The organism is Mesorhizobium sp. WSM3626 (genome assembly GCF_000513935.1).
GTDB classification, from domain to species: Bacteria; Pseudomonadota; Alphaproteobacteria; order Rhizobiales; family Rhizobiaceae; genus Mesorhizobium; species Mesorhizobium salmacidum.
The window spans coordinates 1-53,604 of sequence record NZ_AZUY01000043.1 but is presented as its reverse complement, the minus strand read 5'-3'; the positions used below and the strand labels follow the sequence as shown (position 1 = coordinate 53,604).

Genomic DNA, 53,604 nt, shown 5'->3' with positions numbered 1-53,604 from the left:
CATTTCGATCCAGCGATAGTAGCGCCGCTTCACGGATCGATAGTCGCCGAGCCGCTCGGGTAGATCACGCCAGCGCCCACCCGAGCGGGCCATCCACAGCAGGGCATCGAGGAACTTCCGGTTGTCGGTGCGCGGGCCGCGCTTGCCCTTCGTACCGCCAGGCACAAANCNCTTGATCCGTTCCCACTGATCCTCTCGAAGCGCATCGCAGTCNATCGCTNACCTCNAAAAATCAGCGTTGAATCTGATTTGCCCTTCCTTGGGAATCCCAACCCGTTAAATCGTCACTACGCCCTAGGGTCTCGGAATTTATCAGGACTTCCGTCGGCTTAGTGGGTACCCGCCCAGTCACAAAGATCGATCGACGGAACGACTTTGCTCTCACCGGGCTTGTGGCGGATTCAATTTGCTTGGCGCCCCACCATCCCTAGGGCAAACTCCCTGCCGGGGCTGCAGGAGGTGAAATGAGAGCACGCGCAGCAACGCTGGGGGATCTCGAGGACGTCTTCCATGGCCTGTCCAAGCGGATGTCGGACGAGTACGCGGCGGCTGGCAAGGACAGCAAGATCGCCTACGACAATCTGATGATGAATTTGAAGGAAGGCCGGGCGCATGCGCTTGTCGAGGGCGAGAAGGCCGTGGCGATCATCGCCTGGCATGAAAACAGCGACGCCGCCGATACGCTGTTTGCCGCGCAGGAGGATTTCTTCCGCGGCTCGACCGTCCGTTTCTGCAAGAGGCATATCAGGCATATCCAGGCGCTCGCCGGCAACCTTCCCATCCACTCGCGCAGTTGGCTCAAGGGGCCCGATGTCGCCAGATGGTTCGGCATTATCGGCTATGTCGAACGCGGCCAGGAGAACGGCGCCAAGCTGTTCGAACTGCCGCCGGCGCGCTGAATGGAAATTCTACCGCACCGCGAACGCCGCCTGAACCGTCCGATTGACCGTCACCGGCAGGATCGACATGTGGTTCTCGCCGGCATCCAACTCGAAGCTCGCCCGCAGGCCCGGGAGCGCCTCGAGACGTTCAGCCATTGCCCGAGAGCAGTGTGCCGAACAATCCGGCCGGGATTTGCCGGGCGCTGCGACTCCCCGCCGCAGCCGCCTAAGGCCTACCGGCCCTGAATTGATCGGCGGCATTGTCTTTCTCCCGCGGACACCGTCCACTATGGATGGGCGATGGCGTACCCTCCGGGCGGCGACGCTGTTGCATTCGAGCCAGGTGGCCGAAAGATCGGTGACAAGCGCGGCCGGAAAGTGTTGAAGATAATGGTCAACACGGAGAGGGACGTGCGATCGGGTTGCGCTCGGCAGGCGTTGATGGTTTGTTGCCGGTCAGCGGAGATCAAGTGATGCGAGAATCCATGGGTCAAGACGAATACGGGTCGGCGAGCCCCTTCGATCCGGACGACCTGCCGAATTTGAACGCGATCGGACCAGGGATCGGCAACAACGACTTCGAGAAATACGCGGTCGCCGTGATCATCGTGTTCGGCGCCCTGATCATCGGCGGGCTGATGGCAGCGTCGATGACTTTCGGCCATCGCAACGGCTTCCTCTTCGCGCTGGGCGGCGCCACGTCGGCCTGGATATCGGGTAACGCGCTGCTGCTCGACCGGCCACGCATCTATGCGCTGTTCGTCGGCATCGCTGCCTTGATGCTGATTGCATCGACCGTCACGCTGGTGACCTGAGGACTCCTGCCGGGCCATGAGGCGGAGGCCGGTCCGAAAGGCGGAATCCGGCCTCGTCAGGCAAGGAACAGGCTTGCGGCCTGTCAATATCCAAGCGCCTCGCCCGATGCCGCGCGGCTGTCGATTGCGCCATTGTAGCGCGCGCCACCGCCCTTCTCGATTTCCGCCAGGCTCTTGCCGCCGACCAGGATTCCGGCCGCCTGCCCCCAGCTCTGGTCAGCGAGATCGAGGTGATAGCCCATTCCGGCCAGCAGCCTTTCGGTGTCGGGCGAAAGCCCGAACGGCTCGATATAGACGGTGTCGGGCAGCCATTGGTGATGAATGCGCGGCGCATCGATCGCCTCCTGGATGTTCATGCCGTGGTCGATGACGTTGACGATCGCTTCCAGCGTGATGGTGATGATGCGCGAGCCGCCGGGGCTGCCGATGACCATGAACGGCTTGCCGTCCCTGGCCACGACTGTCGGGCTCATCGAGGACAGCGGCGTCTTCTTCGGCTGGATAGCGTTGGCTTCGCCCTGGATGAGGCCATAGAGGTTTGGCACGCCGGGTTTCTGGGTGAAGTCGTCCATCTCGTTGTTGAGCAGGATGCCGGTGCCGTCCGCCACTACGCCGGCGCCGAACGAGCCGTTCAACGTGTAGGTGACAGCGACCGCGTTGCCGTCCTTGTCGATAATCGAATAGTGCGTCGTCTCCTTCGATTCGCCAAAACCCTTCGGCATCAGGTCCTGCGACACACCGGCCCGGAACGGATCGATCTTGTCGCGGATGTCCTTGGCATAGGCTTTATCCAGCAGCTTGGAGACCGGGTTGTCGACGAAATCGGGATCGCCGAGCGCCGAGTTGCGGTCGACATAGGCGTGGCGCATCGCCTCGACCATGACATGCACCGTTTCGGCCGAGCCGGCGCCGAGATAGGACAGCGGGTAGCCTTCCAGCACGTTGAGGATTTCGCAGATGATGACGCCGCCTGAGCTCGGCGGCGGCGACGAGATGATCTCGTAGCCACGATAGGAGCAGGTGACGGGCTTCAGCTCGCGCACCGCATAGTGTTCGAAATCACCCTTGGCCAGGATACCGCCCCTGGCGCCGCTCGCCTTGACGATGGCGTCAGCGATGGCGCCTTTGTAGAAGGCATCGGGACCTCTCTCGGAAATGGCTGAGAGCGACGCGGCAAGGTCGGGCTGAACCAGCTTCTCGCCGATGCCATAGGGCTTGCCACCGGGTTTGAGGAAGGCGGCGGCCGCCGCTGGATCCCTCGCCAACCTTTCAGCGCCGCCGGCGAATGAGGCTGCATCGCCCTGGTTGAGGATGAACCCGTCCTTGGCATAGTTGATTGCCGGAGCCATCAGGTCCTGCCTGGACAAGGTGCCGTATTTCTGGCGCGCCATCTCGAAACCGGCGACGGAACCCGGTACGCCGACCGCGAGATAGCCGTCGAGGCTGGCGCCCTTCACCGGGTTGCCATCCTTGTCGAGATACATGGTCTTGGTCGCGGCAAGCGGCGCCCGCTCACGGAAATCGAGGAAGGTCGATTTGCCGTCCTTGAAGCGGATGGTCATGAAGCCGCCGCCACCGATATTGCCGGCGTTGGGGTAGACCACGGCCAAGGCATAGCCGACGGCGACAGCCGCATCGACGGCATTGCCGCCCTTTTTCAGAACCTCGACGCCAACTTCGGAAGCCAGATGCTGGGCCGTGACGACCATGCCGTTCTCGCCCTTGGCCGGTGCTGGTGACGCGGCGAAGGCCGATGGCGAAAAGGCGAAAGTGATGGAAAGGCTGAGGGCGATCAGCGTTCGGCGGGTGAGGTGCATGGCGGGTTCTCCAGGTGGTGCTTGCTAAGAAGAGCTACTTGGAGCGATCGAGTCCATCTTCAATGAAGACATTCACGGGTTGGTGACTGGCCGCTTGTGGGGAGATCCAGGGCGTGAGGGATCGCCAACCTTCAGACGTTTGTTCATCCAGGTTTGAGGCAGCTCAATCAGCTGAGACGTCGGCGGACACCCCCCTCTGTCCTGCCGGACATCTCCCCCNCAAAGGGGGAGATCGGCTCTACCTCAAACGATCCCGCCGGAGCCGCCAGCGACTGCCGGGCGTTCGGCTGCGACCTTGGCGCGGTAGCCCGCCGCCCGATAGGCGGCGACCGGATCGATGGCGCCACCGGTCCTCAGCCGCGCCATGGCAAGGATCGGCTCGACATCGGTGCGGTAAGCCGCCTTCAGCGTCTGCGTCGCCATCAGCGCGTCATTGCCGTCCTGAAAACCTTCCAGCGCCTTGCGGTCGACCAGCAGCGCCTGCGCATAGGCGCGCTGCACCTCGACCGCCGACAGCATCAGGCTTTCGATCGGATCGGTGACGTTGTGGCTCTGGTCGAGCATATGGGCGGGATCAAAGCCCTCGGCGCCGGAAAGCTCGGCATCGACCAGCTCGTTGAAGACGAGGAACAGCCGGTAGGGATCGATCGAGCCGGCATCGAGATCGTCGTCGCCATATTTCGAATCGTTGAAGTGGAAGCCGCCGAGTTTTTTGAACTGGATCAGCCGAGACACGATCATCTCGATGTTGACGTTGGGCGCATGGTGGCCGAGGTCGACGAGGCAGAACGCCTTGTCACCCAATTCCTTGGCGATGATGTAGTTGGTGCCCCAGTCCTGCACGACGGTGGAATAGAAGGCCGGCTCGTACATCTTGTGCTCGGTGAACAGCTTCCAGTCGGCCGGCAGGCCGGCATAGACTTGCCTCATGGCATCGAGATAGCGCTCGAAGGCTTTGGCGAAATTAACCTGGCCGGGGAAATTCGAGCCGTCGCCGATCCACACCGTCAATGCCCTGGAGCCCAGCGTCTTGCCGATCTCTATGCATTCGAGATTGTGCTCGACCGCCTGCCGGCGCGTACCGGCATCGGAATGCGACAGCGAACCGAATTTATAGGAGAGCTTCTGGTCCTTCGTGTCCGAGAAGGTGTTGGAATTCATGGCATCGAAACCGAGACCGAAGCGGGAGGCCGCCTGCTTCAGCCGGTTCGGATCGGCCTTGTCCCACGGGATGTGCAGGGAGACGGTCGGGGTCGCCTGCGTCAACTGCTTGATGACGGCGCAATCCTCGATCTTGTCGAAGATGTCGCGTGGCTCGCCGGCGCCCGGGAAGCGGGCGAAGCGAGTGCCGCCGGTGCCGACGCCCCAGGAGGGGATCGCGACGGCGAATTTCTCGACCTTGTCCCTGATGGCGTCGATGGCGATGCCGCGCCGGTCGAGGCGTTCGCCGAGCGAGGCGTAGTCGCGCTCGAGGTCTGCCTTGCGCGCGGCATTGCTCTTATCGACGATGTCGGCGGAGATGATGGATTCGGACACTGCTGTTCCTCCCAGAATGCATTCGGTCAGCGCTGCCCCTCATCCGGCCCTTCGGGCCACCTTCTCCCCGTATGGTGGCGGGGAGAAGGGAAGCGCTTCGACGTTAGCTCAGCGCGTAAAGCTCTGTGCGTTGCCGGCGTCGACGTTGATGATGTTGCCGGTCGACTTGGCCGACATGTCGGAGGCGAGGAAATAGATCGCCTCCGCGATGTCTTCCGGGAAGACGGAGCGCTTCAGCATCGAGCGCGAGCGGTAGTGCTCTTCGAGATCGTCGGTCGACATCTTGTAGGCGGCGGCGCGTTGTTCCTTCCACTCGCCGGTCCAGATCTTCGAGCCGCGCAACACAGCGTCCGGGTTGACGACATTGACCCGGATCTGCGCTTCCGCGCCTTCCAGCGCGAGACAGCGGGCCAGGTGGATTTCGGCGGCCTTGGCGGTGCAATAGGCGGCGGCATTGGGCGATGCGGCAAGGCCGTTCTTGGAGGCGACGAAGACGACATTGCCGCCGATCTTCTGTACCCGGAACAGCCGGAACGCTTCCCGCGAGACCAGGAAATAGCCGGTCGACAGGATATCCATGTTCTTGTTCCACAGCGCCAGCGTCGTCTCCTCGATCGGCGCCGAGGAGGCAAGGCCAGCATTGGAGACCAGAATGTCGATGCCGCCGAACTCGACCGCGGTCTCGGCGAAGCCGGCGACGACCTGATCCTCCGAGGTGACGTTGATGAGGACCGGCCGGACGAAATCCATGCCAAAGACCTTGGCCAGTTCCTCATTGGCACTAGCGAGCGCCGCCTCGTCGATATCGGCAAGCACCACGCAGGCGCCTTCGCGCAGCAGGCGGTTGGCCGTAGCCCGGCCGATGCCGCCGGCGCCGCCGGTGACCAGCGCGATCTGGCCGGCGAGAGACTTCGGCTTCGGCATGCGCTGCAGCTTCAGGTCCTCGAGCAGCCAGTACTCGATGTCGAAAGCCTCCTGCGCGGGCAGGCCGACATAGGACGAGACGGTGGACGCGCCGCGCATGACGTTAATGGCGTTGACGTAGAATTCGCCCGAGATGCGTGCGGTCGCTTTGTCGCCGGCGAAGGTGAACATGCCGACGCCGGGCATAAGATAGACCACCGCATTGGGATCGCGGATCGCGGGCGAATCCGCATGCTTGCAGCTGTCGTAATAGGCTTGGTAGCCGACACGATATTCGGCAATGTCGTCGGCGAGGCGCGCGATGACGGCATCGACGTCAGGCTTTGCCGGATCAAATTCGATGACCAGCGGCCGGATCTTGGTGCGCAGGAAATGATCCGGGCACGAGGTGCCGAGTGCGGCCAGCGGGCGCAAATTTTTCGAGTTGACGAATTCGAGCACGGCGGCCGAATCGTCGAAATGGCCGAGCTTGTGGCTCTTTTCCGAGATCAGGCCACGGATTCTCGGCATCAGCTTGGCGGCAACGGCACGGCGGTCAGCGGCGTCGAGCGACTTCACCACCTCGCCACCGAAAATCGCCATGCCTTCGGAGAGGCGCTCGAACCATTCGATCGCCTGGTTGATCACCGAGATCGTCGTCTCGTAGCACTCCTTGGGGGTGTCGCCCCAGGTGAACAGGCCGTGGCTTTCGAGGATGACGCCCTTGGCGGTTGGGTATTCGAGGCAGAATTTCTCCAGCCACAGGCCAAGCTCGAAGCCCGGCCGTTTCCACGGCAGCCAGCCAATGACGTCGCCGAAGATCTCCTTGGTCAGCACCCTGGAATCTTTCGCGGCGGCGATGGCGATGATGGCATCGGGGTGCATGTGGTCGACGAAGGGCTTCGGCACGTAGGCGTGCAGCGGCGTGTCGATCGAGGCCGCGCGTGGATTGAGGTTGAAGGTGCAGTGGGGCAGATAGCCCACCATCTCGTCCTCGTGCTCGACGCCGCGGTAAAGCCCCTTCAGCGCCCGCAACTTATCCATGTAGAGGGTGGCGAAGCCGTCCAGTTTGATCGAAGCGCTGTCGCCGCCCGAGCCCTTGACCCAAAGCACCTCGACATTCTCGCCGGTGAGCGGATCCTTCTGCCAGATCTTCGAGGAGGTATTGCCGCCGCCATAATTGGTGACGCGCTTGTCGGAGCCGAGCGTGTTCGAGCGATAGACCAGAAGCTCGGGCTCGCTCATCCCCTGTGCCTTCGCATCATCCCACAGATTGGCGAGGCGCGAGCCGGAGCGCTTGTCGAGCATAGGTAATCCTCCCTTGGAGCGCGGACGATGCGCTCCTTTTTCGCCCGGGAATGTCTACGCAAGAGGCGAGCTTGTCAATCACAAACGATCAACATCAATCATATTGCACTGCACAATGAAATTATATGATCGGAAATGATTGACACTGCTCGTTTTGGGTGCCTAGATGCTGAGGCAGGGAGGAACCATGCACGAAAAAGAGCGCCACAGGATCATTCTGTCCGCCGTCCAGGAAAAACCTGTGGTCACGGTGCAGGAGATGGTCGACCTGACGGAATCCTCCGAGGCGACGATCCGGCGCGACATCGCTGCTCTCCATGTCCAGAAACGCCTGCGCCGGGTGCGCGGCGGCGCCGAGGCGATCTCGCCGCCGCAGTTCATCGGGCTGGCGGGCCGCCCCTTCTCCGTTAACGAAACGCTCAACGCCGCGCAGAAGCGGGCGATCGCTCGCGAAGCGGTCGAACTGTGCAAGGACGGCGAGCCGATCATCATCAATGGCGGCACCACCACCTTCCAGATGGTGCATTTCCTGACCGGCCGCCGCATGCCGATCTTCACCAATTCGTTCCCGATCGCCGAGCACCTGCTCAAGCACTCCAAGAACACGGTGATGCTGTCGGGCGGCACGATCTATCGCGAGCAGAACATCATCCTGTCGCCTTTCGACAACGACGTGACGCGCAATTTCTACGCGCGCCGCATGTTCATGGGCGCTCAAGGGTTGGGGCCTCTCGGCCTGATGGAAGGCGATCCGCTGCTGATCCAGGCGGAGCAGAAGCTGATCGACCAGGCCGACGAACTGGTGGTGTTGGTCGATTCCTCGAAATTCCGCAAACGCTCCAGCCTGATCCTGTGTGGCCTTTCGCGCATCGCAACCGTCATCACCGATGACGGCATCGAGGATCGCGAGGCAAAGATGCTGGAAACCGCGGGGGTGACGCTGATCGTCGCCCGCAAGTCGACAAAGGAAGAATCTTCACTGCAGGCCTGAGACACCCTCACGCCGCAGCGGCGATGGAATGCAACGCTCAAGGGAGGAAAAACGATGAGCTTTCTGAAGAAATTGATGGTGACGGCGGCCTTCTCGGCCGCCATGTTCGTGAATGCCGCCTATGCCGAGAACGTCAAGATCGCGCTGGTGGTCAAGTCGCTCGGCAACGGCTTCTTCGATGCCGCCAACAAGGGCGCGCAAGAGGCGGCCAAGGAACTCGGCGACGTCGACATCATCTACACCGGCCCGACCAAGGCGACCGCCGAGGCGCAGATCGAAGTGGTCAATTCGCTGATCGCGCAGAAGGTCAACGCCATCGCGATTTCCGCCAATGACGCCGACGCGCTGGTGCCGGTGCTGAAGAAGGCCATGGAGCGTGGCATCACCGTCATCTCCTGGGATTCGGGCGTCGCCAAGGAAGGACGCCAGCTTCACCTCAACCCGTCCGACACCGGCCTGATCGGCGAGACCATCATCAAGCTCGCCGCCGACTATCTGCCGGAAGGCGGCGATGTCGCCATCCTTTCGGCCTCCTCGACCGCGACCAACCAGAATTCCTGGATCGAAGCGGCCAAGAAGGTGCTGCCGGAGAAGTTCCCCAAGATCAAGCTCGTTGCCACTGTCTATGGCGATGACGACTCGGCCAAGAGCACCGACGAAGCCAAGGGCCTCTTGAAGTCCTATCCGAACCTCAAGGCGATCATCGCGCCGACCACCGTCGGCGTCGTCGCCGCCGCCCAGGTCGTCACCGACGAGAACCTGATCGGCAAGGTCAACGTCACGGGCCTGGCGCTGCCGTCGGAGTTCAAGAAGTTCATCGACAACGGCGCCAGCCAGGCGGTTGCGCTGTGGAACCCGATCGACCTCGGTTACTCCGCCGTCTACCTCGCCCATGACCTGGCGGTGAAAAAGGAAAAGGCCAAGCCGGGCGCCACGCTGTCGATCGGCCGCGTCGGCAAGGTCAGGCTCGACGACACCAACTCGGCCGCGATGGCTCCGCCCTTCCAGTTCGACAAGAGCAACATCGAGAAGTTCTCCAAGATCTATTGATCCTGGCGCCTTCAATGGCGCGGCGGGGCTTTGGTCCCGCCGCGACTTCAAACGGACCTAGTTTCAGGGCTTGATACGGATATGGACACGACAGCCCAACGCAGCGAGACAAAGGAGCGGCCTGCAGCCTCGGCTCCACGCCTGACGCTGTCCGGCATATCCAAGAGCTTTCCCGGCGTGCGGGCGCTGCACAATGTCAGCCTTTCGCTTTATCCAGGCCAGGTGACCGCGCTGATCGGTGAAAACGGCGCCGGCAAGTCGACGCTGGTCAAGATCATGACCGGCATCTACCAGCCCGATGCGGGGACCATCAGCATTGACGGCCAGCCCGTCACCTTGCCCAGCGCGCATGCGGCCTTCGGCCACGGCGTTACCGCCATCCATCAGGAGACGGTTCTGTTCGACGATCTCAGCGTCGCCGAAAACATTTTCCTTGGCCATGCGCCACGCTCGCGCTTCGGCACCATCGACTGGCGCACGATGCGCAAGAATGCGCGAGAAGTGCTCAACACCATGCATGCCGGCCATATCGACGCCGATGCGCGGCTCAGGGATCTCGGCATCGCCAACAAGCATCTCGTCGCGGTCGCGCGCGCCATGTCGATCGATTCTCAGATCGTCATCATGGACGAGCCGACCGCCGCCCTTTCGATGAAGGAGATCGAGGAGCTGTTCCTGCTCATCGAGTTCCTCAAGGAGCAGGGCAAGGCGGTCCTGTTCATCAGCCACAAGTTCGACGAGATCTATCGCATCGCCGACCGCTACACCGTATTCCGCGACGGCGAGATGGTCGGCGAAGGCCTGATCAGGGATGCCGGCCAGAGCCAGATCGTGCGCATGATGGTGGGCCGCGCGGTCGACCACATCTTTCCGCAGCGCAAGGCCGAGATCGGCGCGCCGGTGCTCTCCGTTTCCGGCCTGTCGCACCCGACCGAATTCAACGACATCGGCTTCGAACTGCGCAAGGGCGAGATCCTCGGCTTCTACGGCCTGGTCGGTGCCGGGCGCAGCGAGGTCATGCAGGCGATTTCCGGCATCACGCGCACCAGCAGCGGCACGATCACGCTGGAAGGCAAGGCGATCGCGCCGAAATCGGCGGCGGATTCGATCGAAGCCGGTATCGTCTACGTGCCGGAGGAACGCGGCAAGCAGGGCGTGGTGATCGGCCTGCCGATCTTCCAGAATGTTTCTCTCCCTTCGCTCGCCCGGACCTCCAAATCCGGCGTGCTTCGGCTGGCGGAGGAATTTTCGCTGGCCCGTTCCTTTACAGAAAGGCTTGACCTCAGGGCCTCCTCGCTCAGCCAGGATGTCGGAACGCTTTCGGGTGGAAACCAGCAGAAGGTGGTCATCGCCAAATGGCTGGCGACGACACCCAAGGTGATCATCCTGGACGAGCCGACCAAGGGCATCGACATCGGCTCCAAGGCCGCCGTGCACGGCTTCATGGCGGAGCTTGTGGCGCAGGGCCTGTCGGTGATCATGGTGTCGTCGGAGCTGCCCGAAATCCTCGGCATGTCCGACCGCGTCGTCGTCATGCGCGAGGGTCTCGTCGCGGCGGTCTACGACAACAAGGGACTGGACGCCGAGACGTTGGTCAGGACGGCAGCGGGAATCGCGGCATGAAAGCATTCCTCAAATACCGCGAAATCTGGCTGCTCGCGGCCATCGTCGTGCTGATCGGGCTGATCTCGACGCGCTTTCCGGCCTTTGCCGATGCAGGCAATCTGCGCCAGGTGTTCAACGACACCTCGATCCTGATGATCCTGGCGCTCGGCCAGATGGTCGTCATCCTGACGCGCTCCATCGACCTGTCGATGGCCTCCAATCTGTGCTTCACCGGCATGGTGGTGGCGATGCTTAACGCCGCGCATCCGGCAATCCCGATCCCGCTGCTGATCGTCATCGCGCTTGCCGTCGGACTGGTGCTCGGCGCCATCAACGGCCTGCTGGTGTGGCGGCTGAACATCCCCTCGATCGTGGTGACGCTGGGCACGCTGACCATCTATCGCGGCGCTACTTTCGTCCTGTCCGGCGGCGCCTGGGTCAATGCCGACAAGATGAGCCCGGACTTCATCGGCTTCCAGCGCGCTGCTTTCCTCGGCATTCCCGTGCTGTCCTTGATCGCCATACTGGTCATCGGACTGTTCTTCGTGCTGATGACACGCACCGCGCTCGGCCGGTCGATCTATGCCATCGGCGTCAATCCGACGGCCTCGGTCTATACCGGCATCGATGTCGGCCGCACGAAATTCATCGTCTTCTGCATCTCCGGCATGATCGGTGGTCTCTGCGGTTATCTCTGGATTTCGCGCTACGTCATTGCCTCGGTCGAGGTCGCCAACGGCTATGAACTAAACATCATCGCCGCTTGCGTCATCGGCGGCATCTCGATCGCCGGCGGCATCGGTTCGGTCGGAGGTGCCGTGCTCGGTGCGCTGTTCCTCGGCATCATCTCCAATGCGTTGCCGGTCATCAACATCTCGCCCTTCTGGCAGATGGCGATTTCGGGCAGCGCCATCATCCTGGCCGTCGTGCTCAACGCGCGCGGCGAACGCCAGCAGGGCCGCATCATCCTGAGAAAGGTGGAAGCGGCATGACCGACGTCCCCGCCCCGCGCCACATTCCCGACCGGCTCGACAAGCCGCTCTCTTCGGCGATCTTTTCCTGGGAAGCGCTGCTGGTCGTGGTGGCCATCGCCATCTTTGCCATCAACACCTTCGCCTCACCCTATTTCCTCGACCCCTATTCGCTCTCCGATCTCACCTTCAACTTCACTGAAAAGGGTCTAATCGCCTTTGCAATGGCATTGCTGATCATCTCCGGCGAGATCGATCTGTCGGTGGCCGCCATCATCGCGCTGGCATCGACCATGATGGGCATGGCGGTGCAGGCCGGCGCCGGCACGCCAGTGCTTGTCCTGATCGGCATCGTCGTCGGCCTCGGCTGCGGCGCCTTCAACGGGCTGCTGGTCACGCGCCTCGGCTTGCCTTCCATCGTCGTCACCATCGGCACGATGAGCCTGTTTCGCGGCATCGCCTTCATCATCCTCGGCGACCAGGCCTACAAGGGCTATCCTGAAAGCTTCGCCTTCTTCGGCCAGGGTTATGTCTGGTGGGTGGTGTCGTTCGAACTGGTGCTCTTCCTCATCGCGGCTGTCGTCTACTGGTTCATGCTCCACCGCACGAGTTTCGGCCGCCGTGTCTTCGCCATCGGCAACAATCCGGTCGCGGCACAGTTTTCCGGCGTGCGCGTCGGCCGCATAAAATTCATCCTGTTTTGCCTGACCGGGCTGATGTCGGGCATCGCCTCGGTGCTGATCACCTCGCGGCTCGGCTCGACACGGCCGTCTATCGCCCAAGGTTATGAGCTCGAAGTCATCACCATGGTGGTGCTGGGCGGCGTCAGCATCCTTGGCGGCGCCGGCAGCATTCTGGGCGTCGTGCTCGCCGCCTTCATCATGGGGCTGGTGACCTTCGGCCTCGGCCTGCTCAACGTACCCGGCATCGTCATGTCGATTTTCATCGGCCTGCTCCTGATCATCGTTATCGCGCTGCCGATCGTCTGGCGCCGGCTGCGAGGGAGACGCCTGGCCTGATGTCCGAGAAATACGCATTCAAGATGATGCTCAAGCCCGGCATGAAGGCCGAGTACAAGAAGCGCCACGATGAAATCTGGCCGGCGCTGGTCGCGTTGCTCAAGCAGGCCGGCGTCTCCGACTATTCGATCCATCTCGACGAAGAGACCAATATCCTGTTTGGGGTGCTGTGGCGGCGCGATGGTCACGGCATGGACGATCTGCCGAAGCATCCGGTGATGCAGCGCTGGTGGGCCGAAATGGCCGATATCATGGAGACCAGGCCGGACAATGAACCGGTGGCGGTGCCCCTGGAAATAATGTTCCATATGGAATGAGCGCGATCCGCCACATCGCCGTCATCGATATCGGCAAGACCAACGCCAAGGTGGCGCTGGTCGATCTCGCCACGTTGAGCGAGGTGGCGCTGCGCCGCATGGCGAACGCGCCGGTGCGCCAAGCGCCCTACCCGCATCACGATGTCGAAGCGCTGTGGGTTTTCATCCTCGACGGCCTTGCCGCGCTCAACCATGAACAGCGCATCGACGCGATTTCGATCACCACCCATGGCGCGACCGGCGTGCTGGTCGACGCCTCCGGCGAACTCGTGCTGCCTGTTCTCGACTATGAATTCGACGGGCCCGACGAGCTTGCGGAAGGCTATGATGCGATCCGCCCGCCCTTCTCCGAGACCGGCACGCCGCGCCTGCCGCTCGGCCTCAATCTCGGCGCGCAATTCTTCTGGCAGCAGCAAAGCTTCCCGACGGAGTTCGCCAGGGCCGCCGCGATGCTGATGTACCCACAATACTGGGCGTTGCGCCTGACCGGTGTCGTCGCCAACGAGGTCACCTCGCTCGGCTGCCACACCGATCTGTGGAACCCCTGGACGGGGGATTTTTCGGCGCTGGTCGACCGCCTGGGCTGGCGCGACCTGATGGCTCCCGTGCGGCCGGCCAGGGACCGTCTTGGCTCGATCCTGCCCACGCTTGCGGAGCGGACCGGGCTCGACCCACAAACGCCGGTCTTTTGCGGCCTGCATGATTCCAATGCCTCCCTGCTGCCGCATCTCCTGTCCGATGCGCCGCCCTTCACGGTGGTTTCGACCGGCACCTGGGTGGTATCGATGGCGGTCGCCGGCAAGGCGGTCGCGCTCGACCCGGCGCGCGATACGCTGGTCAACGTCAACGCGCTCGGCAACCCCGTGCCCTCGGCGCGGTTCATGGGCGGCCGCGAATTCTCGCTGCTGACCGAAGGCTCGGCGCAGAACTGGAACGACAGCGATGTCGCCGCGGTGCTGGCGCGCAAGACATTGCTTTTGCCTTCGATCCAGCAAGGCTCGGGGCCATTTCCGCATCACACCGCCGCATGGCGCAAGGGCGAGGCGATCCCTCCCGGCCAGCGCTTTGCCGCCATCTCCTTCTACCTGGCGCTGATGACCGCCACTTGCCTCGACCTGATCGGCGGCGATGGTCCGACGACCGTCGAGGGACCGTTCGCGCGCAACCAATTGTTCACGCGGATGCTCGCCGCCAGTACCGGCCGCGCGGTCGTCGCATCGGAAGCCGCTACCGGCACCAGCATCGGGGCCGCCCTGCTGGCATCGGACCAGGGAGCCGCGCATGGCATGGGCCAGAGACAACAGCCGCCGGCCGATCCGGCCTGGGCGGAGTATGCGCGCGCGTGGCGGGCGGCCGTCGAGGCTGTTGGCTGATCAGAGGATCCGCTTGCCGAAGGCCGACATGACGAAGCTGATGGTATCGGTGCCGATCCTGGGCTCCAGATCGGCACTCAGGCCCGAGACATTCATCGACAGCAGTCCGCCGGAAAGCGCGATCGCCTCCATGGCCTGATGCGTCTCGCGCACGGTGAGGCCGCCGGAACCAGCCGCCCAGCCGGCGAATTCGGTCACATCAGGCGAGTAGCTGACGTGAAATCCTTGCGTGCCCGAGGTGGCGATGCGGATCGCCTCATGCATCAGGTCGCGCATGCCCATGGCGTCGATGTCGGTCATGGTGAAGGCCGAGACGCGCGAATCCTTCAGCACCCGCACTTCGGCCGGGTCGGCATGGCGCAGTCCGACGATGACGACGTTTTCCGGCGACAGCTGCGGCTGCAGCGCGCCGGCCTTGTGGTCGAGGCCAAGCGAGCGCGCCAGTACCGACACTTCCGGCAGGTCGATGCCGTCCTCGTCCTCGGGCATCAGCGCGGCGATGGAATCGATCCAGATCAGGCCGAAGGAGTGCGTCGCGCGCGCCGTTGCCGTCAGCGCGTTGTGGGCGATACGACGATCGGCGCCCGCGGCTAACCGGATCAGGCCCGAGGGCGGCCGGTCGATATCGGCCAGCTCGACGACGTCGAAATTCATCGCCTCCAGCCGGGCGCCGGTTCCCTCCCGGGCGAGGATGCGCGCCGCTTCCGCTTCGGCCGAAATCGACACCATCTTGCGGCCGGAGAAATCCGCGACATCGTGCATTGGTGCTTTTTCGACATATTCCGAGGTCATTGCCAAAAGCATGGCGCCATAGCTCATGCGGAAGGCAACGCGATCGCCAACGGCGAGCGGCGGATCGGCGTCCTGGACGTCGAGCAGCAGATGGTCACTGGAGGCGCCGAGCACCCTTATGCCCTTGGCGATCGGGCTCAGCCCTTCGACCAGCACATCCTCGCGGCCGATATTGGCGATGGCGCGCAACCTGTCGCCTTCGTCGGGGAAGACAGGCTGGTTGCCGAAGGCATCGTAGCCGGAGGTGCCGATCGGCCGTGACGGTTTCAGCTTGACCTCGATGACGTCGCTGGTCAGCCGGCAGGCATCGGGTTCGAGTTCGGCCCATGGCACGTCGCGGAAGGTCTCGACGCCGCCTTGCAGGATCGCCTCGCCGACGCGCAGATTGTTGAGGCCGGCCGGCAATTTGCCTTCGAGCAGCAGCGGCAGCGACGACGAGGCGCCACCGGAGATGAAGTCCAGGCTTTTGCCGGACAGGCGCTCGGTCTTGTAGGCATGGGCGACGAGCTGGCCGAGATTTTCTTCCGTCGGCGTGATGGCGCCGAAGCAGCCGAGATTGGTGCCGATGCCGGCGATGCGTACGCCCTTCATGTCGAGAATCTGCTCGACCGTGGGGATGAGGTCGTTCGGCCAGATGCCCTCCCGGAGATCGCCGAGATCGATCATCAGCATGATGTCGTGGACGCGGCCCATGCGCTCGGCGATGCGCGAGATTTCACGGATGATCGTCAGCTCCGACTGCAGGCTGACGTCGACGGTGCGCACCACTTCCTCCACACGCGCCATCGGCGGGCTGCGCAACAGCATGATCGGCGCGCTGATACCGCTGTCGCGCAGTCGGCGGATGTTCTCGAAGCGGGATTCGGCAATGCCGGCGACGCCGCCGCGCAGCATGGCGCGCGCCACCTGCGGCATGCCGCAAAGTGCCCTTGGTGACGCCGAACACCTTGATGCCCGAAAGCGCGCAACGATCGACAATGGTACGTGCATTGCGCTCGATGCGGCCAAGGTCGATGGCGACTTGCGGTCCCGACATTTTATCCCCTGTAGACCAATCCCTGCGGGTCGATCTCCGGCTTGCGGCCGGCGACGAGGTCGGCGAGGAATTTTCCCGAGCCACAGGCCATTGTCCAGCCGACATGGCCGTGGCCGGTGTCGAGGTAAAGGTTGCGGTATTTCGCCTGGCCGATGACCGGCACCGAGTTTGGCATCATTGGCCGCAAACCTGCCCACAGCTCCGCCTTCTTCTCGTCGAAGGCACCGGGGAACAGGTCCTTGCCGGTCCTGAACATGGTGGCAAAGTCGCTGGGCTTGTGGGTGCGGTCGAAGCCGGTGAATTCGGCGGTCGAAGCCAACCGCAAGCGATTGCCGAGGCGCGAATAGGCCATCAGCTGATCCTCGTCGGCGCCGCCCATGGTCGGGCCCTTGCTCTCGTCCTCCAGCGGAATCGTCGCCGTATAACCCTTCACCGGATAGACCGGCAGGTCGATGCCGTAGCGCCGGCCGAGCAGACCACTCTCCGGCCCCATCGAGATGACCACTGCGTCGCCGACGATCGGTCCGGCCGAGGTCATCACGCCCCGCACCCGGTCGCCCTCGATATCGAGGCCCTCGACCGTCGTGCCGTAAAGAAAGGTCACGCTGAGCTTTTCGGCGGCGTAGGCGGCCAAATTTTCCACGAACTGCCGGGAATCGCCGGTCTGGTCGATCGGCGAGTAGACGCCACCGGCGATCTTTTCCTTCACCCCGGCAAGACCTGGTTCAAGCTCGACCAGCCGGTCGCGCCCGACGATCTCGATCGGCAGGCCATGCTTGGCCAGATAGCGGTAATTGTCGGTGCCGGTGTCGAGACTGTGCTGCGAGCGGAAGAAATAGAGGATGCCCTTCTTGCGCTCGTCATAGTGGATGCCGGTATCGGCTGAAATGGCATTGATGCAGTCCCGCGAATAGAGCGCGAGCCGCAGCTTCACCTTGCTGTTGGCGCGCAGGCGGGTCACCGTGCACTGGCGCAGGAAGCGCAGGCTCCAGGCGAGAAAATAGGGATCGAAGCGCAGCCGCACCTTGATGCCGAGATCATGATTGTAGAGCCCGCGCAGGAACGTCTTAAGTGCCGCCGGCGAGGCCCAGGCGGTGGCATCACCCGGAGACACCAGCCCGGCATTCGACTGGCTGGTGCCCCGCGCCGGCGCCGGATGGCGCTCGATCACGGTGACCTCGTGACCGTCGGCGGCCAGGTAATAGGCGGCCGCCGTACCGACGACGCCGGCTCCAAGCACCGTTATCCTCATGCCATCCCCCAAAGCTCTCGCGGCACGGCGCCTCCACGCTGTGTCGCGAATGCTTGCATAGCGCGTCCCCTCGCGCCTTGCGAGCCCTTGGGGCTTGTGAGCCCCTGGGAAAGCGCGCTCAGCTCCGCGCGGAGTTCTTGCCGGTCAGGATACGCTCCCAGGCCAGCGCGTCGTTGACGATCTGGTCGAGATCGTCGCGCTGCGGGGTCCAGCCGAGTTCGGACCGTGCGAGATCGGAATTCGCAACCACCGCCGCGGCATCGCCGGGACGCCGGTCGCCCATCCTGACCTCGAAATCATGGCCAAAGGCGCGGCGCACGCTGTCGATGACCTCGAGCACCGAATAGCCATGGCTATAGCCGCAATTGGCGACGAGGCTGGCGCCGCCGGCGCGCAGCCGTTGCAGCGCAAGGCGATGCGCGGCGACCAGATCGCTGACATGGATATAGTCGCGCATGCAGGTGCCATCCGGCGTCGGATAATCGGTGCCGAAGACCTGCATGAACGGGCGCTTGCCTAGCGCGGTCTCGCAGGCGACCTTGATCAGATGGGTGGCGCCCGGCGTCGACTGGCCGGTGCGGCCCTTCGGGTCGGCGCCGGCGACGTTGAAATAGCGCAGCGCCGTGTAGCGGATGTCGTGCGCGAGGCCTGCATCGCGCAGCATCCATTCGCTCATCAGCTTGGACAGGCCATAGGGCGATTCCGGCGCCAGGCGGGCATCCTCGCGCACCGGTTCCAGTCCGGCGCCGCCATAGACGGCGGCTGTCGAGGAGAAGATGAAATTCGGCACACCTTCGCGCACCGCGGTTTCGATCAGCGTGCGTGTCTTCGAGGTGTTGTTCTCATAGTAGGCGAGCGGGTCGGCGACCGATTCCGGGACGACGATGGAACCGGCGAAATGGATGATCGCGTCGACCTTGTTCTCCCGGATGATCGAGCCGACCAATTCCTTGTCGGCGACATCGCCGACGACCAGCCTTGCCTCCGGCGCCACCGCCCATTCGAAGCCGGTGGAAAGCCGGTCGAGAACGACCACGCTTTCGCCCGCATCCAGCAATTCCCAGACCATATGGCTGCCAATATAGCCTGCGCCACCTGTCACCAAAACCGTCATCCGCGTCCTCGCTTACCCTAGATTTGTCGGAAACTGTCTCAACAACCGCCTTACTGGAAAGTCTGCCGTCTGCCCATTAAAACCCGATGTAACCAGCATTCACTTGATGTGGCATCATGCGGAAACAAAAGTGAACCAAAGAGCGTTGCCACGGATTGGGAATAGGCCACGATCCGCGGTCGTTAGGAACAGGTCCGGGGCGTGGCATTTTGACCAAATCGGCCCGGTGGACGACCAAAAGGCCAATGATTATGATCCCGCCCAAAATTGGGAAGTCGAGATGAATTACCAGCGTTTCTTCGAGGAGGCGATCGACCAGCTCCATGCCGAGCGTCGCTACCGCGTCTTCGCCGACCTCGAGCGCATCGCGGGCAAGTTCCCGCGCGCCATCTGGCGTGCCAACGGCCGCGCCGAGGAAATCACCGTCTGGTGCTCCAACGACTATCTCGGCATGGGCCAACACGCGGACGTGATCGCCGCGTTCCAGAACACGGCAGGCAAGATGGGCTCCGGCGCCGGCGGCACCCGAAACATCTCCGGCACGTCCAACCCGCTGGTCGAACTCGAGCATGAGCTTGCCGACCTGCACGGCAAGGAAGCGGCTCTCGTCTTCACCTCCGGCTTTGTCTCCAACGAAGCCTCGATCTCGACCATCGCACGGCTTTTGCCCAATTGTCTGATCATCTCGGACGAGCTGAACCATGCCTCGATGATCGAAGGCGTGCGGCGCTCGGGCGCCGAGAAAAAGATCTTCCGCCACAATGACGTCGCGCATCTGGAAAGCCTTTTGCAGACGGCAGGCCGCGAACGCGCCAAGCTGATCGTCTTTGAAAGCGTCTACTCGATGGATGGCGACATCGCGCCGATCAAAGAGATCGTCGAGCTCGCCGAGCGCTACAACGCCATGACCTATATCGACGAGGTCCATGCGGTGGGCATGTACGGGCCGCGCGGCGGCGGCATCACCGAGCGCGAAGGCCTGGCCGACCGCATCGACATCATCGAAGGCACGCTCGCCAAGGCGTTCGGCACGCTGGGCGGCTACATCACCGGCACCAGCGCCGTCATCGACGCGGTGCGCTCCTATGCGCCGGGCTTCATCTTCACCACGGCGCTGCCGCCGGCGATCGCCGCCGCGGCCACAACATCGATCCGTCATCTCAAGCGCTCGCAGGCCGAGCGCGATGCCCAGCAGCAGCAGGCGAGCCGAACCAAGCAGATCCTGTCCGCCGCCGGCCTGCCGGTGATGGAGTCGCCAACCCACATCGTGCCGCTGCTGGTCGGTGATCCGGAGCTCTGCAAGATGGCCAGCGACCGCCTGCTCGGTGTTCACGGCATCTACATCCAGCCGATCAACTACCCGACCGTGCCGCGTGGCACCGAGCGGCTGCGCATCACGCCGACGCCGTTCCATTCCGACGCGCTGATCGCCGAACTGCAGGACGCGCTGGTCGAAACCTGGGATGCACTCGGCATTCCCTATGGCTCGGCCGGACGGCCTTCAGTGGCCAAGAGCGACCGCATCATCCCATTGCTGGTGCCCAAGTCGGGCGGCTGAGGCCGCCACCTGTTCAAACAGTGTTCATCCAGCTTGCCAGCCGGTTTGCCGCTTCCTCGAGCTGGTCGAGGCGGCGGTGGAAGCACAGCCGCAGGAACGCTTCGCCACCGGGGCCGAAGGCGGTGCCGGGCGCCAGGCCGACATTGGCCTTGTCGACGATTTCGAAAGCGGCTGCCCGCGAATCCGTGATGCCATCGACGGTGAAGAACAGGTAGAAGGCGCCCTGCGGCACGGTGAAGCGCGCCTTGCCGGTTTCGCCGAGAATGCCGCAGACCAGGTCGCGGGCTTTCCTCGCCCGCTCCACCTGTTCGGCGACGAAGGCATCGCCCTCGTCGAGCGCCGCGACCCCGCCGCGCTGCATGAACTGGGCGACACCCGAGTTCGAATACTGGATCAGGTTTTCGAACACCTGCTGCAGGCTTGGATGGGTCTTGATCCAGCCGACGCGCCAGCCGGTCATGGCCCAGTTCTTGGAAAAACTGTTGACGAACAGGATGCGGTCTTCCGCCTCCGCGATGTCGAGGAAGGATGGCGCGCGGCCATGACCATAGTGGAACAGCGAATAGATCTCGTCGGCGATGATCCACAGACCCCTGGCGCGGGCGAGATCGAGGATCGCCCACAGGGCCTCATGGTCGGCGGTCCAGCCGGTCGGATTGGACGGCGTGTTGATGAACAGCGCCTTCGTGCGCGGCGTGACCGCCGCCGCGATCTTCTCGACGTCGCAGGACCAGCCATTTCCGGAATGGTCGAGCGTGACCGGCACCGGCACGGCACCCGCGATCGCGGCGGCGGCGTCGAAATTCGGCCAGGCGGGCGACAGGTAGATCACTTCGTCGCCAGCTCCCGCAAGCGCATCGAGCGCCAGCTGGATGGCATGCATGCCTGAGCCGGTGACGATGAATTGCTCCTCGGGGAAGGTCTTGGCGAAATGCCTGGAATAGTAGCGGGCCAGCGCTTGCCTGAGATCGGGGATGCCCCTCTGCCAGGTGTAGAACGTCTCGCCGCCGGCCAGCGCCTTCGACGCGGCATCGGTGATGAAGGCAGGCGTCGGCAGGTCGCCCTCGCCGGCCCAGAGCGGGATCAGGCCCTCGCGCAATCTGCCGTAGTTGACGACGGCGACGATACCACTTTCAGGCGCGGCCAGGGCCTCGGGGCGCAGGGTCTGGATCAGGGTCATTGGGCAGGTCCGTTGTCTCGGGCGTTCGTAAGCGCTGCTTACCAGATACGAAAACAGAAAACCCCGGCCGCGAACGACCGGGGTTTTGGTCCAGAAGAACTCTATCCGTCTACCGCCTGGCCAGCAGATCGCGGATTTCGGTCAAAAGCTGTACATCGGCCGGCGGAGGAGCTGCCGCTGCGGCGGGCTTTTCCTTTTCCAGGCGCCTGCGCATGTTGTTCACGGCCTTGACCATGAGGAAGATGATGAAGGCGAGGATGAGGAAGTTCAGCACCACGGTGATGAAGCTGCCATAGGCAAAAACGGCGCCTTGCTTTTTGGCGTCCGCCAATGAGGTGGCGTTGACGGCCGAGGAAAGCCCAAAGAAGTAATTGTTGAAGTCCAACCCGCCGAAGATGGCTCCGACGATCGGCATGATAATGTCGTTGACCAGCGAATCGACAATCTTGCCGAAGGCAGCGCCGATGATGACGCCGACGGCCAAGTCCATCACATTGCCCTTGGAAATGAATTCCTGGAATTCTTTCAGCATTCGACCCTCCTTGTCATGGCGGGCCGCGCAGCCGTCCCGTCCCCGCGGCACCGACCCGGCGACACCATAACAAAAACCTTGGGTTGCACCATCGGCTAAAAAAGAAAACAGCCGCTTTCTCCTTACCTTGGGGCAGCCGCCGGAAATCATCGCCCGCATGCGCCGAAAGCCGCGATGGACTTGGCGCCCAAGCTGTGATTGCGTCTGACCCGGCCAGGTGAAAATCGGCACAGGGAGGATCTTGCCGGCGTGCAGGGCTTGTTCATCGTCATCATCGCGATCGCCTATGTGACGCTGCTGTTCGCCATCGCCAGCCTGGGCGACCGCCGCTCGGCCTTGTCAGGCCCCGGTCGGGCGCGGCCCTTCATCTATGCGCTCAGCCTTGCCATTTACTGCACGTCCTGGACCTTCTTCGGCTCGGTCGGCCTTTCCTCGGAACGCGGCCTCGAATTCCTCGGCATCTATACCGGCCCGGTGCTGGTGTTCGTGTTCGGCTTTCCCTTGCTCAACCGCATCGTGCGGCTTGCCAAGACCGAGAAGATCACCTCGGTCGCCGACTTCCTCGGCGCGCGTTACGGCAAGAGTTTCACCGTGGCCGCGATCGCCACGCTGATCGCCACGATCGGCGCCGTGCCCTATATCGCGCTGCAATTGAAGGCGATCTCCGGCTCGGTCAGCCTGATGGTCGAGCACTATACGGGCTCGCCACCCTCGTTCGATCCCTTCGTCAGCGACATCTCGCTGGTCGTCGCCATGCTGCTTGCCCTGTTCGCGGTCCTGTTCGGCACACGCCATGCCGACGCCACCGAACACCAGGACGGGCTGGTGCTGGCTGTGGCGGTCGAGACCGTGGTCAAGCTTGCCGCCTTCCTGGCCATCGGCCTGATGGTCATCTTCCTGATCTTCGGCGGCCCCGGCGACATGTTCGACCGGCTGGCCGAGAATGGTCAGGTGCGGCAGGCAATGGGCTATTCGACGTCGCTCGCCACCTGGCTGGTGCTGACATGTCTCAGCGGTTTCGCCATCATCCTCTTGCCGCGGCAGTTCTACGTCACCATCGTCGAGAACCGCAGCGAGGCCGAACTGCGCACCGCGACATGGGTGTTCCCGCTCTACCTGGTGGCGATCAACCTGTTCGTGCTGCCGATCGCCTTTGCCGGCCTGACGCTGGTCGGCACAAGGACGAGCAGCGATCTTTATGTGCTGTCGCTGCCGCTGTTCAGCGGCCACGATTTCCTGGCCATGGCCGCCTTCATCGGCGGCCTGTCGGCGGCAACCGCCATGGTCATCGTCGAGAGCGTGGCGCTGTCGATCATGATCTCCAACGACCTGATCATCCCGCTGTTCGTGCGCCGGCTGTTACGCACGACCACCTCCGAGAACGAGGATTGGTCGACGCTCATCCTCAATGTGCGGCGTGGAGCGATCTTCATCCTTCTGTTCATCGCCTTTCTCTACTATCGCGAGAGCACCAACAGCGCCCGGCTGTCGTCGATCGGCCTGATGTCCTTCGCGGCGATCGGGCAATTCGCGCCGGCCCTGATCGGCGGATTGATCTGGCGCGGCGCCAACGGCCGGGGCGCGGCACTCGGCATGGTCGCCGGCATCCTGGTCTGGGGCTACACCCTGCTGGTGCCGTCGCTCGTCGCGCAAGATGCCGGCATCATCGTGCATGGACTGTTCGGCTTCGAGGCGTTGCGGCCGCACGCACTGTTCGGCACCGTCGCCGAACCGCTGAACCACGGCGTGCTGTGGAGCCTGTCGGTCAATGCGCTGTTCTTCGTCTTCGGGTCGCTGTCGCGCGCGTCGGTGCCGCTGGAGCGCATCCAGGCATCGATCTTCGTGCCGCGCGAGGCCGGCCCGATGCCGAGCCTGCGCCGCTTCCGTACCGCCATCACCGTCAACGACCTCAAGGATACGATCGCACGTTATCTCGGTGTCGAACGCACCGAGCGGTCCTTTCAATCCTTCGAGAAGAGCAACGGCACCTCGCTGCATGGCAACGAGCAGGCCAGCATGGACGTCATCCGCTTTTCCGAGCAGCTGTTGGCAAGCGCCGTCGGCTCTTCCTCGGCGCGTCTGATCCTGTCGCTGCTGTTTCGCCGCCACGACCGAGAATCCCGCGACGCCTTCCGCCTGCTCGACGACGCCACGGAAGCGCTGCAGCACAACCGCGACCTGCTGCAGATCGCGCTCGACCAGATGGAGCAAGGCATCACCGTCTTCGACCGCGATTTCCGGCTGATCTGCTGGAACCGCCAGTACCGGGCGCTGTTCGACCTGCCCGACGAGATGGGCCAGGTCGGCGTTTCGCTCGACCAGATCCTTCGCCATCTGGCCGAGCGCGGCGACATTCCCGCCGACCAGCGCGTGACGATGCTCAACCGGCTGACCAGCTTCGTCAGCCCGTGGCAGATGGAGTTGAAGACCAGCGGCCGCATCGTGGAACTGCGCTCCAATCCGATGCCCGACGGCGGCATTGTCGCCACCTATGCCGACATCTCGGGGCGCGTCGAGCAGGACCTGGCGTTGAAGCGCGCCAATGAATCGCTGGAGCAGCGCGTCAAGACCCGCACCGTCGAACTGACCAGGGTCAACGAGGAATTGACCCGGGTCAACGAGGAACTGGCACAGGCACAGATGCTCGCAGAGGAGGCCAATCTCGGGAAGACACGCTTCCTTGCCGCCGCCGGTCACGACATCCTGCAACCCTTGAATGCCGCCCGGCTCTACTGTTCCTCGCTGATCGAGAAGGCCGGCAAGGGTCCAGCAGGCAAGGCGGCCATCAACATCGAATCCTCGCTGGAATCGGTCGAGACCATTCTCGGCGCCGTGCTCGACATTTCGCGCCTCGATGCCGGCGCCATGAAACCTGACGACACCGCCTTCACCCTTGATGGCTTGCTGCGCCAGATCGGAAATGATTTTCGGCCATTGGCCGCGGAGAAAAAGCTTGGCCTGACGATCATGCCGTCGTCGCTGACGGTGATGACAGACCGTAACCTGTTGCGCCGCCTGATCCAGAATCTTGTCTCCAACGCCATCAAATACACCCGCCAGGGCCGCATCCTTGTCGGTGTGCGGCGCCGTGGCGATCTGGCCGAGATCCAGGTGATCGATACCGGTATCGGCATCGCAGGTGACAAGCTCAACACTGTTTTCCACGAGTTCACCCGGCTGGACGAAGGCGCACGCGAAGCCGAAGGTCTTGGTCTCGGCCTCTCCATCGTCGACCGCATCGCCAGGGTGTTGCGGCTCGAGATCCGCATCTTCTCCAACCCCGGCAAGGGCACGCGCTTTTCCGTCATCCTGCCGGTGGCGGCCGCGCAGGAGCCGCGACGCGAGGTCGAGACCAGGGCGCCGGCCCGCGCGGCGGCTTCGCTGTCCGGGCTGCATGTGCTGTGCATCGACAATGACATCCGTATCCTCGAAGGCATGCGGCTGCTGCTCGAAGGCTGGGGCTGCAATGTCGCCACGGTGACCGGCTCGGGGGATCTCGACAGGGTCGCGGTCCAACGTCCCGACATCGTGCTTGCCGACTACCATCTCGACCGCGAAACCGGTCTCGACATTATCGTCCGGCTGCGGGCGACGCATGGTGACGACCTGCCGGCCGTGCTGGTCACGGCCGACCGCTCCAACGAGGTGCGAGCAGCCGCGGCAGGCCTCGACATCCCGATGATCAACAAGCCGCTGAAGCCGGCGGTCCTGCGTTCGATGATGGCCAGGTTCAGGCCGATGGTACGGGCGGCGGAGTGACGTCGATGCGCCTGGATCAGGCCTGGTGCCCCAGGCTTTTGAGATAGGCGCAGAACATGTCGGCGAGTGCGTCGGAATAGGCTTCGATTTCCGCCGATGTTCGCGGCTTTTCCGAAAACTCCGCCCCCACCGAGCTCAGCGTCGTTCGGATCAGGTCGCCGGCCATGACGCACACGGCATCGGGCGCATCGGGCAGCGTCTCGCGCATGAATGACTGGACGGCGCGATTGGCCACGGCCCTCGATTCGTCGGCCTCAGGCGCGTCCCGGTAGAGCGGAGCGGCATCGTTCAGGGCCCCGCGCACCGCCGCCTCCTCGCATTCCGAACGGATGAAGGCGTGCACCAGGGTGCGCGTCCGCTCAAGCGGCGGACTTTCGGCGTTCTCCAGGATGCCGCACAAGAGCTCCGTCGTCTGCCGCCATTCATCGCTCTGCAGCCGGAACAGCAGAGCCGTCTTGTTGGGGAAGTACTGGTAGAGCGAGCCGACGCTGACGCCGGCCTTTTCCGCCACGCGCGTGGTGGTGAAACGCCGTGCGCCTTCACTCGCCAGAACCTGAACAGCAGCCTCTAAAATCGCCGCGACGAGTTCCGTGGCGCGCGCCTGCTTAGGCTGTTTTCGGGTGGAAATTGAAGGGGTTGGGCGTTGGATCATGGAGGCACCCGGGAATGCGAATTGGAAACCTGAAGGACTATTCGTATTTTTCGAGACAACACAACGACGCATTCATTCCCGACTGGAGAACTGCCATGACCACGCTCACCCGAACCCCGCTGGCTCCCCTGCTCGCGCGCCTGTTCAAGGAAGCCAAAGTCGCGACAAGCCCGGCCATGGCGCGATATTCGCATGAAGAACGGGCCCGCCTGCTCAACAGCAAGACCGAATATCGCGAGTTCTATGGCAGCATGAAGGATCTCTGGCTCGCGGTTTCGCCGGAAACCGGCACATTGCTCTACATGCTGGCGCGCAGCACGGGCGCGCGCATCATCGTCGAATTCGGCACCTCGTTCGGCATCTCGACGCTCTACCTCGCCGCCGCGCTGCGGGACAATGGCGGCGCCGTCTGATCACGACCGAGTTCGAGAGTGCCAAGGTGATGCGGGCCAAGGCCAATCTCAGGGAAGGCGGCCTCATCGACCTGGTCGAAATCCGCGAGGGTGACGCGCTGGAGACGCTGAGCGCCGACTTGCCCGAGACGATCGACCTGCTGCTGCTCGACGGCGCCAAGGCGCTCTATCCGGAGATTCTTGGTTTGATCGAGAGCCGGTTGAGGCCCGGTGCTTTGGTCATTGCCGACAACGCCGATTTCGCCCCAGACTATCTCGAGCGCGTGCGCTCGCCGGCGGGTGGCTACATGTCGACGCCGTTTGGCGACGAGGTGGAGTTGTCGATGCGGCTCGGCTGAACACTCCGGCATAGACGACGATCAGATCAGCATGCTGCTCCTCGAGCGGCCGTAGGCGTTAACGTCAGACAACGCGCAATCCGGCCCTTCCGGGCCTCCGACGCGTAGGTGACATCATCATGACCACAATTCGCTCCTGGCGCGGGCTGCCGCGCCCGGCGACGCTTGGACTTTTCCTGTTCTTCTGCGCCGGTTTCGCCGACGGCGCGCTGGTGCCTTTCTTTCCACTCTGGGCAAGCAGCGAAGCCGGCATCCCTGTCGGCGCGATCGGCCTGCTGTTCGGCTGCTATGCCGGCGGCGAGTTGCTGGCGGCGCCGCTCATCGGCGGCATCGCCGACCGCATCGGCCGGCGGCCGGTGCTGATTGCCTCGTCGCTCGGCGTCGGTACCGGCTTTCTGGCCCTGTTCTTCGTACACGGCGTCGTCGCCACCGCACTCGTGCTGCTTTTGACCGGCATCTGCGAATCGGTGCTTCACCCGACAATACTGACCGCGATCGCCGATGTGACAGAGCCGTCCGCGCATCCGTGCTGGTTCAGCATGGCACGGGTGAGTTCGAGCGCGGGACAGATACTCGGGCCGGCCTGTGGTGCCTTGCTTGCGCTTATGTCACTGCGCAGCGTGTTTCTCGCCGGCGGCACGATGCTTGTGCTGGGCGGGATCGTGATGCTGCTCGCCCTGGACGAGACGATCAGCGCCGGCCGCGCTACCGGCGACGACGATGAAGAGTACGAAGAGGAAGAAGGCTTGTCCGCGCTGTTGCCGGCATTCCGCGATGGCCGGTTGGCGAAGCTCCTGCTCTGGGTCGTCCTGTTTGAGGTCGCCGGCAACTGGATCGAGGCTGTTATCCCGCTCTATGCGCATGACGCCGGCACGCTGACACCATCCGGCGTCGGCGCGCTGTTCGCCTACGCGGCTGCGTTGACGGTCGGCCTGCAGATGCTGGTAAGCCGTATGGTCGAGGCACGGTCCGCCTTGTGGCTGACGGTCGGTGCCGGCCTGGCAACAATACTCGCCTTCGCCCTGCTGGCCGCCTCGCCTGCAATGTTGGCGCTGATCGGCGCGGTCAGCCTGTGCTCGATCGCCCAGATGCTGGTCGGCCCGCTGGTGCCGACCGCCGTCAATGCGCTGGCGCCTCAGGCACGACGGGCTTCCTACATGGCGGCCTCGTCGGTGGCGGTCGACCTCAAGGATTCGCTCGGCCCTTCCATTGGCACGGCGCTTTACGCACTGGCGCCGCGCCTGCCCTGGATCGCCGGCATTCCGCTGGTGGCGATCGCCTCGCTCGGTCTTGGCGCCGCGATCGGCCGCGCACGGCGGCCTTCAAACGAATCGAAATCGAACCCGAGCGCCAGGCCGGAAGCGGTCAATCCACCGGAGTTGCCGGTGCCATGGTCGCCAAATCCGGCAACCGAATAGTCGCGACCCGCTGCAGCCGGCACTCAGCCCGCCGGTTGCAGCGGGTCGCTGCCGATCTTGGACAGCAGGATCACCGCCTGGGTGCGGCTGTCGACGCCGAGTTTTTGCAATATGGCCGAGACATGCGCCTTGATCGTCGCCTCGGAAACGCCGAGCTCATAAGCGATCTGCTTGTTGAGCAGGCCTTCGGCCAGCATGCCGAGCACGCGGGTCTGCTGCGGGGTCAACGCCTGCAGCCGTTTGATCAGGTCCGATATTTCGGGATCGCGTTCGACACCGAGATCGACGCCGACAGGTGCCGCGATATCGCCGGCAAGCACCGACTGCACGGCGCCGCGGATTTCCTCCATGCTGGCCGACTTGGAGATGAAACCGGAGGCGCCGAGATCGAGGGCGCGCCGGATGGTCGCTGGATCGTCATGCGCCGACACCACGACCAGCGGCACCGCCGGATGGATGCCGCGCAGGGAGATCAGGCCGGAGAGGCCGCTGGCGCCAGGCATCGACAGGTCCAGCAGCACGAGATCGACATCTTCATTGGCAACGACCAGCGCCTTGGCGCTTTCGAAATCGCCCGCCTCATGAATGGCGGTGACATTGCCGATGCCGGCAAGCGCCTCGCGCAGGGCGCCGCGAAACAGCGGGTGGTCGTCGGCGATGACGAAAGTATAGCCTGACGGCAAGATGTCCCTCCCCGAATCCCCGATTTACTGCTTTTTGCGGGATCAGTCGGACGATTATGAGGGGCCGCGCGCTGTTTTCAAGCGGCAAAGCCAGCGCGCCGCGTTTTCCCTCGTCACTCGCGCTCAGGTCTTCTGCGAGTTGAGCTGGGCGCCGCCGCCGCTATCCTTGTCCATATCCTTGACGATGCCCATAAAGCTCTTCAGGAAGCGCTCCATATAGCTCATCGTCGTGTTGAAATCCTCCTCGCTCGGCAGTTTCGATTCGAGGCGGGCGGAGAGCGAATTCTCCAGCCTGGTGACGCGCTCGTCCATCGCCTTCATCGAGGTCTGCAGGCGATCGACCTCGTCCTGGTAAGCGGCGCGTTCATCGGCCGCCATCTTGCAGACGAGCTGGCCCGAATGCTCCTCGCAGATCGACATCGCGCCGGTCTGCGTATCCATGCGGACATAGCCGTTATCAGACTTTTCCAGCCGGTAGCGGTCGGCTTCTTCCGAATAAGCTGAGGCCGCGACCAGTGAAACGAGCGCGGCGGGGATCAAGATGTGCTGCAGACGCATGTTGTCCTCCATGGCCAAAGCCTGAAATATCGCATGTTTGCGCCGGAAATGGGGAAGACCCTTGGCGTGGCCTTCCCCGCGCGACTGGTTCGGATTATAGCGCAACCATGTCACAGATTATCTACAAGATAACTCCGCAAGCGCCTTGGCGCGAGGCCGAAGCCAATGGCCGCTTCACCGGAGCGCCAATCGACGTCGCCGACGGCTTCATCCATTTTTCGACGGCAGCGCAGGTTGCGGAAACCGCGGCAAAGCATTTTTCCGGCCAGACCGACCTTCTGCTGGTCGCCATCGACGGGATCGGCCTGGGCGATGCGCTGAAATACGAAGTCTCGCGCGGCGGCGCGCTGTTTCCGCATCTCTACGGCGTGCTCGACCTGAAAGCCGTGCTGTGGGTCAAGCCGCTGCCGCTCGGTGCCGACGGTACTCACCAATTCCCGCCCCTGGAGGGGCAATGAGCGTGCTCGACCGGATCGGCCAGAAGCTGCTGTTCACCTTTGATCCGGAAACCGCGCACGGCCTGTCGATCGCGGCGTTGCGCTGCGGCCTGCCGGTTGGCGCGCGGACGGTACGCGATACAAGGCTGAAGATCAGCCTTTGCGGTCTCGATTTCCCGAACCCACTTGGCATGGCGGCTGGCTACGATAAGAACGCCGAAGTACCCGATGCGCTGCTTGGCCTCGGTTTCGGCTTCGCCGAGGTCGGTACCATCACGCCCCTGCCGCAATCCGGCAACCCGAAGCCACGCATCTTCCGGCTGACATCGGATGAAGCCGTCATCAACCGGCTGGGCTTCAACAATGAAGGCCACGCGGCGGCCGAAAAAAGCCTTGCCGCGCGCAAGGGGCGCGGCGGCATCGTCGGCGTCAACATCGGCGCGAACAAGGACAGCGCCGACCGCGCCGGCGATTATGAACGCGGCGTCGCCCGCTTCGCGCCCCACGCCAGCTATCTCACCGTCAACATTTCCTCACCCAACACGCCTGGCCTGCGCACCATGCAGGCGCGCGAGCAACTCGGCGAGCTCCTGTCGCGCGTCATGGCCGCGCGTGCTGCGGCAATCGCGCAGCCGCCGATCTTTCTCAAGATCGCCCCAGACCTGGTCGAGGCCGAGTTGGAGGATATCGCCGCCGAAGTCATGGAAAAGCGGATCGACGGCGTCATCGTCTCCAACACCACCATTTCACGACCGGGTCTGCGAAGCGGTGACGTCGCGCGGGAGACAGGCGGGCTTTCGGGAAAACCACTGTTCGAGCGCTCGACCATCGTGCTGGCCAAGATGCGCAAGCTGCTCGGACCCGAAATGGCCATCATCGGTGTCGGCGGTGTCGATTCAGCGGAGACGGCGCTGGAAAAGATCCGCGCCGGCGCGGATCTGGTGCAGCTCTACACCGGCATGATCTATGCCGGGCCGGCGCTGCCGGGACGGATCGTCGCGGGGATGGCCCGTTTTGCCGAGACAGAGAAACTCAGCTCGATGCGCGAGCTGCGCGACAGCCATCTCGACCGATGGGCGTCGGAGCCGCTCAGCTGAATGCGGTTTGCACCCTGACCCGCAAGATCGTCAGCAGGCTCAATCCCCGCACCAGCAAGAAGACGTGCAAGGCCGCCCACAGGCCGTGATTGCCGAAGGCGGGCGCCAGCGTGATCAGCGCAGCGGCAAAGACGAGGAATGACAGGAGCATCATGTTGCGCATGTCGCGCGACCATGTCGCGCCGATGAAGACCCCGTCCATCTGGAAGGCAAGGACGCCGCTCAGCGCGGTGAACGCCGCCCAGGGCAGGTAGGTATCGGCTACGGCGCGGACATCCTGCGACGTCGTCACGACGGCGACCAGGTTGGTGCCGGCCATGAGCAGCACCAGCGTCGCGGCACCGGCCAGACCAAGGCCCCAGAGCAGGGTCAGCCGCACCGCCTGCCTGAAGGGCTGCTCGGCACGCGCGCCGACGGCGCGGCCGGCGAGTTGCTCGGCGGCGGTGGCGAAACCGTCGAGGAAATAGCCGGCGACGAGGAAGAAATTCATCAGCACCGCATTGGCGGCGAGCGTCACCGTTCCGAACTGCGCGCCTTGGCGGGTGAACAGCGCGAAAGCGGCAAGCAGCGAGAACGAACGGATCATGATGTCGCGGTTGAGCGACAGCATGCGCAGGAAGGCGCTCATGTCGAGCAGGCGGTGGCGAGGCAAGGGCGGGCTGGATCGGAACCGGCGCACCACGATCGCGAGGCCAAGCAGCATGGCGAGGAACTCGCCGGTGACGGTTGCCCAGGCGACGCCGGAAACGCCCCAGCCAAGTTCAAGGCCGAGCAGGAAGCAGAGCGCGATGTTGATGCCATTGAGCACCAGTTGCAGGACAAGCCCGAGCCCGCCCTCGCCACGCCCCAGAACATAGCCAAGGATGGCGTAGTTGATCAGCGAGAACGGGGCGGCGAGCAGCCTGATCCTGATATAAACGGCCATCGCCTCGCTGACGCGTGGTCCGGCATCCATGAACCACTGGCCGCCGATGGCGATGAGCGGCGAAAGCGCCGCCAGCACGACGCCGGCAACGACGGCGATCAGCACGGCGCGCCAGAACACCGCCTGTTCCTCGAGGGCGTCTCCACGCCCGAAAGCCTGGGCGACGAGGCCGGTCGTGCCCGAACGCAGAAAATTGAAGGTGGTGAAAACGACATCGAAAGCCAGCGCACCGGCCGCCAGACCGCCAAGCAAGGCGGCATCGCCGAACTGGCCGACAACAGCCGTGTCGACCAGGCCGAGCAGCGGCGTCGTCAGATAGGCGAGCGTCATCGGCACGGCGATGGCAAGCACCGAGCGGTTGGTGACGGAAAAGGCTCTGGCGTCGGTTAGGACTACACCCTTGTCCAAAGGATTCCTGCCTTGCTGATTGCGGCTTGATCGGAGAGCCGATGTGCCCCATTTTCCGTCCACCGCGCAATCATTCTTCCTGCGACGGCCAACCGAAATCCCGGTCTGGCGCGAAGCCGCTGGACCACTCTCATGCCCCTGCAGATCGTCCATCACCCCGACTACGACGCCGGCTTCGCGACCAACCATCGCTTTCCGATGAGCAAGTATCCGCTGCTGATGGAGGCCTTGCGCTCACGCGGCCTGGCCGGACCCGGCGCGCTCAACACAGCCGAACCCGCGCCGGCGCGGTGGCTGAAGCTTGCTCATGCGGCCACCTATGTCGACCAGGTCGTCTCCTGCTCCGTGCCGGAAAAAATCGAACGCGAGATCGGCTTTCCGGTCGGCCCCCGCGTCTCGCTGCGCGCGCAGCTTGCCACCGGCGGCACGGTGGCGGCAGCCCGGCTCGCCTTGCGTCACGGCATTGCCTGCAACACCGCCGGCGGCAGCCATCATGCGCGACGCGCGCAAGGCGCCGGCTTCTGCACCTTCAACGACGTCGCCGTCGCCTCGCTGGTTCTGCTGGAAGAGGGTGCGGTGCAGAAGGTCCTGGTCGTCGATCTCGACGTGCATCAGGGCGACGGCACGGCGGATATTCTAGGCGATGAGCCACGCGTGTTCACCTTCTCCATGCATGGCGAGCGGAACTACCCCACACGCAAGATTGCCTCGGACCTCGACGTCGCACTGCCCGACGGCACGGGCGACGCCGCTTATGTCGAAAGGCTTGATACCATCCTGCCTGAGCTCTCCACCCGCCCCCATTGGGACATCGTCTTCTACAATGCAGGCGTCGACGTCCATGCCGGGGACCGGCTCGGCAGGCTGGCGCTTTCCGACAATGGGCTGCGCGCCCGCCACGAGATGGTCATCGGCCATTTTCGGGCGCTCGGCATTCCTGTCTGCGGTGTCATCGGCGGCGGCTATTCCACCGATGTGCCGGCACTTGCCGCGCGCCACGCCATCCTGTTCGAGGTCGCTTCGGGCTTCGCCTGAACGTCACTTCCGGTAGTTGGCGATCCTGAGCAGGATGAAGGCCGGCACGACGATCGCGGCGCCAAGCAGGATATAGCCGAGGAAGCGGTCGATGGCGTGGAAGCCGAGATTCCAGAGATCGATGAAGAATTTCCGGATGCCGTAGAACACATCCATCGGCGACCAGCCGAAGGCGTTCATGACCAGGCCGACGAGAAAGGATACCACCAGCAGCTTCAGGACAACCCTGAGCGGCGAGTCGCCGAGAAAGCGCGTCAGTGCGGACAAGGCCGTCTCCCGATTGAGATGCCCGGACTCATGGGCACGGCCCAGAGATACGTGCTTGGCGGCCATCCATCAAGCCAGCGCGGTCTGTACAGAGAAACTGATAAGCCGCAACCAGATGTTGAGCGCCATCGAAAGCCCGCTCGAGCAACTGACAGAGCGGCTTCCGAAAGCCCGCAAGTCTTAAATATCGGTAAACAATTTCATTTTAATGCATTGAAAATAAAGCACAAAATCGTCATTTTCCAATTTTGCGCAATGTGCGTGCAATTTTCACTTGCGAGATACCAGGCGTCTTTCAGGTGACGGACCGCGCGGCGCTCTGCCCCTACCACAGCCGGCGAAAGCCGGTCCCCAGAACCGCGCAGCCATCCCTGAAAGACACCGATCGGAGCCTGCCGCCTCAACGGCCAGGGTCCTCAGCAATTAACCAGCGTATCGGGTGTCGGATGCGCGTTTGTGTTGGAGTAATGCAGTGTCCCCTCAAGCAAAGATCGTCCTGACGGCGAGTGCCCTCGCCCTGTGCCTTCTCGGGCCGGCGATGGCCGCCGACCTCTCGCCTGCCTACAACGATCCCCCCGCCTTCCAGTGGAGCGGCGCCTATGTCGGCGTCCATGGCGGCACGGCGTTCACGGGGATGCCGAACCCGTTCGCCGGTCGAAACGGCTTCAGCGGCGGCGTCCAGGCCGGCTACAACCAGCAGATGGGCCCGGCGGTCCTCGGCGCCGAGATCGAAGGTTCCTATCTGGGCGGCGCCGAACACGATATCCGGGGCGGCAAGATCAAGGAAAAATCGCGCGGCGCGGCCAAGGCGAAGGCCGGCGTGAGCTTCGACCAGACGTTGCTGTTCGGAACCGGTGGCGTCGCCATGACCAGGTTCGACAAGGGCGACGGCGTGAGGAGCAGCGACGGATGGAAGGTCGGCTACCTCGTCGGCGCCGGCATCGAGCAGGGCTTCGCCGGCGGCCTGTCGGCCAAGGTCGAGTACGACTATGTCCGCACCCCCGGCGTTGAAACGACATCGGCCCTTGGCAGGTCCAAGGAGACGATCGGCAGTCATGAGCTGAAAGCTGGCCTCAACTACCGGTTCTAGATTCCAGAACAGCAAGTGGCCGACCTTGATCGCGCGATGGCCGCAACGGCATCGCGCGATCTTGTTGTTGATGCGTCAATGCCCGACACGGACGTCCCCTCGAGGCAAGGAACATTCCATGCTTCGCAATGTCGATGTAATCTTCGCAATCTAGGTCCCCTGCGTGAATTTTCACCAGGGAATCAGCAATGTCCACGCATCACCCCGGCCGACCGTCGTCCAAGCTATTGTTCATTGCGATCGCAGTCGCATTGGCGGGCTGCGCCTCCGACATCATGAAGAACTATGTCGGACAACCGGTCGAATCGGTCGTTCTGGATTATGGTCCGCCAACGGCGATCGTCGACCTCGGCCAGGGAGAGCGCGCCTATCAATGGCGCAAGATATCTACGTCAGCGGTTTCCGGGACATCGAGTGGCGAGGTCCGCCAAACAAAACACGGAACTGTCTATGAAGAGACCGAAACGCCCGGCTATATCGAGCGTCAGGAATGCTTCTACACTTTTTATGCCCGAGCTTCCGGCGGCCGCTGGTTCATCACCAATTTCCGCCGGCCAAAGCTGGAATGCGAATGAACCGCCGCGCCGCAAATCCTGCGGCGGCGCGTGAAGGAGAACGCCAATGCGCGTCCTGCTGATCGAGGACGAACCGGAAATGGCCTCCGTGCTGAAGGCCGCCCTGGAGCGCCTGGACATCATCGTCGACCACGCCGCGACCCTGGCCGACGCGGAGGCGGTGGCCCGTCAGGGCCACCACGACGCCGTGGTGCTGGATCGCCGGCTGCCGGATGGCGACGGTCTTAGCCTGATCCCTCGCCTGCGCGCCTTGTATCTGGATGTGCCGGTGATCGCGCTGACGGCGATAAGCGGGTTGGAGGACCGGGTTGCCGGGCTCGATGCCGGCGCCGACGATTACATGGTCAAGCCTTTCGCCACGGTGGAACTCGTCGCGCGGCTCCACGCCCTGCACCGCCGCTCGTTCACTTCGCGTGCCAACCAGACGATGGTCGGTCGCCTCACCTATGATTTCCGCCATCGCGAGGCGCTGGTCGAGGATCAGGCGCTCGATTTGCCGCGGCGTGAGAGGCTGGTGCTTGAAACACTCATCCGCCGGCCGGGCCGGACCATCATGCGCAGCGCTCTCGAGGAGGCCGTCTACGCCCTGGACGACGAGATCGGCTCGAATGCGCTCGACGCGCATGTCTCGCGGCTGCGCCGCAAACTCGACGATGTCGCCGCCGGCATCGAGATACGAGCGATCCGCAATCTTGGCTATCTCCTGCGGGCAGCCTCGTGAAGAAGGTGCGCGCGCGCTCGCTGCAATGGATCCTGGTCCGCCGGCTGATCCTGCTGCAGGCGGCGACGCTGCTCCTCTTCATCGTGCTGTGCGCGGCAGCCCTTTGGATCGCCAATCCGAGGCTGCTTATCGACAACGAGGCTGCCGTCGCGGCCGTCAAGGACGCCGTCGACCGTGACAAGGACGGCAGGCTGATTGTCCGTGAAACGGAAGACCTCGCCGCGTTTCGCCAGAGCTTCCCCAATGTCTGGTACATCGTGCGCGACGACAGCGGGCAGAGCGTCCGTTCCGGCACGATACCGGATGTCTACACCAAAGAGATCGGTGGCCTGCTCGGCCAAGCAGACCACGCCACGATCGGATTCTCGGACAAGGACATGCGGCCGGAAGCCTATATCGAGAACGCTTCGACCAAAGCCGGCGCGGTACAGATCATTGCCGCGACGCAGTCGTCGCGCCACGAGACCGACGGGCTCGAGATCAACATTTCGGCCACGGTGGAGGTCGCCCGCTATCCGGACGGCAGCAGGAATTGGGAGCGCGCCCTGCCGGCGCTTGCGCTCGTCATCGCGATCCTGCTGCTGCCCATCGTCCTCGTCATGGGCGCCACCACGCTGGTGACGACGCCGGCCGTGGTCCGCCGCTCCTTTGCCGGCCTTGTCGAAACCGTCCGCCAGGCTGCCCGCATCGATATCGGTACCCGCGCGATGCAGTTGCCGGTCAAACACGTGCCGCAGGAAATCGCGCCGCTGGTGCATGCTTTCAACGAGGCTTTGGCCCGCCTCGCGCAGGGATACGACCGACACAACCGTTTCCTCACCGACGCGGCGCACGAATTGCGCACGCCGATCGCCATCCTGCGCACACGTGCCGAGTTGCTGCGGCAGGAGCCGCAAAGCACGCGGCTGCTGCATGATATCGAGCGCCTGTCGCACCTCGCACAACAACTGCTCGACCATCAATTGCTCGACCGCCCATCCGACCAGCGCGAGATCGTCGATCTCGACGATCTCGTCAGCCGGGTGGCGGCCGACTTCGCGCCGCTCGCCATCGAGGCCGGCTACGACCTTGCCTTCGAGCCTTCGCCCGACAAGACACGCGTCGAAGTCAACGTGCTGCAGATCGAGCGGGCGCTCGCCAACCTCGTGCGCAACGCCATCGAGCATGGCGGCGGCGGCGGTACCATCACGATTGCGATCGACAGGACGGGGGGCATCGAAGTGCGCGACGAAGGTCCGGGCATTCCCGTGGAAGAGCGCGAGAATGTCTTCGAGCCCTTCTATCGCCTGCAGCCGCAGTCGCGCGGGGCGGGGTTGGGGCTGAACCTCGCCCGACAGATCGCGCTGCTGCACGAGGGAACGATCCGGATCCTGGCGGGCTCATGGCGCGGTGCCCGCATCCGCATGGAACTGCCGGTTCGGTCGTGACCCAGGCCGTTGACGCAAAACGCGTGGCGGCCGCCAGCAAGTAGCCGCGCCGATCCCTGACTTATCTGTTTTCTAACCAATTGCCGCTATTGCCATTTCCAAAGCGGGAGCCAGGCTTTGGTGGGAACTGGAAAAATCGGCGCGCACCGCGCACCCATGTTATCGGTCGTCGTGCCTTGCTACAATGAACGCGACGGCGTGGCGGAGCTTCATCGACGCGTCAGCGCGGTATGCCTCGAGCAAGGCCTCCCCTACGAGGTCGTGCTCGTCATCGACGGGGCGACCGACGGCACCCGCGAGGCCATTTTCGAACTGGCCGAGAGGGACGACCATGTGGTCGCCATCGATCTTGCACGCAATTACGGCCACCAGATCGCCTTGAGCGCGGGGCTGGAATTCTGCCGCGGCCAGCGCATCCTCATTCTCGACGCCGATCTCCAGGATCCACCCGAACTGCTGGGTGCGATGATGGCGAAGATGGATGAAGGCTTCGACGTCGTCTACGGCCAAAGGGTGAAACGGGACGGCGAGAGCTGGTTCAAGCTGGCTTCCGCCTCGATGTTCTACCGTCTGCTCGGCAGGATGGTCGATGTCGAGATCGCTTCGGACTCCGGAGATTTCCGGTTGATGAGCCGCCGTGCGCTCGACCATCTGATTGCAATGCCCGAACGCTACAGGTTCATTCGCGGCATGGTGAGCTGGATCGGGCTGAGGCAGGTCGCCTTCCCTTATGAACGGCAACGGCGCTTTGCCGGCACCACCCACTACCCGCTGAAGAAAATGGTTCTTCTGGCCGTCGACGCGATGACCAGCTTTTCGATCGTGCCTTTGCGCTTTGCCTCGCTGCTGGGAATGATGTTCGGGCTGCTCGGTCTGGTCGTGCTTGGCTATACGCTGTTGGAATGGTCTGTCGGCAATGTTCTGCCCGGCTGGACGAGCCTTGCCGCGATCATGCTTATCCTGGGCAGCGTCCAGCTTCTGGTGCTGGGCATCTTCGGCGAGTATCTCGGCCGCATGTACATGGAAACGAAGCGGCGGCCGCTCTATTTCGTCAACGAGATCGTCTCACGAAGCCGGGCAGCGGCTGAAGGCCAGGATTTACCTGTCCACCGCCTCCAGGAGATGGCGAAAAGGGCCGCGCGTGGCTGAGGCGAAGGTCGACCGGATGCAACGGAACGGCATGGGCAGGATGTGCTCGCCCGGAGCCTTGACGTGAACCAGGCCGCCGCCATCGCGACCGCAACGCCGTCGCTCGGGGATGCGCAACGCATCAGGCTGATATTCTGCCTTCTCTGCGCCTGCGCCGTGGCCTATCTGCTCACGGCCTTTGCCGGCGCGATCCTGCAGGACCCCGACAATTGGTGGCAAGTGAAGGTCGGGCTGGATTTCCTGGAAAACCGGACATTTCCAACCGTCGACCCTTATTCCCACACTTTTACCGGCCAGCCTTGGATCGCCAAGGAATGGCTGGGGCAAGTCTTGCTGGCCCTTGCCTACCGCGCGGGTGGCTGGAATGGCGTCGTCACACTGATCATCGCCACGATCGGCCTGACGGTCTTCCTGATGGGATGGTTCCTCAGCGCATGGCTGAAGCCGATATTGGCGATAGCGCTTGCCCTCGCCGCGGCCCTCCTGATCGCCCCGATCTATACCGCGCGCCCCCATGTCTTCACCTTGCCGATCATCGTCGTCTGGACGGCAATGCTGTTTCGTGCCGCGCGAGAAGAGAGAGCCCCACCGCCGTGGCTGCTCGTGCTAGTCGTATTATGGGCGAACCTGCATGCCACGTTTACCCTGAGCTTCATCATCGCGGCCTTTGCCGGGCTCGATCTGCTGGCGCGCGCGGGTCTGTCTAAACCCTCCCTTCTGGTAAAATGGGTCGTTTTCGGCCTGCTCTGTCCGTTGGTCAGCCTGCTGCATCCCTATGGCGTGAAAGCCATCCTGGCCACGCTCACCGTGGCCTATGGCAATGAGGCTGTTCCACTCATCCTGGAATGGAACCCGTTCAATGCCCAGGAGCAACTCTTCCAGGAAGCGGCGATGTTGTTGGCGATTTTCGGGCTGTTGGTGTCAAGGCCGCGGATCGGCTGGGCCAAGGCGTTGTTCATCGTCTTCACCTTGCATGTCTATCTCGCCCATCTGCGATTTGTATATCTGCCCTTCCTGCTGATTCCGTTGGTCATCGCGGTCGAGATCGCACAGCAATATCCTTCGCTCTCGACCACGGCCTGGTTGGCGGAGAAGCGCGACGGGCTGGAAAAACTCTTCGCCAGCCGGTTCTATGCTATCTGCGGCGCGATGGCCGTCTTGCTGGTCGGTGCGGTCTCGATCCTCGGCAGTGCCTACCAGGTCGCGCCGAGCCCGGCGACATCAGCCAGCGGCGCCCTTGCTTTCGCGCGGGATCACCACCTGTCCGGCAATGTGCTGAATTCCTACAATTTCGGCGGCACGCTGATTTTCCACGACATCAAGACTTATATCGACGGCAGGACGGACCAGTTGTTCCTTGGCGGATTCACGAAAACGGATGATGCAACGGGGCACAGCGACGGAAAGCCGCAGCTCGAGGCCCAGTTGAAGAAATACGCCATCGGCTGGGCATTGCTTACGGCCGATGACACCCGAATCCCCTTCTTCAATGAACTGGGCTGGAAGCGGGCCTATGCGGACGATTATGCCGTGATCTACCTGCCCGGCACCTGAATCACCGATCCCACAAAACCGGCGTGGCCAGCGTTCGAATGCCTGCTATTCGCCTTGACACGGATGTTGCACTGCAGCAAAGTTGTGCTGCATAGCACAGTCCGTGAGGCCTACGAGCCAAGGTTTTTCGCACAATGGGGATTGCCTTATGACGGGCATGTCAGGCGGCGCCGCACGGCCACCGCGGGTCACCGCGTACGGACCGGTCGAATGAATTACAGGCGCGACATCGATGGTCTGCGGGCCGTTGCAGTGCTGCCCGTGGTGCTTTTCCATTTCGGCGTATCCGCCATTCCCGGGGGCTTCACCGGCGTCGATATTTTCTTTGTGATATCGGGCTACCTGATCAGCGGCAGCCTGCTGGATGATCTCGAGCGCGGCCAGTTCTCGATCGGACGCTTCTACTGGCGTCGTGCACGGCGCATCCTGCCGGCACTGACCTTCGTCATCCTGCTTGCGAGCATTGCGGCCTGGTTCATCCTGTTGCCGTCGGATCTGCACGAATTCAGCCTCAGCGTGATTGCGGCCTCGACCTTCTGGTCGAACATCTATTTCTGGAAGACGACGAACTATTTTTCGATCGACGCCGAACTGCGGCCGCTGCTGCACACATGGTCACTTTCGGTCGAGGAGCAGTATTACATCTTCGCGCCGATCCTTGTGTATCTGATCTACCGGTATGCCTCGAAGCGCTGGTTGACGATACTTCTGCCGATCGCCATCGGCAGTTTTGCCCTGGCGGTCATGGCGACCACGATGGCGCCGACCGCCGGCTTCTACCTCTTGCCGACACGCGCCTGGGAGCTGGCGCTGGGTGCCATGCTGATGCTGAAAAAGCCGCCGCCACTTGCCAACCGGACGGCAACGGAACTGGTCGGCCTTGCAGGCTTTGCCCTGCTCGCATTCGGTTTCCTGACGATTTCGGAAAGCGATCCGTTTCCCGGCTACAATGCCCTGTTTCCCTGCATCGGAACGGCCCTGCTCATCTACGCGGGCCAGAATCACGCGGACCGGCCCGTGCCCGTTGCCACGCGTGTGCTTCAATTCGCTCCGATGGTCTGGGTCGGCCTCATCTCCTATTCGCTCTATCTTGTTCACTGGCCGATCAATTCCTTCGTCCATTACCTCTCGCTGAAAGCCATCTCGGTGCCGACGATCGTCGCGATGACGGTGGCCAGCTTCGTCCTGGCGACCTTCTCGTGGAAATATGTCGAGCAGCCTTTCCGGCAGAAGCGAACCTTCACCGCCCCGCTGCCGATCTTCGCCTTTTCGGCGACGGCGATCGCCCTGCTGTGCGTCGGCGGTCTGGCCGGTGTGCTCGGCAAGGGCTTTCCGCAGCGGTTCCCCGATTTCTCGACGCAACGGATCGTGGTGGACGACTGGCGCAATGGCGTCTGCTTCAACGAGGGTACGAGCCGGATCGAGAATTGGAACCTTGCCGACTGCACGCGCACGCATGGCTTTCCCACCAATGTGCTGCTGTGGGGCGATTCCTTCGCGGCTCACTACGTTTCGGGCCTGGAGGCCAACGCGCAGAAAATCCAGGCCAACGTCATCCAATATACCTATGCCGGCTGTCCACCCAACCTCAGTTATTTTTCCTACGCCAGGCCAACCTGCACCCGCTTCAACGAACGGGCGCTGTCGATCATCCGCGATGCCAATATCCAGGCGGTGATCCTGAGCGGCCGATGGACGGACTACCAGGCCAGGGGCTTCGACGGACTGCAGACGACGATCGACCGGCTGCGCGACATGGGTGTCAAGGTCTATGTCATCGGCCAGTCTCCGGAGTTCATCGCCGACGTCCAGAAGGTCGCTTTCTTTGCTAAACACGAAGGCGCCGCGAACACATCCTGGCCGATGGCCATGGATCCCGACATCAACAAGCAGGTGCAGCTCTTCGCCAAGGGCGCGACCTTCATCGATCCACTTACCTATCTGTGCGACGCCATCGGCTGTTCCTATGAGGATGCCACCAGCAAGCAGTTTCTTTATTTCGACTATGGGCATTTCTCTTCCGCCGGCGCGACGCTGGCCATCTCGAAATACTGGCCGAGCTTCGCCGCCGGCGGCGAAGTCGCAAAGGCCAGGGAGCAGGCGCCGACCGTCACCGGTGAGCTGGCGAAGCCCGCATTGTGAGACCGGTTTGCGATTGCCCGAAGCCATGCCGTCATGATAACGAGGCTGCAGCGCGGGTATGATGTAATGGTAGCCTGTCAGCTTCCCAAGCTGAACGCGCGGGTTCGATTCCCGCTACCCGCTCCACCCTGAAGCCAAAAGTCCCTGGGCCTGGGCGGAACCCGTCCATTTGGCAGCACTGTCGGTGAGCCTAAGCTTGGCCGATTCGCATCTGCTTCTTGAGGAGGAACCGGGCGAGGTTGTTGATATTCCGCGGCGCCACCTTCCTGGGCAGATGCGCCAGCAGGTCTTCCGATTTGACGTCGTTGCGGAACCGCTCCGCCCAATCTTCGGTGAGGTCGTCCCGCTGCAGCCGCAAATTCGTCTCGAACTCTCCGTCCGGCATTTCCACCGACAACTGCCGGGCCACCGACGCGACGTAAGGACGAGGATCGTCCAACAGATCCTCATAGAAAAAGCGATCGTAATGCAGATCGGCCAACCGCAGGTAAGCCTCCCAGAAGGCATAGCTCTGCTCGATCAGGAAATAGGCCTGGCAAATACCGGCGAAGTCGTATTGCGGAACCAGATCCGCGCCGCCCATCGTGCTTCTCCAATGGCCCGACGCCTTTGCCCGGCAATAGGAAATCGCTTGGCGAAGACGGTCCCGTCGCTCCAGCAGGACTATACCCATGTCATGGCGCCGGCCGCATTCCGCCAGGAAGTCGGCTCCGTATTTGGCCTGCGACCAGTGAAGGTGCCGTGGAAACAGCTTCACGGCGAACGTGCCGTTCGCAGTCCCGCCGCGATCGATCACGGCGGACAGCAGATCATCGAAGGATTTCGGCTTGCACCCCAGATTGGTCGTGTCGAGCCACTCGGCCGACTTGCCGAACAATCCCGTGCTGTTTGTGAGGCTGCCAAGCCATTCGGAGCCGCTGCGGGCTTCGGTCAGTATCGCGACGCCCTTCATGCGTGCCGATGATCCGCGGCCCGCGTCATGTCGATTGCAGAATGCCGTTCTTCTTGGTGGTCCCCCGCCATGGTCAAAGCTCCGCTTAAACAGCGCCTCAACGGACAAAGGCCTATATGGTTCCGTCGATTCGACCTTAGGCTAAGGCAGAATGCAGGCCCAAACACGTTACAGTTGGGTAATCACGCCGCGCCTTGGGCTCGAAGAGCCCTGAAGATACGCGCAAAGGCCGGCCACGCTGTGGTGGCCGCCCTTTGACGTCAGCCAGAAGCGATTACAGCCAGACGCCGAGCCAGACGCGCTCGCGCCAGCAGCGGACGCGGCGGCGTCCGTGGCGCCAGTAGCTGCGGCAAACCCGTCTCCAGCCGCGGCGGCGTCCATGGCGCCGACGCCAATAGCCATCGGGACCATGATGTCTCCAGCCATGCCAACGGCGGTGGGAGACCTGCTCCAGTTCGACCTCGTCATCCCCTTCGAAGACGGCCGGATCCGGCTTGTCCAACTCATCGAGAATTCCATTGCCCTGGGGAACACCGGCAAGCGCGCGGCCGGGTCGGGCCACGCTTGCAAACGCAACCGCCCCCGCAACGCCAAGCATTCCAGTAAGAAACAACCGACGTTCCATAAAAACCTCCCGAGTTGTTAACTACCGACACCTCGTTCCCTCGCCCGAAACAGGCTCCAGCGCGCATGCCGATCGGTTTTGAACGCGCGGAGGTGGTTCTCGTTCCATCACCCCACTTCACGCAGGATGAAATCATGCAGCATCTTGGCCGCCGGTGACAGTATGCGATTCCTGACCGTGATCAGGCTGTAGGGCCTGACCTCGATGTCGAACTCGGTCTGGACGACGTCGATGGCGCCGGCAAGTCCGTCCGGGTTCTGGATGAACTTCGCCACCTGCACCGAGACCGGCGCTATGGCATCGGATTGCGCGACCATGACCAGCGTGAGCAGCAGCGAGCTGGTATTCAAGATCCGGTCCGGCAGCGCGATGTTGCGGTTCAGGAAATTGCTCTCCATCGCCTGGCGCAAGGGCGAACCGCCTGACTGGAAGACCCAGTCATAGGCAGCGGTGTCTTCCAGGCGCACTACATTACCCCTCGCGAGCGGGTGGCCGCGGCGCACGATCAGGCAGGCTTTCTCGACGCCGATCACGCGAGATTCGAACAGCCGCGGATTGAGGTCGTCGGGAATGCGGGCGATGATGAAGTCGTGGCGCGAGGCGATCAGCTCGCGGGCGAGCACATTGGAGGTTTCGACCTGCATGGTGATCTCGATGCGCGGGTAGATGCGGCGGATCTCGCGGATCGCCGGCACGGCCAATTCGATCGCCGGCGCGGTCACGGCGCCGAGGAACACCGAACCGCCCTTGCCGGCCTTGAGCTCGGCTATCTCGCGGTCGGCTTCGCGCATCTCGAGCAGGATCGAGCGGGCCCGCCTGGCGAGCGCCTGGCCATAGGGGGTGAGGGTCACGCCGCGCGGCAGCCGTTCGCACAGCTTCACGTCGAGCACCGCCTCCATCTCGGCGATCATGCGCGAGGCGGCCGGCTGGGAGATGTTCATGACCTGGGCCGCGGCGCTCACCCGTCCGTGATCGTCGAGGGCGGCGATCATGCGCATGTGGCGCAAGCTCAAGCCACTGCGCAGGAGTGTCTCCCCATTGCCCGGGAGCTTCTCGTAACTTACGGGAATCGCATCGGGATCGCGCAATGCCGCCATGATCTTCCAGCCCTTCCGCCGGTTCCTTTCCGCATGCTAGATCATACCGGTTTCGGTATAGCAACCACCAAAGATCGCATTTGACAGTTATGGCAAAGCGACCCACCCTTCGCGCGTTCCGGGGTGCAAGGGCGGTAACGACCAAAATCGTATCGATTGAAACTGCATCGCGGAGCCGATTGGGAGGATACCGGAGATCGATAAGGCCGACAGCGGCGCGTTTGCGCTCCTGTCTGGCTGCGCGGCCCGCGAAGCCCCGAGGTGTCGCGTCCATCAACCAGGGAGAGTAAGTTGAAGATCATCAAAACGCTGGCCGCCGTCGCGGCCCTTGGCATCGCTGCCATGAGCTATCAGGCGCACGCGGCCGACAAGGGTCTTGTCGGCGTGCTGATGCCGACCAAGACCTCGCAGCGCTGGATCAATGACGGCGACGCCGTCAAATCCCAGCTCGAGGCTCTCGGCTACACTGTCGACCTGCAGTATGCGCAGGACGACATCCCCAACCAGCTCAGCCAGCTGGAAAATGAAATCACCAAAGGCCCGAAGGCGCTGATCATCGCCTCGATCGACGGCACCACCCTGTCGGATGCGCTGCAGAAGGCCAACGACGCGGGCGTCGTCGTCGTCGCCTATGACCGCCTGATCAAGAAGACCGCCAATGTCGACTATTACACCACTTTCGACAATTTCGGCGTCGGCGTGATCCAGGCGAATTCGCTGGTCAAGGGCCTCAAGGAGCGTTTCCCGAACACCAAGCCGTGGAACGTCGAACTGTTCGGCGGCTCGCCCGACGACAACAACGCCTTCTTCTTCTACAATGGCGCGATCTCCGTCCTGCAGCCGCTGATCGACGACGGCTCGATCAAGATCAAGTCCGGGCAGACCGGCATGGACAAGGTCGGCACGCTGCGCTGGCTCGCCGCCACCGCCCAGGCGCGCATGGACAACCTGCTGTCGGCCAACTACTCGGACGGCAGCCGTGTCGATGGCGTCCTGTCGCCCTATGACGGCCTGTCGCGCGGCATCACCGCCTCGCTGCGCGCTGTCGGGTACGGCACGGAAGCACAGCCCTGGCCGATCGTGACCGGCCAGGACGCCGAGACCGCCTCGGTCAAGCTGATCATCTCGGGCGAGCAGTACTCGACCGTGTTCAAGGACACCCGCGAACTGGCCAAGGCCACGGTGCAGCTGGTCGACAAGGTGCTCTCGGGCGGCAAGCCGGAAGGCCTCGATGAAAAGACCTACAACAACGACGTCAAGGTCGTTCCCTCGATCCTGCTGACGCCGCATGAAGTCGACAAGTCGAACTACCAGGCGCTGGTCGTCGACTCCGGCTACATCAAGGCCGAAGACCTGAAGTAATTTCGGTTATAAAGTCAGGGGTCCTGCGCGACGCAGGGCCCCTTTTCGTTAAAAGCGACCCCGGTATGGGTTCTGCCGGCCTCCTAGGAGCTTGCCCTGATGACCTCGACGATTTTGGAGATGCGCGACATCACCAAGACGTTCCCCGGCGTGAAGGCGCTCTCGAACGTCAACCTCAGCGTAGAGGAAGGCGAGATCCACGCCGTGGTCGGCGAGAATGGCGCCGGCAAGTCGACCCTGATGAAGGTGCTGTCGGGCGTCTATCCCTCCGGGACCTATGATGGCCAAATCATTTTTCAGGGCCAGGAATGCCATTTCAAAGGCATCCATGACAGCGAACACAAGGGCATTGTCATCATCCACCAGGAACTTGCGCTGGTGCCGATGCTGTCGATCGCCGAGAACATTTTCCTCGGCAACGAGCATGCCAGCTACGGCGTCATCGACTGGGACGCCAACGAGGCACGCACGTCCGGGCTTTTGAAGAAAGTCGGGCTCAAGGAAGACCCCAAGACGCTGATCACCCATATCGGCGTCGGCAAGCAGCAGCTGGTCGAGATCGCCAAGGCACTCAGCAAGGAAGTGAAGCTCCTGATCCTCGATGAGCCGACGGCATCGCTCAGCGAGAAGGACAGCCAGGCGCTGCTCGATCTTTTGCTTGAGTTCAAGCGGCAGGGCATGACCTCGATCCTGATCTCCCATAAGCTCAATGAGGTGAACCGCGTCGCCGACAAGGTGACGGTCATCCGCGACGGGCGCACGATCGAGACATTGCCGAGGAAGGACATCAGCGAGGACCGGATCATCACCTCCATGGTCGGCCGGTCCCTCGACGATCGCTACCCGCCGCGCGAGCCTCATATCGGCGACGTCATTTTCGAGGTCAAGGACTGGTCCGTCTACCACCCGATCCATGCCGAACGGCAAGTGATCAAGAGCATCGACCTCAAGGTGCGCAAGGGCGAAGTTGTCGGCATCGCCGGGCTGATGGGCGCCGGCCGCACCGAATTCGCCATGAGCCTGTTCGGTCGCTCCTATGGCCGGCGCATCAGCGGCGAGGTGCTGCTCAACGGCAAGCCCGTGGACCTTTCGACAGTGGGCAAGGCGGTGCAGAACGGCATCGCCTACGTCACCGAAGACCGCAAAACCTATGGGCTGAACCTCATTGACCACATCAAGCACAATGTGACGTTGGCCAACCTCGCCGGCGTTTCCAATGGCGGCGTCATCGACGATATGCGCGAAATGAGCGTCGCCAACGACTATCGCAAAAAGACCAATATCCGCGCATCCAGCGTCTATCAGCTGACCGGCAATCTCTCGGGCGGCAACCAGCAGAAGGTGGTGCTATCGAAATGGCTGTTCGCCGACCCGGAAGTTCTGATCCTCGACGAGCCGACGCGCGGTATTGACGTCGGTGCCAAGTACGAAATCTATACAATCATCGCTCGCCTCGCCGCCGAGGGCAAGGCGATCATCGTCATTTCATCGGAAATGCCGGAACTGCTCGGCATCTCGGACAGAATATATGTCATGAACGAAGGGCGCATCGTCGGCGAGATGGCGGCAAGCGACGCCAGCCAGGAAAAAATCATGCGCGCCATTGTTCGCGGAGAAGGAAAAGCATCATGAGCACAGACAGCGCTCCCGCGCCGCAAAGCGGCACCGCCGAGGACGTCAAGCAGGGTCCTCGCATCGCCGTCTCGGCGCTGACGACGAACCTGCGCGAATACGGCCTGATCATCGCGCTGATCGTCATCATGCTGTTCTTCCAGTACACGACGTCGGGAACGCTGTTCAAACCGGTCAACCTCAGCAACCTGGTGCAGCAGAACTCGTTCATCATCGTGATGGCGCTCGGTATGCTGCTGGTCATCGTCGCCGGCTACATCGATCTCAGCGTAGGATCGGTCGCCGGCTTCATCGGCGCACTTGCCGCCATGATGATGGTGATCTGGCCGCTTGGCATGTTCAGCAACCCGCTCGTGGTCTCGATCGTCTGCCTGATCGTCGGTGGGTTGATCGGTGGGGCGCAAGGCTACTGGATCGCCTATCACCGCATACCAAGTTTCATCGTGACGCTAGCCGGCATGCTGATCTTCCGCGGCATTTGCCAGGCGCTGCTTGGCGGCGGCTCCTCGGTCGGTCCGCTTCCCGACAGTTTCAAGGCATTGAGTTCCGGCTTCATCCCGGACGTAATCGGCCCGCTGACGCTGATCCCGCCGACGGTGAATGCCGCCGGCAAGACCATTTTGGGTAGCGGGCTCACGCTGCACATGACGACGATCGTGCTGGGCGTGATCGCGGTGCTCGCCTACGCCTATTTCGGCTTCAGGGCGCGGCGCAAGCGCGAACGCCACGGTTATGAGGCCGAGCCTTTCACCCTGTTCGTCATCAAGATCCTGGTAGGCAGCGCGCTGGCGCTGTTCCTGGTCTTCCAGTTCGCGACCTATCGGGGCCTGCCGATCGTGCTGCTGGTGATGGGCGTGCTGATTTCATTGTTCGTCTTCGTCACCAAGCGCATGACCATTGGCCGCCGCATCTACGCCATGGGTGGCAACGCCAAGGCGGCGCAACTGTCGGGCATCAACACCGAACGGCTGACGCTCCTGGTGTTCGTCAATATGGGCGTGCTGTCGGCGCTCGGCGGCCTGATCATCGCCGCGCGTCTCGGCCAGGCCGTGCCGGCAGCGGGCCTCGGCAGCGAGCTCGACGTCATCGCGGCCGTCTTCATCGGCGGCGCCTCGGCGATGGGCGGCGTCGGCCAGGTCATCGGCGCTGTGGTCGGCGGCTTCATCATGGGCGTGATGAACAACGGCATGTCGATCATGGGCGTCAATGTCGACTGGCAGCAGGTGGTCAAGGGACTGGTCCTGCTCGGGGCCGTCATCTTCGACGTCTACAACAAGAACAAGGCTTAAGGGCTGGGGCGAGGACTAGGAGGCATACGGGTTCTAGATCGCGAAGCTGCCGGCGGCCCGTCGGCACCAAGAAGTCCGGGGAAGGACCAGGTTCGCGAACGCAATCCGGACGAAACGTTTCAACCGTGGCGCGTTCCCGCGCCGCGCCGGTCAGGATTTGCCCATTGGCAGCCGGATACAGATAAATGAGAGAGGACTGATCATGCTGATCTCGCAAATTCTCGACGACGCCGAGACGATCCGTGTCGTTGCCCGCAGCGGCGGGAAGACCCGGATCATCAACGGCGCGCGCAGCGTCTATTCGCTGGCGATGGAGGCCGCCCGCACCGGCGTCGGCCTGACGGCCCTGATCGAACGCAAGGGACTTGGCGAGACGGTCGATCTCGACGCCGCCTACAAGCGGGGGCGCCTCCTGTCGCCGATCAATCACCCCGACCCGGCGCATCTGCATCTGACCGGCACGGGGTTGACGCATCTCGGTTCGGCCGCGACGCGCGATTCCATGCACAAGAAGCTCAGCACCGACGGCGAGGAGCAACTCACCGATTCCATGAAGATGTTCCGCATGGGGCTGGAAGGCGGCAAGCCCGCGAAAGGCCAGATCGGCGTGCAGCCGGAATGGTTCTACAAGGGCAACGGTACCATGGCGGTCGCGCCTGGTGCCGCGCTCATGTCACCGGCCTTTGCCAAGGATGCCGGCGAAGAACCAGAGATCGCCGGGATCTATGTCATCGGCGATGACGGCGCGCCATTCCGTGTCGGCTTCACGCTGTCGAACGAATTCTCGGACCATGTGACGGAGCGCGTGAACTATCTGTTCCTCGCCCACTCCAAGCTGCGCAATGCCTCGTTCGGGCCCGAAATTCTGATCGGCGACCTGCCTTCGGACATCCGCGGCACGTCACGCATCGTGCGCGACGGCAGGACAATGTGGGAGAAGCCGTTCCTGTCGGGCGAAGCGAACATGTCGCACACCATCGCCAATCTCGAGCACCACCATTTCAAATATTCGGCGTTCCGCCAGCCGGGCGATGTGCATGTGCATATGTTCGGAACGGCCACGCTGTCCTTCGCCGACGGCGTCACGACCGAAGCCGGCGACGTGTTCGAGATCGAGGCCGGGGATTTCGGCCTGCCGCTGCGCAACCCGCTGGAAATCGAAAAGCCGGTGAAGGTGGCGGTGAAGGCGCTGTAACCGGCGCAAACTCTGCCATCTCCCCTGGTGGGGCCCGAAGGGCGGGCGAGGCCATTTCGACCTCAAAATCTTGCCCGTGGGCAAGCATCGGCCAGTGGTAATGGGAGTTCAGCGCCGGCGGAAATGCTTGGACAGCTTCAGGCCTTGTGCCTGATAGTTCGAGCCGAGATCGGTCCCGTAAAGCGCCTGCGGGCGCTTCAGCATGTGTTCGTAGACCAGCCGGCCGACGATCTGGCCATGATCGAGGATGAACGGCACTTCGTGGCTACGCACTTCGAGCACCGCGCGGCTGCCGGTGCCGCCAGCCGCCGAATGGCCGAACCCCGGGTCGAAAAACCCGGCATAGTGGACACGGAACTCGCCGACCAGCGGATCGAAGGGCGTCATCTCGGCGGCGTAGAGCGGCGGCACATGCACCGCCTCCTGGCTGACGAGGATGTAGAACTCGTCGGGATCGAGCACCAGTTCGCCGGCGCCGCTCTTGTGGATCGGCTCCCAGAAGTCGAGGACATCCTGGGCGGCACGCTTGTCGACATCGATGAGGCCAGTGTGGTGCTTGCCGCGATAGCCGACCAGCCCATCCTTGTCGCCATTGAGATCAATCGACAGCGCGATGCCGCCGCCGGAAATGTTCGGCGGCTCGGTGGCGACGAGCATCTCGGCGCGGTGCAATTCATGCAGTTCGGCTTCCGAAAGCAGCGCGTTGCCGGTGCGAAAGCGGATTTGAGAAAGGCGCGAACCGGTGCGCGCAACGATCGGGAAGGTGCGCGGGCTGACTTCGAGATAGAGCGGACCGTTGTAGCCGGCGGCGATCTTGTCGAACTCGTGGCCACGGTCGGTCATGACGCGGGTGAAGATGTCGAGGCGACCGGTCGAGCTCTTTGGATTGGCCGAGGCCGAAATGTCGGCCGGCAGGGCCAGGCTTTCGAGCAGCGGCACAATATAGACGCAGCCGGTTTCGAGAACCGCGCCTTCGGCCAGATTGATCTCGTGGAGCTGCAGCCGATCGAGCTTTTCCGAGACCTTGTGGTTGGGACCGGGCAGGAACGAGGCCCGCACCCGCCAGGCCTTTTCGCCCAATCTGAGATCAAGACTAGCCGGCTGGATCTGGTCGGCATCGAGCGCACGCGGCGACTTCAGCGCGCCGGACTGGAACAGCGCCGAAATGTCCTGATCGGGAAGAATGCCTGTCTGCCGCAAAGTCTGGCTCCGCCCCAAGACTGGTCTCCTTTGTTGCAGGTTCTTGCCGCAAAACCGCTGGGCACTTTGCGGAACCTGCCTTGGTACAAACCTCTTAATGAAGCCGGCAATTGACGCAAGCGTGGCGCGGGTCTAAAGGGTCGTTATCCCGTGGTGATTTGGCCGGTCGGCTTGCAGCCACGTTAAACAAGTCGCTAAAGGACCGTCGGGCCGCAAGGCCGTATGGACCGGTTGCGACTTTCGCGGCCGGTTTTTTTGTGTCTGGAACAAAGCGATGAGCACCAAAAAGCGCAACTGGAAACCTCAGACGGCACTCGTGCATGGCGGAACCCTGCGTTCCGGCTTCGGCGAAACCTCCGAGGCGATGTATCTGACCCAGGGCTATGTCTACAAGACCGCCCAGGCGGCGGAAGCCCGCTTCAAGGGCGAAGAGCCTGGCTTCATCTATTCGCGTTACGCCAACCCGACCGTCGACATGTTCGAAAAGCGCATGTGCGCGCTGGAAGGCGCCGAGGACGCGCGCGCCACGGCGTCAGGCATGGCGGCGGTGACGGCGGCGCTGCTGTGCAGCGTCAAGGCCGGCGACCATATCGTGGCGGCGCGCGCGCTGTTCGGCTCCTGCCGCTGGGTGGTCGAGACGCTGGCGCCGCGCTATGGCATCGAGGCGACTTTGGTCGACGGCACCGACATTGCCAATTGGGAAAAGGCGGTCAGGCCGAACACCAAGCTGTTCTTCCTGGAAAGCCCGACCAATCCGACGCTGGAAGTCGTCGACATCGCGGCCGTTGCCTCGCTCGCCAACTCGATCGGCGCGCGGCTTGTCGTCGACAATGTCTTCGCCACGCCACTGCAGCAGAAGCCGTTGCAGCTTGGCGCGCACATCGTCGTCTACTCGGCCACCAAGCACATTGACGGCCAGGGCCGCTGTCTGGGCGGCGTCATCCTGTCGGACAAGAAGTGGATCGACGAAAACCTGCACGACTATTTCCGCCACACCGGCCCCAGCCTGTCGCCGTTCAATGCCTGGACCTTGCTGAAGGGCCTCGAGACGCTGCCGCTGCGCGTGCGCCAGCAGACGGAAAGCGCCGGCAGGATCGCCGACTTCCTGGCCGAGCAGCCGCAGATCGCCCGCGTCATCTATCCCGGCCGCGCCGACCACCCGCAGGCTGATATCGTCAAGAAGCAGATGTCGGGTGGCTCGACGCTGATCTGCCTCGACGTCAAGGGTGGCAAGCCGGCGGCCTTCGCCCTGCAGAACGCCCTCGACATCGTGCTGATCTCGAACAATCTCGGCGATGCCAAGAGCCTGATCACCCATCCCGCGACGACGACGCACAAGAATTTGAGCGACGAGGCCCGCGCCGAACTCGGCATCGGGCCTGGCACGCTCAGGCTGTCTGTCGGCCTGGAGGACGCCGACGACCTGCTGGAAGACATCGCGCAGGCTTTGCAGGCCGCTAGGGCGTAGTGACGATTTAACGGGTTGGGATTCCCAAGGAAGGGCAAATCAGATTCAACGCTGATTTTTGGAGGTCAGCGATGGACTGCGATGCG

At 63.1% G+C, this 53,604-nt stretch carries 45 protein-coding genes, 1 tRNA gene, 2 pseudogenes and 1 riboswitch; of the genes and pseudogenes, 29 read left to right on the top strand and 19 right to left on the bottom strand.

Features of this window, described 5'->3' with window-relative positions:
* A partial coding sequence (locus M653_RS01000000133380) for an IS5/IS1182 family transposase (RefSeq protein ID WP_032935982.1) occupies positions 1 to 216 on the bottom strand: 216 nt, incomplete at its 3' end.
* Between the two features lie 248 nt (positions 217 to 464).
* Between M653_RS01000000133380 and M653_RS0124470 the strand changes: the two genes are divergently transcribed.
* Positions 465 to 899: a hypothetical protein gene (locus M653_RS0124470; RefSeq protein ID WP_027145699.1), complete on the top strand. Its 435-nt coding sequence runs from the start codon at positions 465 to 467 to the stop codon at positions 897 to 899.
* A gap of 9 nt (positions 900 to 908) precedes the next feature.
* Here the strand turns inward: M653_RS0124470 and M653_RS1000000136890 are convergent.
* Positions 909 to 1,046 (bottom strand): annotated as a pseudogene (locus M653_RS1000000136890) (alpha/beta hydrolase); the annotation flags it as partial.
* A gap of 308 nt (positions 1,047 to 1,354) precedes the next feature.
* On the opposite strand from M653_RS1000000136890, the gene M653_RS01000000133375 reads away from it, so the two are divergent.
* Positions 1,355 to 1,696 (top strand): hypothetical protein, encoded by a 342-nt coding sequence (locus M653_RS01000000133375; RefSeq protein ID WP_084636831.1) that lies wholly within the window; start codon positions 1,355 to 1,357, stop codon positions 1,694 to 1,696.
* A gap of 83 nt (positions 1,697 to 1,779) precedes the next feature.
* On the opposite strand, the gene ggt is transcribed toward M653_RS01000000133375, so the two are convergent.
* The 3 genes from ggt to M653_RS0124440 form a co-directional block, all read right to left on the bottom strand.
* Positions 1,780 to 3,513 carry a gamma-glutamyltransferase gene (gene ggt / locus M653_RS0124450; protein ID WP_027145697.1) on the bottom strand — a complete coding sequence of 578 codons (1,734 nt, stop codon included), beginning with the start codon at positions 3,511 to 3,513 and terminating at the stop codon, positions 1,780 to 1,782.
* 243 nt (positions 3,514 to 3,756) lie between these two features.
* A complete protein-coding gene (rhaI, locus tag M653_RS0124445) occupies positions 3,757 to 5,049 on the bottom strand; it encodes an L-rhamnose catabolism isomerase (RefSeq protein WP_027145696.1) in 1,293 nt (430 codons plus the stop codon).
* Between the two features lie 108 nt (positions 5,050 to 5,157).
* Positions 5,158 to 7,260: a bifunctional rhamnulose-1-phosphate aldolase/short-chain dehydrogenase gene (locus M653_RS0124440; RefSeq protein WP_027145695.1), complete on the bottom strand. Its 2,103-nt coding sequence runs from the start codon at positions 7,258 to 7,260 to the stop codon at positions 5,158 to 5,160.
* A gap of 187 nt (positions 7,261 to 7,447) precedes the next feature.
* On the opposite strand from M653_RS0124440, the gene M653_RS0124435 reads away from it, so the two are divergent.
* The 7 genes from M653_RS0124435 to M653_RS0124405 all read left to right on the top strand — a co-directional run bounded on the left by M653_RS0124435 (position 7,448) and on the right by M653_RS0124405 (position 14,586).
* The gene (locus tag M653_RS0124435; protein ID WP_027145694.1) at positions 7,448 to 8,251 is read left to right on the top strand and encodes a DeoR/GlpR family DNA-binding transcription regulator; all 804 of its coding nucleotides are present in this window, start codon (positions 7,448 to 7,450) and stop codon (positions 8,249 to 8,251) included.
* Positions 8,252 to 8,305: 54 nt separating this feature from the next.
* Entirely contained in the window at positions 8,306 to 9,301 is a 996-nt protein-coding gene (gene rhaS, locus M653_RS0124430; RefSeq protein WP_027145693.1) for a rhamnose ABC transporter substrate-binding protein, read from the top strand.
* Positions 9,302 to 9,382: 81 nt separating this feature from the next.
* Positions 9,383 to 10,924: a sugar ABC transporter ATP-binding protein gene (locus M653_RS0124425; protein WP_027145692.1), complete on the top strand. Its 1,542-nt coding sequence runs from the start codon at positions 9,383 to 9,385 to the stop codon at positions 10,922 to 10,924.
* Complete coding sequence (locus M653_RS0124420; RefSeq protein WP_027145691.1) at positions 10,921 to 11,898, top strand: ABC transporter permease; 978 nt, start codon at positions 10,921 to 10,923, stop codon at positions 11,896 to 11,898. The genes M653_RS0124425 and M653_RS0124420 overlap by 4 nt, the downstream gene beginning before the upstream one ends.
* Positions 11,895 to 12,896 (top strand): ABC transporter permease, encoded by a 1,002-nt coding sequence (locus M653_RS0124415; protein ID WP_027145690.1) that lies wholly within the window; start codon positions 11,895 to 11,897, stop codon positions 12,894 to 12,896. Before M653_RS0124420 ends, M653_RS0124415 begins: the two co-directional genes overlap by 4 nt.
* Positions 12,896 to 13,213, top strand: a complete 318-nt coding sequence (gene rhaM, locus M653_RS0124410; protein ID WP_027145689.1) for an L-rhamnose mutarotase — start codon at positions 12,896 to 12,898, stop codon at positions 13,211 to 13,213. The genes M653_RS0124415 and rhaM overlap by 1 nt, the downstream gene beginning before the upstream one ends.
* Positions 13,210 to 14,586: an FGGY-family carbohydrate kinase gene (locus M653_RS0124405; protein ID WP_027145688.1), complete on the top strand. Its 1,377-nt coding sequence runs from the start codon at positions 13,210 to 13,212 to the stop codon at positions 14,584 to 14,586. The genes rhaM and M653_RS0124405 overlap by 4 nt, the downstream gene beginning before the upstream one ends.
* Here the strand turns inward: M653_RS0124405 and M653_RS1000000134675 are convergent, their stop codons facing one another.
* From M653_RS1000000134675 to galE, 3 genes are all read right to left on the bottom strand, one after another.
* Positions 14,587 to 16,293, bottom strand: a complete 1,707-nt coding sequence (locus M653_RS1000000134675; protein ID WP_245262304.1) for an alanine racemase — start codon at positions 16,291 to 16,293, stop codon at positions 14,587 to 14,589. It abuts the gene before it with no gap.
* Positions 16,294 to 16,415: 122 nt separating this feature from the next.
* Positions 16,416 to 17,666, bottom strand: a complete 1,251-nt coding sequence (locus tag M653_RS0124395) for a D-amino acid dehydrogenase (protein WP_027145687.1) — start codon at positions 17,664 to 17,666, stop codon at positions 16,416 to 16,418.
* A 118-nt stretch (positions 17,667 to 17,784) separates the two neighbouring features.
* Positions 17,785 to 18,780 (bottom strand): UDP-glucose 4-epimerase GalE, encoded by a 996-nt coding sequence (gene galE / locus M653_RS0124390; RefSeq protein ID WP_027145686.1) that lies wholly within the window; start codon positions 18,778 to 18,780, stop codon positions 17,785 to 17,787.
* A gap of 280 nt (positions 18,781 to 19,060) precedes the next feature.
* On the opposite strand from galE, the gene hemA reads away from it, so the two are divergent.
* Positions 19,061 to 20,338 (top strand): 5-aminolevulinate synthase, encoded by a 1,278-nt coding sequence (gene hemA / locus M653_RS0124385; protein ID WP_027145685.1) that lies wholly within the window; start codon positions 19,061 to 19,063, stop codon positions 20,336 to 20,338.
* A gap of 13 nt (positions 20,339 to 20,351) precedes the next feature.
* Here hemA and M653_RS0124380 read toward each other — a convergent pair whose 3' ends face one another.
* Both M653_RS0124380 and mscL read right to left on the bottom strand, forming a co-directional pair.
* A complete protein-coding gene (locus M653_RS0124380) occupies positions 20,352 to 21,518 on the bottom strand; it encodes a pyridoxal phosphate-dependent aminotransferase (protein WP_027145684.1) in 1,167 nt (388 codons plus the stop codon).
* A 109-nt stretch (positions 21,519 to 21,627) separates the two neighbouring features.
* Positions 21,628 to 22,050 (bottom strand): large conductance mechanosensitive channel protein MscL, encoded by a 423-nt coding sequence (gene mscL, locus M653_RS0124375; RefSeq protein WP_027145683.1) that lies wholly within the window; start codon positions 22,048 to 22,050, stop codon positions 21,628 to 21,630.
* A gap of 249 nt (positions 22,051 to 22,299) precedes the next feature.
* On the opposite strand from mscL, the gene M653_RS0124370 reads away from it, so the two are divergent.
* A complete protein-coding gene (locus tag M653_RS0124370; RefSeq protein ID WP_027145682.1) occupies positions 22,300 to 25,809 on the top strand; it encodes a PAS domain-containing hybrid sensor histidine kinase/response regulator in 3,510 nt (1,169 codons plus the stop codon).
* Between the two features lie 16 nt (positions 25,810 to 25,825).
* Here M653_RS0124370 and M653_RS0124365 read toward each other — a convergent pair whose 3' ends face one another.
* On the bottom strand, positions 25,826 to 26,461 hold the full coding sequence (locus M653_RS0124365) for a TetR family transcriptional regulator (RefSeq protein ID WP_027145681.1): 636 nt from the start codon (positions 26,459 to 26,461) through the stop codon (positions 25,826 to 25,828).
* Positions 26,462 to 26,556: 95 nt separating this feature from the next.
* On the opposite strand from M653_RS0124365, the pseudogene M653_RS1000000134670 reads away from it, so the two are divergent.
* Both M653_RS1000000134670 and M653_RS01000000133360 read left to right on the top strand, forming a co-directional pair.
* Positions 26,557 to 27,212, top strand: a pseudogene (locus tag M653_RS1000000134670) (O-methyltransferase).
* A 119-nt stretch (positions 27,213 to 27,331) separates the two neighbouring features.
* Positions 27,332 to 28,630: an MFS transporter gene (locus M653_RS01000000133360; protein WP_245262302.1), complete on the top strand. Its 1,299-nt coding sequence runs from the start codon at positions 27,332 to 27,334 to the stop codon at positions 28,628 to 28,630.
* A 23-nt stretch (positions 28,631 to 28,653) separates the two neighbouring features.
* Here M653_RS01000000133360 and M653_RS0124350 read toward each other — a convergent pair whose 3' ends face one another.
* Complete coding sequence (locus tag M653_RS0124350; RefSeq protein ID WP_027145680.1) at positions 28,654 to 29,313, bottom strand: response regulator transcription factor; 660 nt, start codon at positions 29,311 to 29,313, stop codon at positions 28,654 to 28,656.
* A 123-nt stretch (positions 29,314 to 29,436) separates the two neighbouring features.
* Positions 29,437 to 29,871, bottom strand: coding sequence for a hypothetical protein (locus tag M653_RS0124345; RefSeq protein WP_027145679.1), 435 nt, complete (start codon positions 29,869 to 29,871; stop codon positions 29,437 to 29,439).
* A 107-nt stretch (positions 29,872 to 29,978) separates the two neighbouring features.
* On the opposite strand from M653_RS0124345, the gene M653_RS0124340 reads away from it, so the two are divergent.
* Together M653_RS0124340 and M653_RS0124335 are read left to right on the top strand one after the other, a co-directional pair.
* Positions 29,979 to 30,329, top strand: coding sequence for a DUF952 domain-containing protein (locus M653_RS0124340; RefSeq protein WP_027145678.1), 351 nt, complete (start codon positions 29,979 to 29,981; stop codon positions 30,327 to 30,329).
* Positions 30,326 to 31,405, top strand: a complete 1,080-nt coding sequence (locus M653_RS0124335; RefSeq protein WP_027145677.1) for a quinone-dependent dihydroorotate dehydrogenase — start codon at positions 30,326 to 30,328, stop codon at positions 31,403 to 31,405. The genes M653_RS0124340 and M653_RS0124335 overlap by 4 nt, the downstream gene beginning before the upstream one ends.
* On the opposite strand, the gene M653_RS0124330 is transcribed toward M653_RS0124335, so the two are convergent.
* On the bottom strand, positions 31,398 to 32,738 hold the full coding sequence (locus M653_RS0124330; protein WP_027145676.1) for an MATE family efflux transporter: 1,341 nt from the start codon (positions 32,736 to 32,738) through the stop codon (positions 31,398 to 31,400). The genes M653_RS0124335 and M653_RS0124330 overlap by 8 nt on opposite strands.
* A gap of 132 nt (positions 32,739 to 32,870) precedes the next feature.
* On the opposite strand from M653_RS0124330, the gene M653_RS0124325 reads away from it, so the two are divergent.
* The gene (locus M653_RS0124325; protein WP_027145675.1) at positions 32,871 to 33,773 is read left to right on the top strand and encodes a histone deacetylase; all 903 of its coding nucleotides are present in this window, start codon (positions 32,871 to 32,873) and stop codon (positions 33,771 to 33,773) included.
* A 3-nt stretch (positions 33,774 to 33,776) separates the two neighbouring features.
* Here the strand turns inward: M653_RS0124325 and M653_RS0124320 are convergent, their stop codons facing one another.
* On the bottom strand, positions 33,777 to 34,040 hold the full coding sequence (locus M653_RS0124320) for a DUF6460 domain-containing protein (protein ID WP_027145674.1): 264 nt from the start codon (positions 34,038 to 34,040) through the stop codon (positions 33,777 to 33,779).
* Between the two features lie 472 nt (positions 34,041 to 34,512).
* Between M653_RS0124320 and M653_RS0124315 the strand changes: the two genes are divergently transcribed.
* The 8 genes from M653_RS0124315 (at position 34,513) to M653_RS0124280 (ending at position 42,824) form a co-directional block, all read left to right on the top strand.
* Positions 34,513 to 35,130, top strand: a complete 618-nt coding sequence (locus M653_RS0124315; RefSeq protein ID WP_027145673.1) for an outer membrane protein — start codon at positions 34,513 to 34,515, stop codon at positions 35,128 to 35,130.
* 188 nt (positions 35,131 to 35,318) lie between these two features.
* Positions 35,319 to 35,705: a hypothetical protein gene (locus M653_RS0124310; protein WP_027145672.1), complete on the top strand. Its 387-nt coding sequence runs from the start codon at positions 35,319 to 35,321 to the stop codon at positions 35,703 to 35,705.
* 46 nt (positions 35,706 to 35,751) lie between these two features.
* Complete coding sequence (locus tag M653_RS0124305; protein WP_027145671.1) at positions 35,752 to 36,426, top strand: response regulator transcription factor; 675 nt, start codon at positions 35,752 to 35,754, stop codon at positions 36,424 to 36,426.
* A complete protein-coding gene (locus tag M653_RS0124300; RefSeq protein WP_027145670.1) occupies positions 36,423 to 37,853 on the top strand; it encodes a HAMP domain-containing sensor histidine kinase in 1,431 nt (476 codons plus the stop codon). Before M653_RS0124305 ends, M653_RS0124300 begins: the two co-directional genes overlap by 4 nt.
* 120 nt (positions 37,854 to 37,973) lie before the next feature.
* Entirely contained in the window at positions 37,974 to 39,002 is a 1,029-nt protein-coding gene (locus M653_RS0124295) for a glycosyltransferase family 2 protein (protein WP_027145669.1), read from the top strand.
* 63 nt (positions 39,003 to 39,065) lie between these two features.
* Positions 39,066 to 40,556 (top strand): hypothetical protein, encoded by a 1,491-nt coding sequence (locus M653_RS0124290; RefSeq protein ID WP_032935972.1) that lies wholly within the window; start codon positions 39,066 to 39,068, stop codon positions 40,554 to 40,556.
* Positions 40,557 to 40,766: 210 nt separating this feature from the next.
* Positions 40,767 to 42,698, top strand: a complete 1,932-nt coding sequence (locus M653_RS0124285) for an acyltransferase family protein (RefSeq protein ID WP_027145667.1) — start codon at positions 40,767 to 40,769, stop codon at positions 42,696 to 42,698.
* 52 nt (positions 42,699 to 42,750) lie between these two features.
* A tRNA-Gly gene (locus tag M653_RS0124280) sits at positions 42,751 to 42,824 on the top strand.
* A gap of 64 nt (positions 42,825 to 42,888) precedes the next feature.
* Here M653_RS0124280 and M653_RS0124275 read toward each other — a convergent pair.
* The 3 genes from M653_RS0124275 to M653_RS0124265 form a co-directional block, all read right to left on the bottom strand.
* Positions 42,889 to 43,650 (bottom strand): Stf0 family sulfotransferase, encoded by a 762-nt coding sequence (locus tag M653_RS0124275; RefSeq protein ID WP_027145666.1) that lies wholly within the window; start codon positions 43,648 to 43,650, stop codon positions 42,889 to 42,891.
* A 274-nt stretch (positions 43,651 to 43,924) separates the two neighbouring features.
* The gene (locus M653_RS1000000135985; protein ID WP_027145665.1) at positions 43,925 to 44,275 is read right to left on the bottom strand and encodes a hypothetical protein; all 351 of its coding nucleotides are present in this window, start codon (positions 44,273 to 44,275) and stop codon (positions 43,925 to 43,927) included.
* 107 nt (positions 44,276 to 44,382) lie between these two features.
* Positions 44,383 to 45,372 carry a LysR family transcriptional regulator gene (locus M653_RS0124265; protein WP_027145664.1) on the bottom strand — a complete coding sequence of 330 codons (990 nt, stop codon included), beginning with the start codon at positions 45,370 to 45,372 and terminating at the stop codon, positions 44,383 to 44,385.
* 291 nt (positions 45,373 to 45,663) lie between these two features.
* Here M653_RS0124265 and chvE point away from each other — a divergent pair, with 291 nt between their 5' ends.
* The 4 genes from chvE (at position 45,664) to araD1 (ending at position 50,850) form a co-directional block, all read left to right on the top strand.
* A complete protein-coding gene (gene chvE, locus M653_RS0124260; protein ID WP_027145663.1) occupies positions 45,664 to 46,734 on the top strand; it encodes a multiple monosaccharide ABC transporter substrate-binding protein in 1,071 nt (356 codons plus the stop codon).
* Positions 46,735 to 46,833: 99 nt separating this feature from the next.
* The gene (mmsA, locus tag M653_RS0124255; protein WP_027145662.1) at positions 46,834 to 48,366 is read left to right on the top strand and encodes a multiple monosaccharide ABC transporter ATP-binding protein; all 1,533 of its coding nucleotides are present in this window, start codon (positions 46,834 to 46,836) and stop codon (positions 48,364 to 48,366) included.
* Positions 48,363 to 49,655, top strand: coding sequence for a multiple monosaccharide ABC transporter permease (mmsB, locus tag M653_RS0124250; RefSeq protein ID WP_027145661.1), 1,293 nt, complete (start codon positions 48,363 to 48,365; stop codon positions 49,653 to 49,655). The genes mmsA and mmsB overlap by 4 nt, the downstream gene beginning before the upstream one ends.
* A 202-nt stretch (positions 49,656 to 49,857) precedes the next feature.
* Positions 49,858 to 50,850 carry an AraD1 family protein gene (gene araD1, locus M653_RS0124245; protein WP_027145660.1) on the top strand — a complete coding sequence of 331 codons (993 nt, stop codon included), beginning with the start codon at positions 49,858 to 49,860 and terminating at the stop codon, positions 50,848 to 50,850.
* 108 nt (positions 50,851 to 50,958) lie between these two features.
* On the opposite strand, the gene M653_RS0124240 is transcribed toward araD1, so the two are convergent.
* Positions 50,959 to 52,050 carry a 2'-deoxycytidine 5'-triphosphate deaminase gene (locus M653_RS0124240; RefSeq protein WP_027145659.1) on the bottom strand — a complete coding sequence of 364 codons (1,092 nt, stop codon included), beginning with the start codon at positions 52,048 to 52,050 and terminating at the stop codon, positions 50,959 to 50,961.
* A gap of 140 nt (positions 52,051 to 52,190) precedes the next feature.
* A riboswitch (SAM riboswitch) is annotated at positions 52,191 to 52,268 on the top strand.
* Positions 52,269 to 52,324: 56 nt separating this feature from the next.
* Between M653_RS0124240 and M653_RS0124235 the strand changes: the two genes are divergently transcribed.
* Positions 52,325 to 53,518, top strand: a complete 1,194-nt coding sequence (locus M653_RS0124235) for an O-succinylhomoserine sulfhydrylase (protein ID WP_027145658.1) — start codon at positions 52,325 to 52,327, stop codon at positions 53,516 to 53,518.
* Positions 53,519 to 53,604: the final 86 nt, after the last annotated feature.

Excerpts from the sequence above, each read along its gene's own strand:
- M653_RS0124470 (WP_027145699.1), top strand. The coding sequence starts at position 465 with ATGAGAGCACGCGCAGCAACGCTGGGGGATCTCGAGGACGTCTTCCAT.
- M653_RS01000000133375 (WP_084636831.1), top strand. The coding sequence starts at position 1,355 with ATGCGAGAATCCATGGGTCAAGACGAATACGGGTCGGCGAGCCCCTTC.
- ggt (WP_027145697.1), bottom strand. The coding sequence starts at position 3,513 with ATGCACCTCACCCGCCGAACGCTGATCGCCCTCAGCCTTTCCATCACT.
- M653_RS0124440 (WP_027145695.1), bottom strand. The coding sequence starts at position 7,260 with ATGCTCGACAAGCGCTCCGGCTCGCGCCTCGCCAATCTGTGGGATGAT.
- M653_RS0124435 (WP_027145694.1), top strand. The coding sequence starts at position 7,448 with ATGCACGAAAAAGAGCGCCACAGGATCATTCTGTCCGCCGTCCAGGAA.
- rhaS (WP_027145693.1), top strand. The coding sequence starts at position 8,306 with ATGAGCTTTCTGAAGAAATTGATGGTGACGGCGGCCTTCTCGGCCGCC.
- M653_RS0124425 (WP_027145692.1), top strand. The coding sequence starts at position 9,383 with ATGGACACGACAGCCCAACGCAGCGAGACAAAGGAGCGGCCTGCAGCC.
- M653_RS0124420 (WP_027145691.1), top strand. The coding sequence starts at position 10,921 with ATGAAAGCATTCCTCAAATACCGCGAAATCTGGCTGCTCGCGGCCATC.
- M653_RS0124415 (WP_027145690.1), top strand. The coding sequence starts at position 11,895 with ATGACCGACGTCCCCGCCCCGCGCCACATTCCCGACCGGCTCGACAAG.
- rhaM (WP_027145689.1), top strand. The coding sequence starts at position 12,896 with ATGTCCGAGAAATACGCATTCAAGATGATGCTCAAGCCCGGCATGAAG.
- M653_RS0124405 (WP_027145688.1), top strand. The coding sequence starts at position 13,210 with ATGAGCGCGATCCGCCACATCGCCGTCATCGATATCGGCAAGACCAAC.
- M653_RS1000000134675 (WP_245262304.1), bottom strand. The coding sequence starts at position 16,293 with ATGCCGCAGGTGGCGCGCGCCATGCTGCGCGGCGGCGTCGCCGGCATT.
- M653_RS0124395 (WP_027145687.1), bottom strand. The coding sequence starts at position 17,666 with ATGAGGATAACGGTGCTTGGAGCCGGCGTCGTCGGTACGGCGGCCGCC.
- galE (WP_027145686.1), bottom strand. The coding sequence starts at position 18,780 with ATGACGGTTTTGGTGACAGGTGGCGCAGGCTATATTGGCAGCCATATG.
- hemA (WP_027145685.1), top strand. The coding sequence starts at position 19,061 with ATGAATTACCAGCGTTTCTTCGAGGAGGCGATCGACCAGCTCCATGCC.
- M653_RS0124380 (WP_027145684.1), bottom strand. The coding sequence starts at position 21,518 with ATGACCCTGATCCAGACCCTGCGCCCCGAGGCCCTGGCCGCGCCTGAA.
- mscL (WP_027145683.1), bottom strand. The coding sequence starts at position 22,050 with ATGCTGAAAGAATTCCAGGAATTCATTTCCAAGGGCAATGTGATGGAC.
- M653_RS0124365 (WP_027145681.1), bottom strand. The coding sequence starts at position 26,461 with ATGATCCAACGCCCAACCCCTTCAATTTCCACCCGAAAACAGCCTAAG.
- M653_RS01000000133360 (WP_245262302.1), top strand. The coding sequence starts at position 27,332 with ATGACCACAATTCGCTCCTGGCGCGGGCTGCCGCGCCCGGCGACGCTT.
- M653_RS0124345 (WP_027145679.1), bottom strand. The coding sequence starts at position 29,871 with ATGCGTCTGCAGCACATCTTGATCCCCGCCGCGCTCGTTTCACTGGTC.
- M653_RS0124340 (WP_027145678.1), top strand. The coding sequence starts at position 29,979 with ATGTCACAGATTATCTACAAGATAACTCCGCAAGCGCCTTGGCGCGAG.
- M653_RS0124335 (WP_027145677.1), top strand. The coding sequence starts at position 30,326 with ATGAGCGTGCTCGACCGGATCGGCCAGAAGCTGCTGTTCACCTTTGAT.
- M653_RS0124325 (WP_027145675.1), top strand. The coding sequence starts at position 32,871 with ATGCCCCTGCAGATCGTCCATCACCCCGACTACGACGCCGGCTTCGCG.
- M653_RS0124310 (WP_027145672.1), top strand. The coding sequence starts at position 35,319 with ATGTCCACGCATCACCCCGGCCGACCGTCGTCCAAGCTATTGTTCATT.
- M653_RS0124305 (WP_027145671.1), top strand. The coding sequence starts at position 35,752 with ATGCGCGTCCTGCTGATCGAGGACGAACCGGAAATGGCCTCCGTGCTG.
- M653_RS0124285 (WP_027145667.1), top strand. The coding sequence starts at position 40,767 with ATGAATTACAGGCGCGACATCGATGGTCTGCGGGCCGTTGCAGTGCTG.
- M653_RS0124275 (WP_027145666.1), bottom strand. The coding sequence starts at position 43,650 with ATGAAGGGCGTCGCGATACTGACCGAAGCCCGCAGCGGCTCCGAATGG.
- M653_RS1000000135985 (WP_027145665.1), bottom strand. The coding sequence starts at position 44,275 with ATGGAACGTCGGTTGTTTCTTACTGGAATGCTTGGCGTTGCGGGGGCG.
- M653_RS0124265 (WP_027145664.1), bottom strand. The coding sequence starts at position 45,372 with ATGGCGGCATTGCGCGATCCCGATGCGATTCCCGTAAGTTACGAGAAG.
- mmsA (WP_027145662.1), top strand. The coding sequence starts at position 46,834 with ATGACCTCGACGATTTTGGAGATGCGCGACATCACCAAGACGTTCCCC.
- mmsB (WP_027145661.1), top strand. The coding sequence starts at position 48,363 with ATGAGCACAGACAGCGCTCCCGCGCCGCAAAGCGGCACCGCCGAGGAC.
- araD1 (WP_027145660.1), top strand. The coding sequence starts at position 49,858 with ATGCTGATCTCGCAAATTCTCGACGACGCCGAGACGATCCGTGTCGTT.
- M653_RS0124235 (WP_027145658.1), top strand. The coding sequence starts at position 52,325 with ATGAGCACCAAAAAGCGCAACTGGAAACCTCAGACGGCACTCGTGCAT.